Source organism: Pantoea agglomerans NBRC 102470, from assembly GCF_001598475.1.
GTDB lineage: Bacteria > Pseudomonadota > Gammaproteobacteria > Enterobacterales > Enterobacteriaceae > Pantoea > Pantoea agglomerans.
The window spans coordinates 1-57,671 of record NZ_BCZA01000001.1 but is presented as its reverse complement, the minus strand read 5'-3'; the positions used below and the strand labels follow the sequence as shown (position 1 = coordinate 57,671).

50 protein-coding genes (1 of these 50 running past the window's edge) are annotated in these 57,671 nt (G+C 55.1%); 22 read left to right on the top strand and 28 right to left on the bottom strand.

The features are described from left to right. The 6 genes from PAG01S_RS00250 to serC all read right to left on the bottom strand — a co-directional run. On the bottom strand, positions 1–2,237 hold the 5' portion of the coding sequence (locus PAG01S_RS00250; RefSeq protein ID WP_062757320.1) for a DNA internalization-related competence protein ComEC/Rec2. The gene continues 19 nt to the left of window position 1, outside the view; the window shows 2,237 of its 2,256 coding nt (coding positions 1–2,237); its start codon is at positions 2,235–2,237; its stop codon lies beyond the left edge, outside the window. 204 nt (positions 2,238–2,441) lie between these two features. Beyond that, on the bottom strand, positions 2,442–2,726 hold the full coding sequence (ihfB, locus tag PAG01S_RS00245) for an integration host factor subunit beta (RefSeq protein WP_003849360.1): 285 nt from the start codon (positions 2,724–2,726) through the stop codon (positions 2,442–2,444). Between the two features lie 82 nt (positions 2,727–2,808). After that, positions 2,809–4,482, bottom strand: a complete 1,674-nt coding sequence (gene rpsA, locus PAG01S_RS00240) for a 30S ribosomal protein S1 (protein ID WP_003849352.1) — start codon at positions 4,480–4,482, stop codon at positions 2,809–2,811. A 108-nt stretch (positions 4,483–4,590) separates the two neighbouring features. Then, on the bottom strand, positions 4,591–5,277 hold the full coding sequence (gene cmk, locus PAG01S_RS00235) for a (d)CMP kinase (RefSeq protein WP_062757318.1): 687 nt from the start codon (positions 5,275–5,277) through the stop codon (positions 4,591–4,593). 198 nt (positions 5,278–5,475) lie between these two features. Further along, on the bottom strand, positions 5,476–6,762 hold the full coding sequence (aroA, locus tag PAG01S_RS00230; RefSeq protein WP_010254943.1) for a 3-phosphoshikimate 1-carboxyvinyltransferase: 1,287 nt from the start codon (positions 6,760–6,762) through the stop codon (positions 5,476–5,478). A gap of 82 nt (positions 6,763–6,844) precedes the next feature. Continuing rightward, positions 6,845–7,930, bottom strand: a complete 1,086-nt coding sequence (serC, locus tag PAG01S_RS00225) for a 3-phosphoserine/phosphohydroxythreonine transaminase (RefSeq protein WP_033757140.1) — start codon at positions 7,928–7,930, stop codon at positions 6,845–6,847. 326 nt (positions 7,931–8,256) lie between these two features. Here serC and ycaO point away from each other — a divergent pair, with 326 nt between their 5' ends. The 4 genes from ycaO to pflA all read left to right on the top strand — a co-directional run bounded on the left by ycaO (position 8,257) and on the right by pflA (position 14,513). Continuing rightward, entirely contained in the window at positions 8,257–10,020 is a 1,764-nt protein-coding gene (ycaO, locus tag PAG01S_RS00220; protein ID WP_033771267.1) for a 30S ribosomal protein S12 methylthiotransferase accessory factor YcaO, read from the top strand. Positions 10,021–10,393: 373 nt separating this feature from the next. Then, a complete protein-coding gene (gene focA / locus PAG01S_RS00215; RefSeq protein ID WP_010254939.1) occupies positions 10,394–11,254 on the top strand; it encodes a formate transporter FocA in 861 nt (286 codons plus the stop codon). A gap of 71 nt (positions 11,255–11,325) precedes the next feature. Continuing rightward, the gene (pflB, locus tag PAG01S_RS00210) at positions 11,326–13,608 is read left to right on the top strand and encodes a formate C-acetyltransferase (protein ID WP_010254936.1); all 2,283 of its coding nucleotides are present in this window, start codon (positions 11,326–11,328) and stop codon (positions 13,606–13,608) included. Positions 13,609–13,772: 164 nt separating this feature from the next. Continuing rightward, positions 13,773–14,513, top strand: coding sequence for a pyruvate formate lyase 1-activating protein (pflA, locus tag PAG01S_RS00205; RefSeq protein ID WP_062757316.1), 741 nt, complete (start codon positions 13,773–13,775; stop codon positions 14,511–14,513). A gap of 53 nt (positions 14,514–14,566) precedes the next feature. Here pflA and PAG01S_RS00200 read toward each other — a convergent pair whose 3' ends face one another. From PAG01S_RS00200 to lrp, 6 genes are all read right to left on the bottom strand, one after another. Beyond that, positions 14,567–15,718, bottom strand: a complete 1,152-nt coding sequence (locus tag PAG01S_RS00200) for an MFS transporter (protein ID WP_010254932.1) — start codon at positions 15,716–15,718, stop codon at positions 14,567–14,569. Positions 15,719–16,036: 318 nt separating this feature from the next. Then, positions 16,037–17,329: a serine--tRNA ligase gene (serS, locus tag PAG01S_RS00195; protein ID WP_010254930.1), complete on the bottom strand. Its 1,293-nt coding sequence runs from the start codon at positions 17,327–17,329 to the stop codon at positions 16,037–16,039. 92 nt (positions 17,330–17,421) lie between these two features. Next, positions 17,422–18,765 (bottom strand): replication-associated recombination protein A, encoded by a 1,344-nt coding sequence (locus tag PAG01S_RS00190; protein ID WP_033757131.1) that lies wholly within the window; start codon positions 18,763–18,765, stop codon positions 17,422–17,424. A gap of 7 nt (positions 18,766–18,772) precedes the next feature. Then, the gene (gene lolA, locus PAG01S_RS00185) at positions 18,773–19,384 is read right to left on the bottom strand and encodes an outer membrane lipoprotein periplasmic chaperone LolA (RefSeq protein ID WP_003849334.1); all 612 of its coding nucleotides are present in this window, start codon (positions 19,382–19,384) and stop codon (positions 18,773–18,775) included. 177 nt (positions 19,385–19,561) lie between these two features. Then, positions 19,562–23,110, bottom strand: coding sequence for a DNA translocase FtsK 4TM domain-containing protein (locus PAG01S_RS00180; protein WP_062757314.1), 3,549 nt, complete (start codon positions 23,108–23,110; stop codon positions 19,562–19,564). Between the two features lie 118 nt (positions 23,111–23,228). Next, positions 23,229–23,723 carry a leucine-responsive transcriptional regulator Lrp gene (lrp, locus tag PAG01S_RS00175; RefSeq protein WP_006118610.1) on the bottom strand — a complete coding sequence of 165 codons (495 nt, stop codon included), beginning with the start codon at positions 23,721–23,723 and terminating at the stop codon, positions 23,229–23,231. A gap of 520 nt (positions 23,724–24,243) precedes the next feature. Between lrp and trxB the strand changes: the two genes are divergently transcribed. The 5 genes from trxB (at position 24,244) to infA (ending at position 30,145) form a co-directional block, all read left to right on the top strand. Beyond that, positions 24,244–25,212, top strand: a complete 969-nt coding sequence (trxB, locus tag PAG01S_RS00170; protein WP_003849329.1) for a thioredoxin-disulfide reductase — start codon at positions 24,244–24,246, stop codon at positions 25,210–25,212. Between the two features lie 143 nt (positions 25,213–25,355). Next, complete coding sequence (gene cydD / locus PAG01S_RS00165) at positions 25,356–27,125, top strand: heme ABC transporter permease/ATP-binding protein CydD (RefSeq protein WP_062757313.1); 1,770 nt, start codon at positions 25,356–25,358, stop codon at positions 27,123–27,125. Beyond that, positions 27,125–28,855, top strand: a complete 1,731-nt coding sequence (cydC, locus tag PAG01S_RS00160) for a heme ABC transporter ATP-binding protein/permease CydC (protein WP_062757311.1) — start codon at positions 27,125–27,127, stop codon at positions 28,853–28,855. Before cydD ends, cydC begins: the two co-directional genes overlap by 1 nt. A gap of 33 nt (positions 28,856–28,888) precedes the next feature. Next, positions 28,889–29,581 (top strand): leucyl/phenylalanyl-tRNA--protein transferase, encoded by a 693-nt coding sequence (gene aat / locus PAG01S_RS00155; RefSeq protein ID WP_010254921.1) that lies wholly within the window; start codon positions 28,889–28,891, stop codon positions 29,579–29,581. Between the two features lie 345 nt (positions 29,582–29,926). Next, complete coding sequence (gene infA, locus PAG01S_RS00150) at positions 29,927–30,145, top strand: translation initiation factor IF-1 (protein WP_002211347.1); 219 nt, start codon at positions 29,927–29,929, stop codon at positions 30,143–30,145. 85 nt (positions 30,146–30,230) lie between these two features. Here the strand turns inward: infA and clpA are convergent, their stop codons facing one another. Further along, positions 30,231–32,507 carry an ATP-dependent Clp protease ATP-binding subunit ClpA gene (gene clpA, locus PAG01S_RS00145; RefSeq protein ID WP_010254457.1) on the bottom strand — a complete coding sequence of 759 codons (2,277 nt, stop codon included), beginning with the start codon at positions 32,505–32,507 and terminating at the stop codon, positions 30,231–30,233. A gap of 52 nt (positions 32,508–32,559) precedes the next feature. Further along, complete coding sequence (gene clpS, locus PAG01S_RS00140) at positions 32,560–32,880, bottom strand: ATP-dependent Clp protease adapter ClpS (protein ID WP_010254453.1); 321 nt, start codon at positions 32,878–32,880, stop codon at positions 32,560–32,562. A 316-nt stretch (positions 32,881–33,196) separates the two neighbouring features. On the opposite strand from clpS, the gene cspD reads away from it, so the two are divergent. Beyond that, positions 33,197–33,418: a cold shock-like protein CspD gene (gene cspD, locus PAG01S_RS00135; RefSeq protein WP_010254451.1), complete on the top strand. Its 222-nt coding sequence runs from the start codon at positions 33,197–33,199 to the stop codon at positions 33,416–33,418. Between the two features lie 73 nt (positions 33,419–33,491). Here the strand turns inward: cspD and PAG01S_RS00130 are convergent, their stop codons facing one another. Next, a complete protein-coding gene (locus PAG01S_RS00130; protein WP_062757309.1) occupies positions 33,492–35,129 on the bottom strand; it encodes an ATP-dependent nuclease in 1,638 nt (545 codons plus the stop codon). Between the two features lie 132 nt (positions 35,130–35,261). Between PAG01S_RS00130 and PAG01S_RS00125 the strand changes: the two genes are divergently transcribed. The 3 genes from PAG01S_RS00125 to ltaE all read left to right on the top strand — a co-directional run bounded on the left by PAG01S_RS00125 (position 35,262) and on the right by ltaE (position 39,084). After that, positions 35,262–36,161, top strand: coding sequence for a LysO family transporter (locus PAG01S_RS00125; RefSeq protein WP_010669750.1), 900 nt, complete (start codon positions 35,262–35,264; stop codon positions 36,159–36,161). A 130-nt stretch (positions 36,162–36,291) separates the two neighbouring features. Continuing rightward, complete coding sequence (gene poxB / locus PAG01S_RS00120; RefSeq protein WP_062757307.1) at positions 36,292–38,013, top strand: ubiquinone-dependent pyruvate dehydrogenase; 1,722 nt, start codon at positions 36,292–36,294, stop codon at positions 38,011–38,013. A gap of 69 nt (positions 38,014–38,082) precedes the next feature. Further along, complete coding sequence (gene ltaE, locus PAG01S_RS00115; RefSeq protein ID WP_010254443.1) at positions 38,083–39,084, top strand: low-specificity L-threonine aldolase; 1,002 nt, start codon at positions 38,083–38,085, stop codon at positions 39,082–39,084. Between the two features lie 4 nt (positions 39,085–39,088). Here ltaE and PAG01S_RS00110 read toward each other — a convergent pair whose 3' ends face one another. Next, positions 39,089–39,913 (bottom strand): N-acetylmuramoyl-L-alanine amidase, encoded by an 825-nt coding sequence (locus PAG01S_RS00110; RefSeq protein ID WP_062757305.1) that lies wholly within the window; start codon positions 39,911–39,913, stop codon positions 39,089–39,091. After that, a complete protein-coding gene (locus PAG01S_RS00105) occupies positions 39,910–40,230 on the bottom strand; it encodes a heavy metal-binding domain-containing protein (RefSeq protein ID WP_003849304.1) in 321 nt (106 codons plus the stop codon). Before PAG01S_RS00105 ends, PAG01S_RS00110 begins: the two co-directional genes overlap by 4 nt. Positions 40,231–40,336: 106 nt before the next feature. Between PAG01S_RS00105 and PAG01S_RS00100 the strand changes: the two genes are divergently transcribed. The 6 genes from PAG01S_RS00100 (at position 40,337) to PAG01S_RS00075 (ending at position 44,813) form a co-directional block, all read left to right on the top strand. After that, a complete protein-coding gene (locus PAG01S_RS00100; protein ID WP_010254434.1) occupies positions 40,337–40,876 on the top strand; it encodes a lipoprotein in 540 nt (179 codons plus the stop codon). A 224-nt stretch (positions 40,877–41,100) separates the two neighbouring features. Next, positions 41,101–41,829 carry an arginine ABC transporter ATP-binding protein ArtP gene (gene artP / locus PAG01S_RS00095; protein WP_010254433.1) on the top strand — a complete coding sequence of 243 codons (729 nt, stop codon included), beginning with the start codon at positions 41,101–41,103 and terminating at the stop codon, positions 41,827–41,829. A gap of 15 nt (positions 41,830–41,844) precedes the next feature. After that, on the top strand, positions 41,845–42,576 hold the full coding sequence (gene artJ / locus PAG01S_RS00090; RefSeq protein ID WP_010254432.1) for an arginine ABC transporter substrate-binding protein: 732 nt from the start codon (positions 41,845–41,847) through the stop codon (positions 42,574–42,576). Positions 42,577–42,582: 6 nt separating this feature from the next. Beyond that, positions 42,583–43,299 carry an arginine ABC transporter permease ArtQ gene (artQ, locus tag PAG01S_RS00085; protein ID WP_010254430.1) on the top strand — a complete coding sequence of 239 codons (717 nt, stop codon included), beginning with the start codon at positions 42,583–42,585 and terminating at the stop codon, positions 43,297–43,299. Next, entirely contained in the window at positions 43,299–43,967 is a 669-nt protein-coding gene (artM, locus tag PAG01S_RS00080; RefSeq protein WP_062757303.1) for an arginine ABC transporter permease ArtM, read from the top strand. Before artQ ends, artM begins: the two co-directional genes overlap by 1 nt. Before the next feature lie 114 nt (positions 43,968–44,081). Continuing rightward, complete coding sequence (locus tag PAG01S_RS00075; protein ID WP_010254425.1) at positions 44,082–44,813, top strand: arginine ABC transporter substrate-binding protein; 732 nt, start codon at positions 44,082–44,084, stop codon at positions 44,811–44,813. Here PAG01S_RS00075 and rlmC read toward each other — a convergent pair. From rlmC to PAG01S_RS00025, 10 genes are all read right to left on the bottom strand, one after another. Further along, complete coding sequence (gene rlmC, locus PAG01S_RS00070; protein WP_062757302.1) at positions 44,792–45,982, bottom strand: 23S rRNA (uracil(747)-C(5))-methyltransferase RlmC; 1,191 nt, start codon at positions 45,980–45,982, stop codon at positions 44,792–44,794. The genes PAG01S_RS00075 and rlmC overlap by 22 nt on opposite strands. A gap of 41 nt (positions 45,983–46,023) precedes the next feature. Beyond that, positions 46,024–46,491 carry a YbjO family protein gene (locus PAG01S_RS00065; protein WP_062757300.1) on the bottom strand — a complete coding sequence of 156 codons (468 nt, stop codon included), beginning with the start codon at positions 46,489–46,491 and terminating at the stop codon, positions 46,024–46,026. Positions 46,492–46,566: 75 nt separating this feature from the next. Next, entirely contained in the window at positions 46,567–47,412 is an 846-nt protein-coding gene (gene potI / locus PAG01S_RS00060; protein WP_010254422.1) for a putrescine ABC transporter permease PotI, read from the bottom strand. Continuing rightward, positions 47,409–48,371, bottom strand: coding sequence for a putrescine ABC transporter permease PotH (gene potH, locus PAG01S_RS00055; protein ID WP_010254421.1), 963 nt, complete (start codon positions 48,369–48,371; stop codon positions 47,409–47,411). The genes potI and potH overlap by 4 nt, the downstream gene beginning before the upstream one ends. Before the next feature lie 9 nt (positions 48,372–48,380). Further along, positions 48,381–49,514, bottom strand: a complete 1,134-nt coding sequence (gene potG / locus PAG01S_RS00050) for a putrescine ABC transporter ATP-binding subunit PotG (protein WP_062757298.1) — start codon at positions 49,512–49,514, stop codon at positions 48,381–48,383. A gap of 122 nt (positions 49,515–49,636) precedes the next feature. Next, positions 49,637–50,746: a spermidine/putrescine ABC transporter substrate-binding protein PotF gene (potF, locus tag PAG01S_RS00045; RefSeq protein WP_010254418.1), complete on the bottom strand. Its 1,110-nt coding sequence runs from the start codon at positions 50,744–50,746 to the stop codon at positions 49,637–49,639. A 387-nt stretch (positions 50,747–51,133) separates the two neighbouring features. Continuing rightward, complete coding sequence (locus PAG01S_RS00040) at positions 51,134–51,613, bottom strand: YbjN domain-containing protein (protein WP_022625960.1); 480 nt, start codon at positions 51,611–51,613, stop codon at positions 51,134–51,136. An 87-nt stretch (positions 51,614–51,700) separates the two neighbouring features. Then, positions 51,701–52,603, bottom strand: coding sequence for a 30S ribosomal protein S6--L-glutamate ligase (gene rimK / locus PAG01S_RS00035; RefSeq protein ID WP_010254416.1), 903 nt, complete (start codon positions 52,601–52,603; stop codon positions 51,701–51,703). A 20-nt stretch (positions 52,604–52,623) separates the two neighbouring features. After that, positions 52,624–53,346 carry an oxygen-insensitive NADPH nitroreductase gene (gene nfsA / locus PAG01S_RS00030; RefSeq protein WP_062757297.1) on the bottom strand — a complete coding sequence of 241 codons (723 nt, stop codon included), beginning with the start codon at positions 53,344–53,346 and terminating at the stop codon, positions 52,624–52,626. 16 nt (positions 53,347–53,362) lie between these two features. Then, positions 53,363–53,614: a DUF1418 family protein gene (locus PAG01S_RS00025; RefSeq protein ID WP_010254414.1), complete on the bottom strand. Its 252-nt coding sequence runs from the start codon at positions 53,612–53,614 to the stop codon at positions 53,363–53,365. A 255-nt stretch (positions 53,615–53,869) separates the two neighbouring features. Between PAG01S_RS00025 and PAG01S_RS00020 the strand changes: the two genes are divergently transcribed. Next, positions 53,870–54,133 (top strand): GrxA family glutaredoxin, encoded by a 264-nt coding sequence (locus tag PAG01S_RS00020; RefSeq protein WP_010254413.1) that lies wholly within the window; start codon positions 53,870–53,872, stop codon positions 54,131–54,133. An 86-nt stretch (positions 54,134–54,219) separates the two neighbouring features. Here the strand turns inward: PAG01S_RS00020 and ybjM are convergent, their stop codons facing one another. Next, the gene (ybjM, locus tag PAG01S_RS00015) at positions 54,220–54,585 is read right to left on the bottom strand and encodes an inner membrane protein YbjM (RefSeq protein WP_010254412.1); all 366 of its coding nucleotides are present in this window, start codon (positions 54,583–54,585) and stop codon (positions 54,220–54,222) included. Between the two features lie 258 nt (positions 54,586–54,843). On the opposite strand from ybjM, the gene PAG01S_RS00010 reads away from it, so the two are divergent. Further along, a complete protein-coding gene (locus PAG01S_RS00010; RefSeq protein WP_010254410.1) occupies positions 54,844–56,532 on the top strand; it encodes an aspartate:alanine antiporter in 1,689 nt (562 codons plus the stop codon). Between the two features lie 404 nt (positions 56,533–56,936). After that, complete coding sequence (gene ybjG / locus PAG01S_RS00005; RefSeq protein WP_010254408.1) at positions 56,937–57,542, top strand: undecaprenyl-diphosphate phosphatase; 606 nt, start codon at positions 56,937–56,939, stop codon at positions 57,540–57,542. Positions 57,543–57,671 lie beyond the last annotated feature (129 nt).

Below are 57,671 nucleotides of genomic sequence, written 5' to 3'. Positions count from 1 at the left end.
ACGCCAAACCACTGATGATACCAACGGGGCATTAATTGTTCCCGCAGGGTAGAAACCTGCGCTCTGCCCTGATTTATTCTGATACTGATTTGTCCTGACTGGCCCGTATCCAGCCAGTGAAAACCGGCCGTTCGATAGTTTTCCAGCACATTTTTCGCGGGCATACGCCATGCATTGTAGCGTGCCAGCGAGGCGATAGCGGTGTGGCCTGCGGCTTTACGCAGCAGCAATGAGGTCGACGACGTCCGGCTGCCGTGGTGCGGGACCTGCAGAATATCGACCTTCAGCCCCTGCTTCTCCAGCGCCACCAGCTGGCGTTCCGCTTTCGCTTCAATGTCACCGGTTAACATCAGACGAACCTGGCCATCATCGACGATCACCACACAGGAGTCATTATTTCCGCCCGGCAGGGGGGCCGTCAGCGGCCAGACCACCCGAAAGTGGAGCTGCCGCCAGCGCCACTGCGTGCCCCGTACGCAGGGTAAGTGTGCCTCATCAGCCAGCGCACTTCTGACTTCAACCGCTGGCCAGCGTTGAGTAATCGCCGCCAGCCCGCCAGTATGATCCAGATGTTTATGACTCAGGATGACCTGTTTTAACCGTAGCTGCCGGCGCTCCAGCCACGGAATGATCACCCGACTCCCCGCATTATCGTTCTGCCAGCGCGGGCCGGTATCATACATCACTGCCTCGTCGCCCTGGCTGATCACCAGACTCAGACCGTGCCCGATATCCAGCATATCGATTCGCCAGCCCTGCTCCTGTTCTGGCTGGCGACTCAGTATCATTGCCAGCGCTAAGGCGCCGCTGCTTAACGGCAGAGAAAAAAAGAGTTGCGCACGCCAGAGAATCAGACCGCCCCATACCATGACCGTAAACCAGGTTGTGCCACTCAGCGGCCACCAGCCTGGTGGCAGCAACGTCAGGCAATGAAACAGTGCACGTAATGAGAGATCGGCCGCTCCCCAGAAGAAGCCAGATAAATGCGCCACCGGTAGCAGCAGGGCAAGCGTCACAAGAGGCATGGTAATAAACGAGACGATCGGAATCGCGACAACATTTGCCACCAGCGCAGTCAGGCTGATGCCGTTGAAAATCGCCACCTGCAACGGCACCATTAAAATCATCATGCCCGCCTGTAAATGCAGCAGCTGTACCGGAATCCAGCGCCGTTGCTGACGGAACGACGCGGGCAGCGGGAACCAGTGATACCAGACCAGCAGCATGCCGACAGCCAGTACCGAGAGCCAGAAGCTGTCAGAGAGCACGGTCAGCGGGTCGGTTACCAGCAGTAATGCAATACAGAACGTCCAGACCTGCCAGCTATTCAGCTGAACACCCGCAAACCGTGTTATCGCCCAGAGCGTCAGGGCAAGCAGCGAACGCTCTGCGGGAGGCTGTGCACCGGAGAGCCAGGTATAGATTGCAGCAAACAGCCAGCTCACGATGAGGGGGAAAAGATAGCTGATATAACGGGCTGGCAAGATAAATTGCACCCCACGCGCAATCATCCAGCCGGTGCTGGCGGCCAGGGCGATATGCATGCCCGATATCGCCATCAGATGCGCGGTACCGGTATCCCGCAGTAGCTGACGCGTCTGCTGGCTCATCTCATCCCGAATGCCAAAAGCCAGTGCCTCCAGCGTTGCACGTGCAGGCATTGCACGGGTCCTGTCACGATGCCATAAAATAAATCGCCAGCGGCTATCACAGCGATCGCTTACCGCAATCTGCTTAAGGATTCGTCCCTGAAGCGGCGTATTATTAGCCAGTGCAAAACGCTGCGCATCGAAATCACCCTCATTAAGGCGGGCATGTACCGGTCGCAGACGCAGTTTCATCGTCCAGCGTTGTCCTGGACAGTAGACCTCCGGATCAGCATCAAACCAGATCCAGGCAAAGCGAGGCGGAAAAATCATCCTGCCCTCCTCTTTCAGCAGACGAACCCGGATTTGCTTCCGCTCTTTCCGCAGTTCACTGATCTGAAGGGTGTAGGTGGCAGGACGCGCCGAGAACTTTTCGATATCCCGCACCATCAGACGGGCGTCGTTACAGGCCCATGCCAGAAACAGCAGAGTAATACCGGCCAGACGGACGGGTTGGTAAGGGCAATGCAGCAGAGCCAGTCCTGTGAGGAGGAAGCCCCCCATCACCTCACCGGAAGGCAGCCGGGCCATCAGCAGTAGCGGTAACGTTGCAACGATCGCCAGTCGCGCCAGAACGGTCCATGTCAGCATAATCGTATCCATTGATTCAGTTCGATTATTCTGGTCAAAGAAGGTGAAAGTAACAGCGGATGATCAGGCAGGCTGGAGCGCTCTCACAAAGAGAGTGCGGTGTTGCAGTGTTGATGACAGCAATCCGGATGTCAGGTCTGAGCCTGAATCGCAGGCAAAAAAAAACGACATCCGGAGATGTCGTTTATCTGGTTCGGTATCGGCTTAGCCGTAGATATTTGCGCGATCGCGCAGTTCTTTGCCTGGCTTAAAGTGGGGAACGTATTTGCCTTCCAGATCCACTTTGTCACCCGTTTTCGGGTTACGTCCAGTACGCGGAGCGCGATAGTGCAAAGAAAAGCTGCCGAATCCCCGGATTTCGATGCGTTCGCCCTGTGCCAGCGTAGTGGCCATGTGCTCAAGCATCTCTTTTACTGCATCCTCAACGACTTTCGCCGGTATATGAGTATGCTGTCCCGCCAGTCTTTCGATCAGTTCTGACTTGGTCATGTAACCTCCGGTTTATCCCTATGGGAATGTATGACAGCTTTTACCGAAACCGGGTGGTTGCCCACCCGGTGCTTCAGGCCGATTACTCGCCTTTAGCCGCTTTGAACGCTTCAGCCATAGCGCTAGAGAAATTGCCTTCTTCCTGTTTGGTGTTAACAGTATTGATAGCTTCTTTCTCATCAGCCTGGTCTTTCGCACGGACAGACAGGCTTACGACACGGTTTTTACGATCAACGCCGGTGAACTTAGCTTCAACGTCGTCGCCAACGTTCAGAACCAGAGTTGCATCTTCAATGCGGTCCAGTGAAGCTTCAGAAGCGCGCAGGTAACCCTCAACGCCGTCTGCTAATTCAACTGTAGCACCTTTAGCATCAACTGCAGTCACTTTACCGGTGACGATGGCACCTTTCTTGTTCAAAGTGATGTAGTTGTTGAACGGATCTTCTGCCAGCTGTTTAACGCCCAGAGAGATACGCTCGCGCTCTGCATCAACCTGCAGTACAACGGCAGCGATTTCGTCGCCTTTTTTGTACTCACGAACGGCTTCTTCGCCAGTCGCGTTCCAGGAGATGTCAGACAGGTGAACCAGACCGTCGATGCCGCCATCCAGGCCGATGAAGATACCGAAGTCAGTGATTGACTTGATTTTACCTTCAACACGATCGCCTTTGTTGTGCGTCTCAGCGAACAGCTGCCATGGGTTAGATTTACACTGCTTCAGACCCAGGGAGATACGACGACGCTCTTCGTCAATGTCCAGAACCATAACTTCAACCACGTCGCCTACGTTAACAACTTTAGACGGATGGATGTTTTTGTTGGTCCAGTCCATTTCAGACACGTGTACCAGACCTTCAACGCCTTCTTCGATTTCCACGAAGCAGCCGTAATCAGTCAGGTTGGTAACACGACCGGTCAGGCGAGTGCCTTCCGGATAGCGTTTAGCGATAGCAACCCATGGATCTTCGCCCAGCTGCTTCAGACCCAGAGAAACACGGGTACGCTCGCGGTCGAACTTCAGCACCTTAACGGTGATTTCGTCGCCCACGTTGACGATTTCGCTTGGATGCTTAACGCGTTTCCATGCCATGTCAGTGATGTGCAGCAGGCCATCAACGCCGCCCAGATCAACGAATGCACCGTAGTCAGTCAGGTTCTTAACGATACCTTTGACTTCCATGCCTTCCTGCAGGTTTTCCAGCAGCTGATCGCGCTCTGCGCTGTTTTCGGATTCGATAACCGCACGACGTGAAACCACGACGTTGTTGCGTTTCTGATCCAGCTTGATCACTTTGAATTCAAGCTCTTTGCCTTCCAGGTGCAGCGTATCGCGCACCGGACGCACATCTACCAGTGAACCTGGCAGGAACGCACGGATACCGTTGAGCTCAACTGTGAAGCCGCCTTTAACTTTGCCGTTGATAACACCGGTAACAGTTTCAGCGTCTTCGTAAGCTTTCTCCAGCGTGATCCATGCTTCATGGCGCTTAGCTTTCTCACGGGACAGCAGGGTTTCACCGAAGCCGTCTTCCACTGCATCCAGAGCAACATCAACTTCGTCGCCTACCTGGATTTCCAGTTCGCCGGCTGCGTTCTTAAACTGCTCTGCAGGAATTGCAGATTCAGATTTCAGACCCGCATCAACCAGAACGACATCTTTGTCGATAGAAACGACGATGCCACGAACGATAGAACCCGGGCGGGTTTCGATTGTTTTTAAGGATTCTTCAAATAGTTGAGCAAAAGATTCAGTCATATTGATAATCTTCAGGATTCTTCAATTTAACGTCCATCTGACTTCATGTCGGATGGGGTTGTTTCACATGCCCGGCACCGGATCCATGGTACAGGGTGGTAGATTCAGTTAAGCCGTAATACCCAGCTTATCGCGGGCATATTGTAGCGCTTTTTCAATGACTTGATCGATAGACATCTCGGTAGAGTCCAGAACCAATGCATCGCCAGCGGCTACTAAAGGCGCAATTGCGCGATTACGATCGCGGTCGTCGCGTTCTTTTATCTCGGCTAAAAGGCGGTCAAAGTTAACATTAAAGCCATTATCCTGCAACTGTAGCATACGGCGCTGAGCACGCTCTTCCGGGCTGGCATCAAGGAAAATTTTCACTGGCGCATCCGGAAAAACCACGGTGCCCATATCACGGCCATCAGCAATCAGGCCCGGCATCTCGCGGAAACCGCGCTGGCGGCGCAATAATGCTTCGCGTACCCGGGGAAAAGCGGCAACACGAGAAGCGGTGTTGCTGACCTCCTGAGTACGGATTTCACCGGTGACATCTTCACCTTCAAGTATGACCTGCATTTCACCATTTTGTGACACAAAGCGCACATCCAGGTGAGCGGCAATCGGCACCAGCGCTTCTTCAGATTCAATCTCCACCTGATGATGCAATGCGGCCAACGCCAGCACGCGATAAATAGCACCGGAGTCCAGCAGATGCCACTGCAGCGATTCCGCCATCGCTTTGCACAGGGTTCCCTTTCCCGCTCCACTTGGCCCATCAATAGTTATGACCGGGGCAGTTACTGTCATTATTCCCTCCTGTTGCTGCGTGCTTCCTGACCTTTCGGTCACCATTAATGACTAGCATTATACGCTGCATAGCACGGCTTGGTTACCCTTTCGCACTGATCAGGTTCGTAATCTTAGTCAATTCAGAGGATCTCTGGCCTGTTACAGCCAGATAAAATCAGGGGAGTTCCGGTGCGAACCGCACCGGAAGGGAAGATATCAGGCGCTCTGGCTGATTTTAGCCAGTTGAACGAAATAGTCCGGGAAGGTTTTTGCAGTACAGCCAGGATCGAGAATGGTCACCGGGGTATCAGAAAGTGCAACCAGAGAGAAACACATCGCCATGCGGTGGTCATTGTAGGTGCCAATATCCGCATGAATCAGCGTCGCTGGCGGCGTAATGCGGATGTAGTCATGACCCTCTTCAACTTCTGCCCCGACTTTACGCAGCTCTGTGGCCATTGCGCTCAGTCGATCGGTCTCTTTTACCCGCCAGTTATAAATATTGCGTAACCGGGTGGTGCCCTCTGCAAATAGCGCCGTAGTCGCGATGGTCATTGCAGCATCCGGAATATGGTTCATATCCATATCAATGGCCTGCAGTTTTCCGGCCGTACAGGCAATGTAATCATCGCCCCACTCAATCGTCGCGCCCATCTTTTCCAGCACGTCAGCAAACCGGATGTCACCCTGCACACTCTGGCGTCCAATCCCGGTGACGCGAACCGTTCCGCCTTTAATGGCGGCAGCGGCCAGGAAATAGGAAGCGGAAGAGGCATCGCCTTCAACCAGGTAATCACCCGGCGACTGATACTGTTGCTGTCCCTTGATCAGGAAGCGCTGATAGTTCTGATTCTCAACCTCGACGCCAAAGCACTGCATCAGATTGAGGGTAATATCGATGTAAGGTTTCGACACCAAATCACCTTTGATGGTGATACAGGTATCCTGCTGTGCCAGCGGCGCGGTCATCAGCAGCGCGGTCAGGAACTGGCTGGAAACGCTGCCATCCACACTGACTTCACCCCCGGTAAAACCACCGCGTAAACGCAGCGGCGGATAGTTTTCGTTTTCCAGGTACTCAATGGTTGCTCCGCCCTGACGAAGTGCGTCAACCAGATGCCCGATTGGACGCTCTTTCATGCGGGGTTCGCCGGTCAGTTCGATATCGTGCTGGCCCAGACAAAGCGCCGCGGCCAGCGGACGCATTGCGGTTCCGGCATTGCCCAGAAACAGTGACAGCGGTTGAGATGCGTGCAGTGGCCCGGCATTTCCCGTCACTTCACACAGGGTGCGATCGCTGGAAAGCGTATAGCTTACACCAAGCGCGGTCAGCGCGTTCAGCATGTGCTTAACGTCGTCGCTGTCGAGCAGGTTGGTAAGACGGGTTGTACCTTTAGCCAGAGCAGCCAGCAGCAATGCACGATTGGAAACGCTCTTTGAGCCGGGCAGATTTACCGTGCCGTTGACGCGCGCAATCGGTTGGAGAGTCAGGGAGTCCTGCATGTGAAACGAAATCCTCAAAAAATACAGAGACCTCGCCGTGTGACGAGGTCTGGCATCAGCATCAATGCTGATATCTTAATAATCAGCCGTGACGGCGTTCAAAATCGACCATGAAATCGGTCAGGGCCTTCACACCTTCCAGCGGCATCGCATTATAAATAGAGGCGCGCATACCGCCTACTACACGATGGCCTTTAAGCGCGTGTAATCCCGCCTTAAACGACTCTTCCAGGAACAGCGCATCGAGCGAAGCATCGGCCAGCTGGAAAGGGATGTTCATGCGTGAGCGGTTTTCTGTTGCCACATCATTACGATAGAAGCCACTGTGATCGATTACGCCATAAAGCAGGTCAGATTTTGCCTGATTGATACGATCAATTTCAGCGACACCGCCCTTCTCTTTCAGCCATTTAAACACCAGCCCTGAGAGATACCACGCAAAAGTCGGCGGGGTGTTAAACATCGAATCGTTATCGGCCAGCACTTTGTAATCGAGGATTGAGGGCACAGAGGCGTGCGCCTGACCCAGCAGATCTTCGCGAACGACAACCAGCGTTAATCCGGCCGGGCCCACATTTTTCTGCGCACCCGCATAAATCACACCGTAACGACTCACATCGATAGGGCGTGACAGAATGGTGGATGAGAAATCAGCAACAACGGTTTTACTGCCAAAGTCGGGCTGTTCGTCAATCGCGATGCCATCAATGGTTTCATTCGGGCAGAAATGCAGGTAAGCGGACGTCTCACTCACCTCCCATTCGCTCATCGGCAGGATGGCTCGTTTACCGTCGCGCGTTGTTTTGACATCAAGCGTGCGTGGGGAACAAAACTTTTCCGCTTCTTTTATTGCGCTATGCGCCCAGTAACCGCCATCAACATAGTCGGCACTGGTCGCTTTACCCAGCAGATTTCCCGGTACGGCAGCGAACTGCGCACGCGCCCCACCATGACAGAATAAAACTTTGTAATTCGACGGTATTTTTAGCAGATCACGGAAGTCCTGCTCCGCTTCTTCAGCCACCTGAATAAACTCTTTACTGCGGTGACTGATCTCCATTACAGAGGTACCCAGACCGCGCCAGTTCGTCAGTTCCTGTTCTGCACGACGAAGCACTTCAACCGGTAGCATCGCCGGGCCAGAGCTAAAATTATAAACTTGCGTCATTTCCCCTCACCACTGTCATATCGAACGGTTATGAATAACCATCCGGTTTTATCACTGCATTCTGATAGCTGCAATCATAAATCAGGGAGCGGTCACATTTTCTGAATCTGGCTCGCCGGAGGTTATGTTAGCAATGCAAACCTGCGCGGAATTTTGTGAGGTTTTATCCAGCGCCATTAATCCGCGTTTGGCCTGAGAGCAGAAGTGATGAAAACTAAGCCGGTAAAGTAAGCCGGTAAAAATGTCCCGCCCTGATAGCGGTCTGTTAGCAAAATCCGTATCATTGCGCGCTTTACGCACCCTATGACAACTGAGAGAGCGGCACTATGACGCAAACATTTATCCCGGGCAAAGATGCCGCACTGGAAGACTCCATTGCGCGTTTCCAGAACAAGCTGCAGGATCTTGGCTTTAACATTGAAGAAGCGTCCTGGCTTAATCCTGTCCCCCATGTCTGGTCAGTGCATATCCGCGACCGCGATTGCCCGCTCTGTTTTACCAACGGCAAGGGCGCCAGTAAAAAAGCGGCGCTGGCCTCCGCGCTGGGCGAGTATTTCGAGCGTCTCTCAACTAACTATTTTTTTGCTGACTTCTGGCTGGGAAAAAAGATCGCTAACGGCGATTTTGTTCACTATCCCAATGAAAAATGGTTTGCGTTACCTGATGATGAGTCCTTACCTGAAGGTATTCTGGATCCGCGCCTGCGCGCATTTTACGATCCCGACAATGCACTGACGGCTTCCGGCCTGATTGATCTGCAGTCCGGGAATACTGAACGTGGTATCTGCGCCCTGCCCTTTACCCGTCAGTCCGACCAGCAGACTGTCTATATCCCGATGAATATTATCGGCAACCTCTATGTCTCAAACGGCATGTCGGCAGGTAATACCGCGAACGAAGCGCGTGTTCAGGGGCTGTCTGAAGTGTTTGAGCGCTACATTAAAAACCGCATTATTGCTGAAGCGATCAGCCTGCCTGCGATTCCAGATGACGTGATGCAACGTTATCCTGAAGTGATCGAAGCGATTGCACGTCTTGAAGCGGAAGGCTTCCCGATTTTCGCTTATGACGCCTCTCTCGGCGGTAAATATCCGGTTATCTGCGTGGTGCTGTTTAACCCAACCAACGGAACCTGTTTTGCCTCATTTGGTGCTCACCCTGATTTCGGTGTGGCGCTGGAGCGTACCGTTACCGAGTTGCTGCAGGGCCGAAGCCTCAAAGATCTGGATGTGTTTACTCCACCGACCTTTGATGACGAAGAAGTGGCTGAGCATGCCAACCTTGAAACACACTTCATCGATTCAAGCGGCCTGATCTCCTGGGATCTGTTTAAAGAAACTGCGGATTATCCTTTTGTCGACTGGTCATTCGCGGGCAGCACCGAACAGGAATTCGCCACGCTGATGGCAATCTTCGCCTCGGAAGATAAGGAAGTCTATATTGCAGACTACGAGCATCTGGGTGTCTATGCCTGCCGCATCATCGTGCCAGGCATGTCTGATATCTATCCGGCAGAAGATCTGTTCCTGGCGAACAACAGCATGGGAGCGGGCATGCGTGAAACCCTGCTGGCCCTGCCTGACAGCAACTGGAATCCGGAAGAGTATCTGGATCTGATTGGACAGCTTGATGATGAAGGCTTTGATGACTTCACCCGCGTTCGTGAGCTGCTGGGTCTGGCGACCGGTAAAGACAATGGCTGGTACACGCTGCGTGTTGGCGAATTAAAAGCGATGCTGGCGCTGGCGGGCGGCGATCTGGATCAGGCATTGATCTGGACAGAATGGACGATGGAGTTTAACAGCTCAATCTTTACGCCAGAGCGCGCTAACTACTATCGTTGCCTGCAGACCCTGCTGTTACTGGCTATGGAAGATGAGCGTGATCCATTGCAGTATCATCACGCTTTCCTGCGGATGTATGGTGAGAGCGCAATGGAAGCAGCCTCAGCCGCGATCAGTGGTGAGAATCCGTTTAACGGCCTTCAGGCTGTTGATGATGAGCTGCAGGCCTTCCCGGCCCATCAGTCTCTGCTTGCCGCCTACGAAAAACTGCAAAACGCCAAACGTCACTACTGGAAAAACGCGTAAACCATAACGCGTAAGACTGAAAGCAGACGGCTAACCATGGCACTGGATTTATCTGGTGCCATCCTTCCCCACTTTCTCTATGAAACATTAGCTACTTTAAAATTCCTTCTTATTACATCACATCATTTTAATTAACACATAAGCCATTAATTAATAACACAGGCTGAACTAAAAAAGTGGCGCATCACTTTATATTAAAATATTTTTGTATTTTTAAAATAAATTTATTTGTTTATATTCAGTTAGTTAACTCATAATTTTCTCATTAATTTGCGACCAGTGTGTTACCACCCTGGCAAACATGATCCATATCAATTACTGACCTATACTCCTTTGTTAGTATTTTTTCAGACAACTTCAGGAGTAAGTTAGTGTGAAAACTGACAACCCTTTTAATCTTTTATTACCCGCCGCGATGGCGAAAGTGGCCGAAGACGCGGGTATCTATAAAGCAACCAAACATCCTTTTACGACCTTCTTTCTGGCAATAAACGCCGGCGTATTTATCTCAATCGCATTCGTTTTTTATATTACAGCGACCACCGGTAGCGGCGCGATGCCCTACGGCATAGCCAAACTGATTGGAGGTATCTGCTTTTCACTCGGCTTAATGCTGGTCGTGGTATGCGGTGCCGACCTTTTTACCTCTACTGTATTAATCGTTGTCGCCAAAGCCAGTGGCCGCATCAGCTGGGGACAGCTGGCCCGCAACTGGATTAACGTCTACGCCGGTAACCTTGCAGGTGCACTCTTCTTTGTCGCCCTGATGTGGTTTGCCGGACAGCACATGGTCGCGAATGGTGCCTGGGGATTAAATGTCCTGCAAACCGCCGACCACAAGATGCATCACACCTTCATAGAGGCGGTTTGTCTGGGTACATTAGCCAATCTGCTGGTCTGTCTCGCCGTCTGGATGAGTTACTCAGGCCGCACCCTGACCGATAAGCTGGTCGTGATGATTCTGCCTGTTGCGATGTTTGTCGCAAGCGGTTTCGAACACAGTATCGCCAACATGTTTCTTATACCCTATGCCATTGCTATTCGTGACTTCGCGACACCTGAATTCTGGCAGGCAGCTGGCACCACGGCGGCACAGTTTCACTCGCTGACCCTCAGTAACTTTATTATCGACAACCTGATTCCCGTGACCATCGGAAACATTATCGGCGGCGGCGTTCTGGTTGGGTTGACCTACTGGGTTATCTATCTCCGTAAAGGTGACCAGGTTCATTAAACGCATTTTTGACGGCACAGGAAGTTGGCTGTGCCCGACCGTAAAGTCTCCTCATATAAGGCAGGTATATTATGACCGAACTTAATGCAAAACTGGCTTCAGCATGGGAAGGATTTGCTGAAGGCGAATGGCAGAATAGCGTCAATGTGCGCGACTTCATTCAGAAAAACTACACCCCATATGAAGGTGACGAGTCATTCCTGGCGGGTGCCACTGAAGCGACCACCAAACTGTGGGAAAGCGTGCTGGAAGGCATCAAAATTGAGAACCGCACCCACGCGCCAGTCGACTTCGACACCGATCTCGCCTCAACCATTACCTCGCACGACGCGGGTTACATCATTAAGCCACTGGAAAAAATTGTTGGTCTGCAGACCGAAGCGCCATTAAAACGCGCCATCATTCCTTATGGCGGCATCAAAATGGTCGAAGGGTCATGCAAAGTGTATGGCCGTGAACTCGACCCTTCACTGAAAAAAATCTTCACCGAATACCGCAAAACGCACAACCAGGGCGTGTTCGATGTTTATACCCCGGACATTCTGCGCTGCCGTAAATCAGGAATCCTGACCGGCCTTCCTGATGCTTATGGCCGTGGCCGTATTATCGGTGACTATCGTCGTGTGGCGCTGTACGGCATCGATTTCCTGATGGCGGATAAATTCGCTCAGTTCGCCTCACTTCAGGAAGATTTAGAGAATGGCGTTAATCTGGAAGCGACTATTCGTCTGCGTGAAGAGATTTCTGACCAGCATCATGCGCTGGCCCAGATTAAAGAGATGGCAGCAAAATATGGCCATGACATCTCCGGTCCGGCTACCAATGCGGTTGAAGCAGTACAGTGGACTTACTATGGCTACCTGGCTGCAGTTAAATCACAAAACGGTGCTGCCATGTCATTTGGCCGCGTCTCAACCTTCCTTGATGTTTACATCGAACGTGACCTTAAAGCCGGTAAACTGACTGAAGAGCAGGCACAGGAACTGATTGACCATCTGGTGATGAAACTGCGCATGGTTCGCTTCCTGCGTACACCTGAATATGATGAGCTGTTCTCAGGTGACCCAATCTGGGCAACGGAATCACTGGCAGGTATGGGCGTTGATGGCCGTACCCTGGTCTCAAAAAGTACGTTCCGCTTCCTGAATACCCTCTACACCATGGGTCCTTCACCTGAGCCGAACATGACCATCCTGTGGTCAGAAAAACTGCCGATTAATTTCAAAAAATATGCCGCTAAGGTCTCTATCGATACCTCATCTTTGCAGTATGAGAACGATGACCTGATGCGTGCTGATTTCGACAATGATGACTACGCAATCGCCTGCTGCGTGAGCCCGATGATTGTCGGCAAACAAATGCAGTTCTTTGGCGCACGTGCCAACCTGGCGAAAACGCTGCTCTACGCAATCAACGGCGGCGTGGATGAAAAGCTGAAAATGCAGGTTGGACCGAAAGGCGACAAAATCAGCGACGACGTACTGGATTTCGACACCGTCATGGAGCGTATGGATCACTTCATGGACTGGCTGGCAAAACAGTATGTGACTTCGCTGAACATCATTCACTACATGCATGATAAATACAGCTACGAAGCGGCACTGATGGCCTTACATGATCGGGATGTCTACCGCACCATGGCCTGTGGTATCGCGGGTCTCTCCGTCGCTGCGGATTCACTTTCTGCCATTAAATATGCCAAAGTCAAACCGATTCGTGACGAAGATGGTCTGGCCATCGACTTCGACATTGAAGGCGAATATCCGCAGTTCGGTAACAACGACTCACGGGTAGATGACCTGGCCTGCGATCTGGTTGAACGCTTCATGAAGAAAATTCAGCAGCTGAACACCTATCGTAATGCCGTGCCGACGCAGTCTGTTCTGACCATTACCTCGAACGTGGTATATGGTAAGAAAACCGGTAACACACCAGATGGACGTCGCGCTGGCGCGCCGTTTGGACCAGGTGCTAACCCGATGCATGGTCGTGACCAGAAAGGTGCAGTTGCCTCGCTGACTTCCGTCGCGAAACTGCCGTTTGCCTATGCAAAAGATGGTATCTCCTATACCTTCTCAATCGTACCAAACGCGCTGGGTAAAGATGATAACGTGCGGAAAACCAACCTTGCCGGTCTGATGGATGGTTACTTCCATCACGAAGCCAGCATCGAAGGCGGTCAGCACCTCAACGTTAACGTTATGAACCGTGAAATGCTGCTGGACGCGATGGAACATCCAGAGAAATATCCGCAGCTGACCATTCGCGTTTCCGGTTACGCTGTGCGCTTTAACTCACTGACTAAAGAGCAGCAGCAGGATGTGATTACCCGAACCTTCACTAAGTCACTGTAATTACTGCTCTACCTGATAAAAAAGGCTCCTCGCGGAGCCTTTTAATTAAAAGTCTGTTCTGGTGGTCACCTCCATCAAGGTTCCCACCAGAATCGATTTCCTGCCCTGAGCGCAACAGAGATTGCGCCGTCTGTCCCGGCAGACTTACTGGAGTAAACATCGCAATGTCAGTTAACGGTCGTATCCACTCATTTGAATCCTGCGGCACCGTCGATGGTCCCGGTATCCGTTTTATCACCTTCTTCCAGGGCTGCCTGATGCGCTGCCTCTACTGTCACAACCGCGACACCTGGGATACGCACGGTGGCAAAGAGATCAGCGTCGAAGAGCTGATGGCGGATGTGCTCTCCTATCGCCATTTTATGAACGCCTCTGGCGGCGGCGTCACGGCCTCAGGCGGTGAAGCCATTCTTCAGGCTGAATTTGTGCGCGACTGGTTCCGTGCCTGTAAGGCCGAAGGTATTCATACCTGTCTCGACACCAACGGCTTCGTACGCCGCTATGATCCGGTGATCGATGAACTGCTCGACGTTACCGACTTAGTGATGCTCGACCTGAAACAGATGAATGACGACGTGCATCAGATTCTGGTGGGTGTCTCCAATCACCGTACGCTGGACTTTGCCCGTTACCTGCAGAAAAAAGGCAAACGGACATGGATCCGTTTTGTCGTGGTGCCCGGCTATTCCGACGATGATGACACCGCACATCGCTTGGGTGAATTCACGCGTGACATGGAGAACGTTGAGAAGATTGAATTGCTGCCCTATCATGAGCTGGGTAAGCATAAATGGATTGCGATGGGTGAAGAGTACAAGCTGGACGGGGTGAAGCCACCGAGCAAAGAGACAATGGATCGCGTGAAAAACATTCTCGCCAGCTATGGCCACGAAGTGATGTACTGAAGAATCTGCCACAAAAAAAGGGAGCTTAACGCTCCCTTTTTGCTGTTCAGCGATCAGGCATGTGCCACTGGCGTAGCCTGATGATTCGCTTTGCGCAGCAGCATCACCAGATAAATCAGCGCCACAGCAGCGATCATCACGAACAGCAGCTGGTCAGAATAATTCTGCATCAGAACAGAGGTCATTGCCGGTCCAGCCAGACTGCCCACGGTATAACTCATCAGCAGTGCCTGATTCATCGCTACCAGTTCATGATGTGCGACCGTCTCGCAAGCCCAGGACATCGCCACCGGATAGAGTGTGAAGCCTGCCAGCCCCAGAACAAATAGCGCTGGTGCCATCGCGGCATTGGTTAACATGGCCATCGCACCAAGGATAACCACAAAGACCTGAACTCGCAGCACCAGCATGCGACCAAAACGATCGGCCAGACGGCCAATGGGCCACTGGCCCACAATGCCTGCGCTGACCAGCAACGCCATCCAGTAACCCACATTGGCATCACTCATTCCCTGATGTGACAGGTAAAGCGGCATCAGGCCATAAAGCGAGCCCAGAAGGATGCCAGAGATAATGCAGCCATTGATGCCCAGACGTGAGCTACGGCGACGCAGCATCGGCCAGATGCGGGCCGGAGCGGCTTCTGTCGCTTCACCGCTGGCGGAGACGCGAGTAAAGACCAGCGGCAGCACGGCGCAGAAGACCAGCGACGTCACCCACGGAATCACGCTGAGTAATTCCGTAGACAGTTTGCTGACCAGCAACTGGCCTGTCACGGTGCCGATGTAATAGACAACCATATAGGCCGCCAGCAGCTGTCCCCGATTACGTACCGTTCCGCTGCACAGAAGTGCGCTCTCGACCACCACCCACATCAGCGCACAGCCGACACCGGCGATGAAACGCATTGAACTCCATGCCCAGAAACCCGACATCATCGCCAGGCACAGAGTCGCGACGGCAAACATCAAGGTAGCCAGGTAGTAGCTGCGGTTGAAGCCGTAATGCCTGATTAACCAGCCAGCCAGCAGAGTCCCTGCGAGGTTACCGGTGTAATAGGAGGAGCTTACGATGCCCACCTGCCAGGTTGTCAGTAAGTCATGCGTCAGCCACAGTGGAACGAGCGTATTCAGCACGGCAATTGCGACAGTCATTAACATCAGGCCGCAAAGCAGCAATATCACGGGGCGTGACCAGGTTGACATAGGGGATAGAAACCAGAGCAAATGAAGGAAATTGCGCGCAGTTTGCCACTGGCTTTTTTAAAGTCAATGGGCGAACTTTAACGGCAGCACATTTTGCTGTGCGACAATTTAATTTACTAATCTTCAGTGGGTTACAATCGTAAGAAGCGGCAGGTCGCTAAATGCTATCTCTATGAAAAATTAGGTTTTTAGCCATTCCGGCCTGGCTGGTATCGATAACGTTTATTTGTGATTAAAATGAGGCCTGACAGAACAGTTTTTCCGGAGCAATAACATAAAAAAACCCGGCCATGGCCGGGTTCAGAGAGTTACTATTGCTTAGCCGATAATTTCGACGCCATTCATATAGGGGCGTAAAACCTCAGGCACAGTGATGCGGCCATCTTCCTGCTGATAATTTTCCAGCACCGCCACCAGGGTACGGCCTACGGCCAGCCCTGAGCCATTCAGGGTATGAACCAGACGCGGTTTCTTATCCTGTTTGTTGCGGCAACGCGCCTGCATACGACGCGCCTGGAAATCACCCATGTTGGAACAGGATGAAATTTCACGATAGGTATTCTGCGCCGGTAGCCAGACTTCCAGATCGTAAGTTTTAGTCGATCCAAAGCCCATATCGCCGGTGCAGAGTAAAACCTTACGATATGGCAGGTTCAGCAGCTGCAGCACTTTCTCAGCGTGACCGGTCAGCTCTTCCAGGGCATCCATTGACTGCTCCGGCGTGACGATCTGCACCATCTCAACTTTGTCGAACTGGTGCATACGGATCAGGCCACGCGTGTCACGACCGTAAGAACCCGCTTCAGAACGGAAGCACGGCGTATGCGCAGTCAGTTTAACCGGCAGGCTATCCTCTTCGAGGATCTCATCACGCACCAGGTTAGTCAGCGGCACTTCCGCAGTAGGAATTAACGCATAGTTGCTGCTGTCTGACTCCTCTTCCAGCGGACGGGTGTGGAACAGGTCTTCGCCAAACTTAGGCAGCTGTCCGGTACCGTAAAGCGTTTCGTGGTTAACCAGATAAGGCACGTAGGTTTCAAGGTAGCCATGCTGCTCGGTGTGCAGGTCAATCATAAACTGACTCAGTGCACGGTGCAGGCGGGCAATCTGCCCCTGCATGACCACAAAGCGTGAACCGGTCAGTTTCACGGCAGACGCAAAATCCAGGCCTTTAGCCGCTTCACCCAGCTCAACGTGATCTTTAACCGGGAAGCTGAACTCGCGCGGGGTACCCCAGCGGCTCACTTCCTGGTTTTCGCTGTCATCTTTGCCCAGCGGCACTTCATCGGCCGGAATGTTCGGCAGTGCCAGTGAGAAGTCACGGATTTGATTCTGCAGTTCATCCAGTTCTGCTTTTGCGGCATCCAGGCGTTCGCCCAGCGCGTTCACTTCCTGACGCAGCGGCTCGATGTCTTCCCCACGTGCTTTGGCCTGACCGATGGATTTGGATCGGGAGTTACGCTCTGCCTGCAGATTTTCTGTTTCCACCTGCAGCACTTTGCGACGCTCTTCAAGCGAACGCAGCGTTTCCACATCCAGTTTGTATCCCCGGCGTGCCAGTTTTTCTGCGACTGCGTCTGGCTCGTTACGCAGCAGATTGGGATCGAGCATGCTTATCCTGTGTATAAAAAGTTGGTTGAAAGAAGGGACGCATTCCAGCGGAATGCGTTGAAAACATTGCCCACATTACCGTAACGTCTGTTTCAGCGGTAGCGTTTTGTCGGGCTATTTTGATCCTGCTCAGCCAGCCAGCTTAGCTTTTCACCAATCTTGCCTTCAAGCCCGCGCTGGGTTGGGGTGTAATAGCGCGCGCTGGCCAGTTCCTGCGGAAAATAGACTTCACCCGCGGCATAGGCGTTGGTTTCATCATGGGCATAACGGTACTCTTTACCCAGGCCCATCTCTTTCATCAGCTTAGTCGGGGCATTGCGCAGATGTTCCGGCACATCGTAATCGGGATGGTCGCGCGCATCACGCATTGCGGCTTTAAACGCGTTGTAGACCGCATTACTTTTAGGCGCGCAAGCCAGATAAACAATGGCCTGGGCAATCGCACGCTCCCCTTCTGCAGGACCGACGCGCGTGAAGCAATCCCAGGCCGCAATCGCCACCTGCATACCGCGCGGATCGGCGTTGCCGACATCTTCGGAGGCGATTGCCAGCAACCGACGAGCCACATAGAGCGGATCGCCGCCCGCAGTGATAATGCGCGCATACCAGTAGAGCGCCGCATCCGGTGCGGAGCCGCGTACCGATTTGTGCAGTGCAGAAATCAGATCGTAAAAACGATCGCCTTTATTATCAAACCGCGCGGATCGCTCACCAGAGACTTCGTTAAGCAGCTGCGGCGTCAGTTCTCGCTGACCTGATGCGGTGATTTCGGCCATATCAGCCATCATCTCCAGCGTGTTCAGCGCCCGACGTGCATCACCATTAACCAGTTCAGCGATCATCCTGCGTGTGTTGTCCGGCAGCACGATGTCACTGTCCCCATAACCTCGCGCTTTATCCTGCATCGCCTGATCCAGCACCTGCTCAATATCTTCCAGGGTTAGTGATTTCAGCAGGTAAACGCGGGCGCGTGACAACAACGCAGAGTTAAGTTCAAAAGAGGGGTTTTCGGTGGTCGCACCAATAAAGGTAATGGTGCCATCTTCGATATGGGGCAGAAAGGCATCCTGCTGGCTCTTGTTGAACCGATGGACCTCGTCCACAAACAGGATCGTGCGCCGCCCGGCATGTTTATTCTGACGGGCCCGCTCAATCGCCTCACGGATCTCTTTTACGCCGGAGGTGACGGCCGAAATACGCTCCACATCGGCGTTACCGTAATGGGCAATGATCTCAGCCAGCGTGGTCTTGCCGGTCCCGGGAGGTCCCCACAGGATCATTGAATGCAGGTGCCCTGCTTCAATCGCGCGCGGCAGAGGTTTGCCTGCGCCCAGCAGATGCTGCTGACCAATGTACTGTTTCAATGTTTCTGGCCGCATACGCGCGGCCAGAGGTTTGAAATTTTCGGTGGAAAAATCCAGGGACAGGTTACTCACCGTGACCTCACTGACGTTGGTCGTCCACCGTCACGCCTTTTGGCGGTGTGAACGTGAATTTATCCGGGCTGATAGCGCCATTCTGCTGGCTTTTCAGCTGGTAATCGCTGCGCTGGCCATCCTGCTCGATAGCACTGAAGCGGTTGATGGTCCCGCTGGACGTCACCTGGATGGTGAACTGTTTCAGGTTGCCGTCGCTGTTCTTAGGTGTCAGTTCAAAATTGTCACCCTGCTGTTTAATATTGTACTGCTTCCAGTCATTTGACTGGTTGCGGGCAATCAGCATAAAGGGCGTGTTGCTGGTCGCATTCTGCAACAGGCTGACTGTCGCCTGCTCAACAAACGGGTTGTAGAACCACAGCGATTTACCGTCGGAGATGATGATGCTTTCGTCCGGCGCGGTCATGTGCCAGTTAAACAGGCTGGGACGTTTTACCCACAATTCGCCTTCGCCGTCCTGCACATTCGCGCCGCTGCTGTCGGTCACTTTTTGGGTGAAGCTGGCGTGGAAGCTGCTGACCTTGTTCAGGCGCTGTTGCAGATCACTGGAAGCATCAGCCAGAACGCTGGCTGAAGAAAAGGTGGCCAACAGGCCCAGAGCGATTACGCGTAATTTCATCTGCTTCAATTCCTTATTTAAACGTTCCCATCGATAACTGCATTAAGCCTGGCCGCCGTTCCGCCATCAGAACAGAGGAAAAAACCGAAAGCTGATTCAGATATGGGGTTTAACCGCATAAAAACAATGAGCCAGTCGGAACTGGCTCATTGCGTTGTGTTTCAAAACATTTAGCCACTACATATCGTGTGGCGGTGGCGACAGCACTTCACGGTTACCATTGTGTCCTGGTGCAGAAACGATGCCCTGCGCTTCCATCTGTTCAATGATACGTGCCGCGCGGTTATAGCCGATGCGGAACTGACGCTGAACGCCTGAAATCGACGCACGGCGCTTATCGACCACAAAACCGACCGCCTGATCGAACAGCGGATCGAGCTCTTCATCACTGTCGATGCCACCGGCATTTTCGCTCTCTTCGCCCGCCGTAATGCTGTCGATATATTGCGGACGACCACGCGCTTTCCAGTCCTGAACCACTGCATGCACTTCCTGGTCACGAACAAACGCACCGTGAACACGAATCGGCAGCGAGGAGTTCGGCGGCATGTAGAGCATGTCACCCATACCCAGCAATGACTCCGCGCCGCCCTGATCGAGAATGGTACGTGAGTCAATTTTACTGGAAACGGTAAAGGCGATACGCGTCGGAATGTTCGCTTTGATCAGGCCGGTAATGACATCCACAGATGGACGCTGTGTCGCCAGTACCAGATGGATACCGGCAGCACGGGCTTTCTGTGCCAGGCGGGCAATCAGCTCTTCCACCTTTTTACCGACTGCCATGATCAGGTCAGCAAACTCATCGACCATCACAACAATATAAGGCAGCTTCTCCAGAACCGGCGGCGTCATATCCATGCTGTCGCCCGGCTTCCAGAACGGATCGGGAATCGGACGACCCATCGCTTCGGCCTGTTCCACTTTTTCGTTGTAGCCCGCCAGATTACGCACGCCCAGCGCCGACATCAGCTTGTAGCGACGCTCCATTTCACCGACGCTCCAGCGCAGCGCATTGGCAGCATCCTTCATGTCTGTGACCACTTCGGTCAGCAGATGCGGAATACCTTCATAGACCGACAGCTCAAGCATTTTCGGGTCGATCATGATGAAGCGAACTTCTTCCGGCGTCGCCTTATACAGCATGCTGATAATCATGGCGTTCACGCCCACAGATTTACCGGAACCGGTGGTACCGGCGACCAGTAAGTGTGGCATTTTCGCCAGATCGGCCACCACCGGCTGACCGGCAATGTCTTTGCCCAGCACGACGGCCAGCGGTGAAGGGTTGTCGCGGAATTTAGGGCAATCCAGCACTTCACGCAGATAGACGGTCTGACGATGCTTGTTTGGCAGTTCCAGACCCACGTAGGGTTTGCCTGGGATCACTTCCACCACACGAACCGCTACCGTCGACAGCGAACGCGCCAGATCGCGGGACAGGTTGGAGATACGCGCCGCTTTCACGCCCGGTGCCAGGTCGAGTTCGAAACGGGTAATAACCGGGCCAGGCGAGATACCGACCACCTCCGCTTTGACGCGATAATCGCCTAAGCGTGACTCCACCAGACGGGCCGTCTGCTCCAGCGAGAACATATCAACCGGCTCTTCCTCTTCAGGTGGTGCGGTCAGCAGATCCAGCGAAGGCAGTGGCGTGGAAGGTTTCTCCAGCGGCTGCTCATGGCGCATCAGGAACGGATGAATCAGACTGTCATGCAGTGAAGGTTTCGCCTCTTCCACCGGCTGAACCGGCGCTGCCGCTGGCGTGCCATAGGCAGGCGCAGCGTACGCCGGAGCCTGAGGAGCCGCAGGGGCACCATAAGCGGGCGCAGAGGTTGCCGCAGGCGCAGCATAGTCAGGTTCAGACGGTGCTGCCGGGGCGCTATAGGCAGACTCTGCCGGAGCAAAGCTGGCTGGTGCAGGAACATGAGCCGGAGCCTGAGGTCTTGAAACCTCACTCACCTGCTGCCAGGGTTCGTGTGAAACCGCTGGGGCTTCAGGTTCTGGCGTCGCCGCAATGGTAAACAGCGGTTCAGAAGGACCGTCATCCACCAGATCTTTCATCGGTGAAAAATCAAACGCTGAGGCGGTATCAATATTGAATACCGGCTCTTTTTTCACTTCTGGCTCATAGCGCTGCTGTTGCTGCTCGGCGAACTGACGCGCCAGTGCATCCTGCTGCTGTGCATCCTGTTCATCTTCCTCGTCCTGCTGCCAGCTGGTGCCGTAACGCTGCTGCTGTTCAGACTGGAAAGCCTGTCGCAGTTCAGCCTGCTGCAACGCCTCTTCAGCATCCGGAGCAGAGGAAACGGAGCCAGCACTAACCGGTTCGGTCTCTTCCGTTTTCGCTTTCTCTTCTGCCATGCGCTGAGAAGGCAGCTTAATGCCATAAGAGGCCAGCTCACGACGGGTTGGCAGTTTTACCGGGTTAGGACGCGGCAGTGCCGGGCCGATACCTTGTTTAACCTGCGGATTGAGATTGGTTTCAGGGGCTAAATCAAAAACAGGCGCAGTACGCGTTGTTGCCTGGGCTGCCGTTGCAGCGGATGCCGCCGATGCCGATGCCGCAGGGATGGCTGACGTATCCCGCCAGTTACCCATTTTAGGTTCATCATCTTCGTAAGCACTGAACGACGGCGTAGCCGGAGCGTCGTCTGGCATTTCAAAATGATAAAGCGGTGGTGAGTCTGCGGGTGCAGAAGCACTCTGCGGCGGCGTCGGGGAATTCGCCACACTCTGCGGAGCTGGCGCGCTCTGTGCGTACGCAGGCGCAGGTTGTGCAGACGGCGATGCAGGGATGGATGTCGCTGACGCGGCAGGCGCCGAAGCTGTAACCGCAGCAGCAGGTGCAGCGACAGATGCTGGCGTCACCGTGGCTGCAGGGGCGAGGGTCACCTCGGCGGCTTCAGCGGTGGCCGCGACTGCCGCACTGGTGGCTGCTGCAGCTTTAGCCAGCAGCGGATCCTGCTGTGACGCCGCAGGCTCAGCAGCTGCACGTGGGGCAGAAAGCAGCACATCATCATCCTGATCGGCGGCATGAAGCTCAGGCACATCCGCGTATTCACGCGCGTCCCGCTCGTCATCCTCTTCCTGCCAGGGTTCATCGTGACGAGAGCGGTTGCTGGCAAACGTCAGTACGCCCATGACTACGCCACCAATTCTTTCTGCAATGGTGAGCCATGACCAGCCGGTGTAAAGGGTAATGCCCGCCGCCCAGACGCAGAGCAGCATCAGCGTGCCGCCAGCCGGACTGAACCAGGGTGCAATAGCATTACTGACCAGGCTGCCGATCACGCCGCCCGAGGCAAAGTACCAGATATCATCGGCGTTCAGCGCCGCCATACCACAGGTCGTCACCACCAGCGCGAGGACGCCAATTAAGCGCAGCCCGACGGCAAAGTAGTCAAAATAGTCCTGGCTGTCGCGCTGACGGAAAGCAATCCAGCACAGACCCAGGATGACGGGCGGAATGGCATACGCCATCACACCAAAGATGAAGAGTAAGGTGTCAGCCAGCCAGGCACCGACGCTGCCGCCGATATTATGGATAGGTTCATGCCAGGCCGTTTGCGACCAGCTCGGGTCGGAAGGGTTAAAACTGACCAGAGAAACCATCAGGTAGATGGCAAACAGCGCCACCAGAATGAGCATTGCTTCCAGCAGACGACGTCCACTGCTCATCGATTGTAACGAAACGTCTTTATCTTCTGTATATTCCTGGCTCAAGAGGACTCTCCAGGTGCCTGTAAAGTAAGAAGCAACAGCGCCGGGCGAGCCCGACGCTGATCCTGTATGAATGCACAGGAGTGTACCGAAATCTCACAGGTTTTGCACCTGCCCCGCATCAGCGAGTTTTGATCACCAGTCGATTGCTCTGTTTAACCTCTTCCATCACCACATACGTACGCGTGTCGTTTACGCCCGGCAGGCGCAACAGGGTTTCACCCAGCAGCTTACGGTAGGCTGACATATCAGGTACGCGCGTTTTCAGCAGGTAGTCGAAATCGCCGGAAACGAGGTGACACTCTTGAGTTTCCTCAAGTTTTTGCACAGCGGCGTTAAATTGCTCAAACACATCCGGTGCACCACGATTCAGAGTAATCTCAACGAACACCAGCAGCGACGCATCCAGATAGTGCGGGTTCAACTGCGCGGTGTAGCCAAGAATAAATCCCTGACGTTCGAGACGACGCACGCGTTCAAGACATGGCGTAGGCGATAAGCCTACGCGTTTGGAAAGCTCTACGTTTGAAATGCGACCATCTTTCTGAAGTTCATTCAGAATGTTCCTGTCAATTCTGTCGAGGTCTTTCCCGGGGCGTTTCTTATTGTCTACCATTATTATTGTCTCTCTTAATTCCTTCCCTTTACCTGCCACGCCCTGAAAACGCTCATTGTTCGGGGCATTTCTGAAGTGAGCTAACAGAGCCTGTGTTCTGACACCTATCGATATGACGCATGTTGTCTGTCCACATCATGCGTCATTATCCATATCAGGCTGCTTTTATTCGGCGTTACGTGCAAAACGGGCGATGAAAACCTGTTTTGTTCCGATAAATGTTATTCGCTTCTGATAATGTTTTCGCAAAAGCGCAGGCGATTGTCAAAGTAAAATCACCAAATTCAGGACAAGATGCCAGACAGTCCGCTGGGTACCTGTTTTTAAATGACTATTTTTCCACTATTGCACCCCTCTAACCCGAGTTTTGCCCCCTTTTGGCGCATTGGCCAGGCAAAACCGTCGCTCATCGTCTACGCCGTTTGCAGCTATCGTTAACAAAATTGCCTAAGCCTTGTCATTGTCGCCGGATATTCCCTACAATCGCAGGCTATGTCAGCCGAATGAAACTGAGGAACGCATGAGTACGGCCAAACACAGTAAGTTACTCATTCTGGGCTCCGGCCCAGCGGGTTATACCGCAGCCGTTTATGCTGCACGCGCCAACCTGAACCCGGTACTGATTACGGGTCTGGAAAAAGGCGGACAGCTGACCACTACCACCGAGGTGGAGAACTGGCCGGGCGACCCGCACGATCTGACAGGTCCATCGCTGATGGAGCGGATGCATGAGCATGCCGAAAAATTTAATACTGAGATCATTTTCGATCACATTCACACCGTCGATTTGCAGAACCGTCCGTTCCGCCTTACGGGTGACAGCGGCGAATACACGGCAGATGCCCTGATCATCGCCACCGGTGCGTCAGCGCGCTACCTCGGTCTGCCTTCCGAAGAGGCCTTCAAAGGCAAAGGCGTCTCTGCCTGTGCAACCTGTGACGGCTTCTTCTATCGCAACCAGAAAGTCGCGGTGATTGGCGGTGGCAACACGGCTGTGGAAGAGGCGCTCTACCTGGCGAATATTGCGGCTGAAGTGCACCTTATTCACCGTCGTGACAGCTTCCGCGCAGAGAAGATCCTGATCGACCGCCTGATGGAAAAAGTGCGCAATGGCAATATCGTGCTGCACACCCATCGCACGCTGGAAGAAGTGGTGGGCGATCAGATGGGTGTCACCGGTCTGACGCTGCGTTCTACCCAGAACAGTGATGAGACAGAAGCGCTGGAGGTGGCGGGTCTTTTTGTTGCTATCGGACACAGCCCGAATACGGCCATTTTTGAGGGTCAGCTGGCGCTGGAGAACGGTTACATCAAAGTTCAGTCAGGTCTGCACGGCAACGCCACTCAGACCAGCATCCCTGGCGTCTTTGCGGCAGGCGATGTGATGGACCATATCTATCGTCAGGCGATCACCTCTGCGGGCACCGGCTGTATGGCCGCGTTAGACGCTGAGCGCTTTCTTGACGGACTGGTTAAAAACGATCAGTAAGTTGTTAACCCTCTGATCTCAAATGTTCCAGGCGACGGTTTTTCCGTCGCCTTTTTTATTGCTCTCATGCTAGATTCTTGCGCCTGAAGAGATGGAAGTGTCTTTCCATTTTCACCCGTCATCGACATTCATCATGGTCTCGCATGGACAAATCGCGGCAGCAGCATCTTACCCGCTGGCTTCGTCAGCAACGTCATTTCGCCGGTCGCTGGTTGCGACTCAACACCCTGCTGGGCATGGCAAGTGCACTTCTGATCATTGCTCAGGCGGGTTTACTGGCCTCACTGCTGCAGGCTCTGATTGTTGACCAGCAGCCGCGCGAAGCCCTGACAGTCAGCATCCTGCTATTACTGCTCTGCTTTGTGCTTCGCGCCCTGATTAACTATGCCCGTGAACTGACCGGTTATCGTGCCGGACAGGCTATCCGTCAGGCTTTACGTCAGCAGGTATTAGACCGGTTATCTGATCTGGGGCCGGCGTGGATTCAGGGAAAGCCAGCCGGCAGCTGGGCGACGCTGCTGCTGGAGCAGATCGAAGAGATGCAGGAGTATTACGCGCGCTATCTGCCGCAGATGACCCTGGCGGTGCTGATCCCCTGCTGCATTCTGCTGACTATTTTTCCGCACAACTGGACGGCGGGTCTGATCCTGTTTGCCACCGCGCCACTGATTCCGCTGTTTATGGCGCTGGTCGGGATGGGTGCGGCCGAGGCCAACCGCCGGAACTTCCTGGTGCTGGCCCGCCTGAGCGGTAACTTTCTCGACCGCCTGCGCGGCAGAGAGACGCTGCGGCTGTTTCATCGTGGCGCAGCGGAGCAGCAGGCGGTTGCCGCCGCCACCACCGATTTTCGCCAGCGCACCATGGAAGTGCTGCGCTTAGCCTTTCTCTCCTCTGCCGTGCTGGAGTTTTTTGCCTCGCTGGCGATTGCCGTGGTGGCCGTCTACTTTGGTTTCTCCTATCTGGGCGAATTGCATTTCGGTGATTACGGCCAGGGCGTGACGCTGTTTGCCGGCTTTCTGGTGCTGATCCTCGCCCCGGAGTTTTTCCAGCCACTGCGCGATCTCGGCGCTTTCTATCACGCCAAAGCCCAGGCTGTAGGCGGTGCCGATGCCCTTGAAGCCTTTATGCAGGCGACGCCTGCCACCGCGCCGCAGGAAGGCCAGTTGCCCTTCACTGCCGATCGCTCAATCGCACTTACCGCCGAAGATCTGCGTGTCTGTGCGCCTGATGGTCAGGTGTTGTGCGGCCCGCTCTCTTTTACTGTCGCCCCTGGCGAACAGATTGCGCTGGTCGGTCAAAGCGGGGCCGGTAAAACGGCCCTGATGAACGCCCTGCTCGGTTTTCTGCCTTATCAGGGTTCGCTGAAAGCGAATGGCGTTGAACTTCGCGATATACGACGGAGTGACTGGCATCAGCAGCTCAGTTGGGTAGGACAGAATCCTCAGTTACCGGCCGCCACCTTGCGCGACAATATCGTGATGAATGCGGCCTGGGATGACGAGCGTTTTGCGGCGCTGCTGGAGTCGTGCGGCATTAATGAGTTCCTGCCTCGGCTGCCCCAGGGCATTGACACCCAGCCCGGCGATGGCGGTAATCAGCTGTCGGTGGGTCAGGCGCAGCGGGTCGCGGTCGCGCGCGCACTCTATAAATCCTCGCATTTTTTGCTGCTCGATGAACCCGCAGCCAGCCTGGATGCGCTCAGTGAACGTCATGTGATGCTGGCACTTAACCAGGCGGCAGCCCGCCAGACCACGCTGATGATAACTCATCAGATTGATACGCTAAGTCACTGGCAGACCCTCTGGGTAATGGAAGCCGGTAAGCTGGTGCAACAGGGTAACTGGCAGCAGCTGTCGCAACAGCCGGGTGCGTTCAGTGAGATGCTGAAGCATCGTCAACAGGAGATTCGCTGATGTCCGCCTTGCGTCCTTTTCTTCGTCTCTGGCTGCGCCACCCTTATCGCCTGGTGCTGGGCATCGTGCTGGCGATTGTTACCCTGCTGGCCAGCATCGGCCTGCTGACGCTTTCAGGCTGGTTTCTGGCCGCCTCGTCAGTGGCAGGCGTAGCCGGGCTCTATACCTTCAACTATATGCTGCCTGCGGCAGGCGTACGTGGCGCCGCCATCATTCGCACTGCCGCACGCTATGCTGAACGGCTGGTCAGCCACGATGCAACATTCAGGGTTCTTCAGCATCTGCGTGTCCACACCTTCAGCCGCCTGATGGCCCTTTCGCCAGGCCAGCTTTCGCGGTTCCGGCAGGCGGATCTGCTCAACCGCTTCGTGGCCGATGTCGATACGCTGGATCATCTCTATCTGCGCGTCATCTCGCCGCTGATCGGCGCACTGGTGGTGATTGTCGTGGTTACCCTCGGAATGAGCTTCATCGATCTTCAGCTGGCACTGACGCTGGGCGGCATCATGCTGAGTACCCTGGTGGTGATGCCAGCGCTGTTTTACCGTCTGGGATCGCCCGCAGGCGGCGCGATTGCCCGTGGGCGCGCCCGCTGGCGCTTACAGCTGATGCAGTGGCTGGCGGCTCAGGCTGAACTCACCCTGTACGGTGCCTCGCGGGACTGGCGTCAGCAACTTGATGAAGATGAACAGCGCTGGCAGCAGGCTCAGAGCCAGCAACAGCGCTTGCAGGCTGCGGCACAGAGCGTGCTGCTGCTGATCAGCGGCGTAACCGTCACACTGTTGCTCTGGCTCAGTGCGGCGACAATCAGCCAGCAGCAGTTGCCCGGCTCGCTGATTGCCCTGGTGGTGTTTTGCGCGCTGGCTGCTTTCGAGGCGCTGGCACCGGTTGCAGGGGCCTTTCTGCCCATGTCGCAGGTGATAAATGCCGCTCAGCGAGTCAATGACATTATCGATCAGTCACCCGCTATCACCTTTCCGGCAGATTCAGACGCCCGGCCAGGACGACTCGCGGTTGCTATCGATCAGCTCGACTTCAGCTATCCCGACCGCCCGGATAAGGTGCTGAACCGCTTTACCCTTAAGGTGGCAGCCGGTGAACACATTGCACTGCTGGGGCCGACCGGCTGCGGCAAATCCACTCTGCTGGCGCTGTTAACCCGTGGCTGGGATAGCCAGCACGGTGTTATCAGCCTGAATGACCTGCCGATCACCGCATGGTCAGAGCCAGCGCTGCGTCAGCGCATCAGCGTGGTGACTCAGCGGGTTCATCTCTTCAGTCAGAGCCTGCGTGATAACCTACTGCTGGCCTGTCCCGATGCTACTGATGAGCAGTTACGCCGCGTGCTGAATGACGTCGGCCTGCAGCGCCTGCTTGAGAGCCCGGAAGGATTAAACGCCTGGATGGGAGAAGGCGGTCGCCCGCTGTCAGGCGGCGAACTGCGTCGGCTGGCGCTGGCGCGTGCGTTACTGCATAACGGCGATCTCTGGCTGCTGGATGAACCCACCGAAGGACTGGATGCCACAACCGAGCAGCATATCCTCACCCTGCTGCAGCGGCTGACCGCTGGCAAGACCGTAATAATGGTCACCCACCGTCTCAGCGGCCTGGAGCAGATGGATCGCATCTGCGTGATGGATAATGGCGTGATTGTGGAACAGGGAAGTCATGCCGAATTAATCTCAAAAGCGGGTCGGTACTGGCGTTTCCGACAGCGGATTGCGCTATAGTCTTAGCGAAATGCTGATAGGTAACAAAACGCGATGAGACTGGTACAACTGTCACGGGAATCTTTGCAATTTCCCCCACCGGAGATGGCGCTGCGCGAGCCAAACGGCCTGCTGGCCATGGGGGGTGATCTCTCCCCTGCCCGGTTACTTAACGCTTATCAGCGCGGCATCTTTCCGTGGTTTTCTTCTGGCGACCCGATTCTCTGGTGGTCGCCCGATCCCCGTGCAGTGCTATTGCCTGAGCAGTTTCATCTCAGCCGGAGCATGAAGCGTTTCCACAGCCGTTCGCCCTATCGGGTGACGATGAATGAGTCATTTGCCGAGGTGATCGAGGGCTGTGCCACCGGTCGTGAGGAAGGCACCTGGATCACCTTTGAAATGAAGCGCGCCTGGTTGCGATTGTATGAACTGGGCCACGCCCACTCCATTGAAGTATGGGACGAACATCAGCTGGCAGGTGGCATGTATGGGCTGGCGATGGGGCAAATCTTCTGCGGCGAATCAATGTTCAGCCGTCAGCAGAATGCGTCAAAAACCGCACTTTGGGTATTTTGTCAGCATTTTCTCAGACATCAGGGCCGTCTGGTGGATTGTCAGGTACTTAACCCTCATACGGCCTCTTTGGGCGCGCAGGAGATCCCGCGCGCAGACTATCTGCAATATGTACAAAGCCTTGCGTGCCAGCCTGTCAGCGATGGCTGCTGGCAGACACAAACCCTTTTTTAGTCGCACAGAGATGTTTTGCACACATAAAGGCGTATTAAGTGGTATAATGGTCGAGTTTGGTATGTCGTCCGCGCTTCGCAATAACGAGCCGGAATTGCCAGGCTGGGAATCTCAACGCACTCTCGGAACTGTTTTCAATCGTGCGCGTGTAACCGGTTGATACAGATTCTTAGCCCGCTAATCCCCCGCAGACGTCACATAAACACCCTAATTTTACCGGATGCGCGCGACTGACGTGCACCCCGGCAAAGCGTTGGCAAAATCGCCGACGGTTCTTTACATAAATCGTTGAATTGGGCATTATCTTGCCGGTTCAACTGAAAGGTAGTACACCCAGAGGATTCGATGGCCAAAGAAGACAATATTGAAATGCAAGGTACCGTACTGGATACGTTACCTAACACCATGTTCCGCGTAGAACTTGAGAACGGACACGTGGTTACTGCTCATATCTCCGGTAAAATGCGCAAAAACTACATCCGCATCCTGACGGGTGACAAAGTGACCGTTGAGCTGACCCCGTACGACCTGAGCAAAGGCCGCATTGTCTTCCGTAGTCGCTAATTTGCAGTAATCTCATCGCTCTGCAATTTGCAGCGAAAAAAAGGCCGGATTTTAATCCGGCCTTTTTCATATCTGCAGCAGGTGATTAATGAACAGTGCCTTCGGTTTTGCGTTTTTCAGCACTCAGGAAGTGATAGGTCAGTTCACCTTTCTCACGATCCAGCGCCACTGACACCGAGCCGCCATCCACCAGCGAACCAAACAGCAGTTCATTGGCTAACGGTTTCTTCAGGCTGTCCTGCACGGTGCGCGCCATCGGACGAGCGCCCATCGCTTTGTCGTAGCCTTTCTCAGCAAGCCAGTCGCGTGCTTCATCGCTGACTTCCAGCGACACGCCTTTGGCATCCAGCTGCGCCTGCAACTCGACAATGAACTTGTCGACCACCTGATGGATCACCTCTGGTGACAGGTGACTGAACCAGATAATGTTGTCGAGACGGTTACGAAACTCTGGAGAAAACATCTTTTTGATCTCTTCCATGGCATCGGTGCTGTTGTCCTGATGAATCAGGCCAATCGACTTACGTTCAGTCTCGCGGACACCGGCGTTAGTGGTCATGACCAGCACCACGTTGCGGAAGTCCGCTTTGCGACCGTTGTTGTCGGTCAGCATACCGTTATCCATCACCTGCAGCAGCAGGTTGAAGACATCCGGGTGTGCTTTCTCAATCTCATCCAGCAACACCACCGCATGAGGATGCTTAATCACCGCATCCGTCAGCAGGCCGCCCTGATCAAAACCGACGTAACCCGGAGGCGCACCAATCAAACGGCTGACGGTGTGACGCTCCATATACTCGGACATATCAAAGCGCAGCAACTCAATGCCCAGCGCTTTCGCCAGCTGCACGGTGACTTCCGTTTTACCGACACCGGTAGGCCCGGCAAACAGGAAGGAACCGACCGGCTTACGATCCTGACCCAGACCTGCACGGCTCATTTTGATCGCTTCCGTCAGCGCCTCAATGGCGTTGTCCTGACCAAACACCAGCATCTTCAGACGATCGCCCAGATTTTTCAGCGTATCGCGGTCGCTTGCTGACACGCTTTGCTCAGGAATACGGGCAATACGGGCCACCACCGTTTCAATGTCAGAGACGTTGATGGTTTTCTTGCGCTTACTGGCTGGCATCAGGCGCGCTCGCGCACCCGCTTCATCAATCACATCAATCGCCTTGTCAGGCAGATGACGGTCGTTGATATATTTCACCGCCAGTTCCACGGCTGCGCGCACCGCTTTCGCGGTATAGCGCACATCGTGATGCGCTTCGTACTTGGTCTTCAGGCCATTCAGGATCTGCACGGTCTCTTCTGGTGAAGGCTCCGTGATATCGATCTTCTGGAAGCGACGCGCCAGGGCACGATCTTTTTCAAAGATGTTGCTGAATTCCTGATAGGTGGTGGAACCCATCACCCGAATCTTGCCAGAGGAAAGAAGAGGTTTGATCAGGTTCGCAGCATCGACCTGGCCGCCGGATGCAGCACCCGCACCGATGATGGTATGGATCTCATCGATAAACAGAATGCTGTGTTCGTCCTGCTCCAGTTGCTTCAGCAGCGCTTTGAAACGTTTTTCAAAGTCACCACGGTACTTGGTGCCGGCTAATAACGAACCGATATCCAGTGAGTAGATCGTGCAGTCTTTCATCACTTCCGGTACATCGCCCTGCTCTATGCGCCAGGCGAGACCTTCAGCAATGGCGGTTTTACCCACACCCGACTCACCCACCAGCAGCGGGTTATTTTTACGGCGACGGCATAGCACCTGAACGGTACGTTCCAGCTCTTTATCGCGACCAATCAGTGGATCAATACCACCGACGCGAGCAAGCTGATTAAGATTGGTGGTGAAGTTTTCCATACGCTCCTCCCCGCCTGCTTGCTCTTCGTTAACCGGATTTTCTGCGCCTGGCGCCTGGCCGGACTCATCTTTACGCGTACCGTGAGAGATGAAGTTCACCACATCAAGGCGGCTCACTTCATGTTTGCGTAGCAGATAAGCCGCTTGCGACTCCTGCTCGCTGAAAATGGCGACCAGCACATTCGCACCGGAGACTTCGCTGCGACCGGATGACTGGACATGGAAAACCGCACGCTGCAGGACGCGCTGGAAGCTAAGCGTGGGTTGTGTATCACGCTCCTCTTCGCTGGCAGGCAGCACGGGCGTAGTTTGTTCGATGAAGGCTTCGAGTTCCTGCCGCAGAGCCACAATGTCCACCGTACAGGCTTCCAGTGCCTCTCTGGCCGACGGGTTACTGAGCAACGCCAGTAACAGATGCTCGACGGTCATAAACTCATGACGGTGCTCACGCGCTCTGGCGAAAGCCATATTTAAACTGAGTTCCAGTTCTTGATTGAGCATTAGGCACCTCCCCCAATTATCGCCCTTACCTGTTTCCTATATGGAGACGGGTTCAGGCCTTTTCCAGCGTACACAGCAACGGATGATGATTTTCCCGTGCATAGTTGTTCACCTGGGCCGCTTTTGTTTCGGCGACTTCTGCAGTAAATACACCACAGATCGCCTTGCCGTGATAGTGAACTTTCAACATCAGCTGCGTTGCACGTTCAACATCATAAGAAAAGAACTTTTGTACAACGTCAATAACAAATTCCATAGGTGTATAATCGTCATTATTCAGAATGACTTTATACATAGAAGGCGGCTTTAACCCTTCACGTACTTTATCGTCGGCCAGATGTTCAAAGTTAAGCCAGTCGTTTGCGTTTGCCATAGTGTTCCGTTGAGATTTTGCTTTTAGCCTTTAAGTAGCTACATATTGAGAGTTTAACATGCCTGTCAAGCCGCATGCCGCTGCTGAAAATTTATTCAGAAATTCCCCTGCGCGACCTGCATCACAAAATTTGCAATAGCGTTAACTGCCTCAAATTTTGATGATTTTTTCCCCACCTGGCCCGGTGGTTTGCTTGACGTCAGCCGCGCTTTCTCTACATTCTAGCTGCACAGGCTGATTGAGTTTTAATCAAATCCGACTCACAGCTTCGATGACCTCACCTACTTATAAAATGTCTTGCGAGGGAAGTAAAAGCATGGAGACGGGCACAGTTAAATGGTTCAACAATTCCAAAGGCTTTGGCTTTATCTGTCCGATTGGCGGTGGCGAAGATATTTTTGCGCACTACTCCACCATTCAGATGGAAGGCTACCGCACGCTTAAGGCAGGCCAGCAGGTTCAGTTCGATGTCCACGAAGGCCCGAAAGGCAATCACGCCAGCCTGATCGTGCCGGTCGAGGTGCAGGCTGTGGCCTGACACATATCGCCTTTCTGAACAAAGACCCAAAAATGCCAGCCAGTGCCGCTGGCATTTTCCTGTTCGATGTCACCTAATCTGCCTGGCCCTGCGCCAGTCCAATCACCCGGGCAAACATCTGCCGCATCAATGGCGGGATGGCCTCTGGCCCGCGTTCCGCCGCCGACGTAGCCACTGCGATCGCCAGTTCCGGCTTGGAGCTCTGGTGAATCGCTTTAGTAATAATACGCCTGGAACTCATCGGAACGTTTAACGGCAGGTGCGCCATCTGATGATAGACATCCTGAAAGCCGTGCTGATAGAGAAAATTTTCCATATCCAGCGCCGGTAACTGCGTCAGAAAACGCGGCTCCGGTTCACCCGGCTTTAACTGAGTGCGTGCCGTACTGGCATATTTATTCCCCGCCTGATCACCATCAGTCAGGACATGCCAGGCGATACCCATGCGCCGGGCAAACTTCAGTAGCGGTTTTAACCCCGACTGCGCAAACTCAATCACCTTCACGCCTTCAGCGGCGAAGTTGTAACCGCACTGCTGCGCCAGCTCATTCATGATCCAGACTTCGGTTTCTCCCTCCACCAGCAGCCAGCAACGGGCGAACAGCGCAGCAGGCCGGTTGACCCGAATATGGAAGCCGATGCGCCGGCTCTCTTCGGCACTCAGTCCCTCCGGACCGATGCGCCAGGCCGCTACGCGCGAGGGTCCACGCACCAGACGACAGACGTTTTCCACCGGCACCTGCGACAGCAGCTCCGGCGAATTAGTGGTGGCGATTTTTTGCAGCGGCAGCAGCCTCAGCAGATTCCATGCTACCGACAGCATAATCGGATGCAGCCGGGTTTCCGGATCTTCAATCAGCAGCAGCGGGCGTGCACCGGCGGCCAGCGGGACGTCTCCTCGTGCCTCAATCAGTAGGGTAAACATCTGCAGCAGTATCAGCTGACGGCTGCGGGAGTCGGTTCCGGTAATCAGCTGATTCAGGTGATCCAGCGCCCGCCATCCCTGTCCCCCCTCGCGCGTCTGCGGATCCCGTAGCCTGACCTCGTTGCCCGCATCGGGCGGCTGCACCAGGAAGTAGTGCTGCATCAGTTGCTGCATCGTCTTCAGCCCCTGCCGCAGCACCTCATCGCTGAGCTGTTGCGGATGGTGCTCCAGATCGCGCGCCAGCGTCTCCATACCCGCCAGTAGCTCAGGATGTGCGGTGGGGAGCGGCGCACTACTCCGCGTCCGCTTACTGAAACGCGCATCGCGCAATCGCAGAACCGGATACCGTTTCAGCAAAAGATCGATGGCTGCCGCGCAGTTCTGCTCAGGCAACAGCTGATAGTTCAGGTCAATAAAACGACGCCGGGTTTCGATACCGCTGTCACGCCAGGTGGCGCTGACGCTGTAACAGAGCTGACGCTGGCCCTGAGCATCACGCTGCCAGAAGGTCGAGAGCACCGCATCCGGGTCGTTGCCGTCATCGCGAAAGTGGAACACCACCGACAGACGGCGCATCGGATCGGTCACATCGCCTGGGGTGAAATGGAAATCAGCCTCGGTAAAAACATAGGCCGGTTCATGGGCCGAAAGTAACAGGCTCAGGGCATCCAGCAGACTGGATTTGCCCCAGGCATTCTCACCAATCAGCAGATTGGTCTGGGTTAAAGGCAGTGAGAGCTTATTGATGCCGCGGAAACCGCGAATGTCGATATGTTCCAGAATCATAGGCGTCCATCCTCAGTTTATAAACAGCATGGTAGCCGCCAGCGAGCCGGTCAAGCCGCTTTCTCAGGGTTTACTCCGTTACGCTTTTTCGCTAGCGTGTGGCCTCTTCCACCATGGATGGCCCTTATCGCTATGTACTCCGGACTCCTGATTATTCTTCTGCCGCTGATCGCCGGCTGGCTGCTACCGTTCCGTCAAACTTCAACCCTGCGCCGGGTCAATCAGCTGCTGGGCTGGATGGTTTACGTCATTCTGTTCTTTATGGGCATCAGCCTGGCCTTTCTCGACAACCTGAGCAGCAATCTGCTGGCGGTATTTCACACCGCGCTGGTAGCGGCCTTCTGCATTCTGCTGTGCAACCTGCTGGCGCTGCGCGGGCTGGAAAAATATGCCCCCTGGCAGCATGCGCACCGGCAGGAGAAACTGCCCTCGCGGCTGCATATGGCGCTGGACTCTCTGAAGCTGTGCGGCGTGGTTGTCATCGGTTTTCTGCTTGGCCTGACCCAGTGGCCACTGCTGCACCACGCCTCGACGGCCAGCGAATATGCGCTGATCTTCCTGCTGTTTCTGGTGGGCATTCAGCTGCGCGGCAGCGGCATGACGCTGCGTCAGATTATCCTGAACCGTCGTGGCCTGCTGGTTGCCAGCGTGGTGCTGGTCAGCGCGCTTATCGGCGGCATGATTGCGGCGTTGCTGCTGGGCGTGCCGCTGAAAACCGGTCTGGCGTTAGCCAGTGGTTTTGGCTGGTACTCTCTCTCCGGCATTCTGATGACCGAAGCTTTTGGTCCGGTCATCGGCAGCGCCGCCTTCTTCAACGACCTGATACGTGAACTGGTGGCAATCATGCTTATTCCGGCGCTGATTGGCCGTCATCGCTCCAGCGCACTCGGCCTGTGTGGCGCCACTTCAATGGACTTTACCCTGCCGGTGCTGCAGCGGGCGGGCGGCAATGAGATCGTCCCGGCCGCCATTGTGCACGGCTTTGTGATGAGCCTGCTGGCCCCGATTCTTATCGCCCTCTTCTCCGCCTGAATCCTGTCTGATATGCGCTGAGCTCTGCCAGCGCATTTTTTCACGCCTGCTTTTCTGCCGTGTCGTCTACGCTTCTTTTTTCGGTTCTGGTCACGTCACTCTTCAGGGCGGGCCGACAAAGGAGAAGAGCATGAAACAAACCGTCGCGGCGCTGGTCGCCAAAACGCTGGAAAGCGCGGGCGTAAAACGCATCTGGGGCGTCACCGGGGATTCCCTTAACGGCCTGAGCGACAGTCTTAATCGCATGGGCACCATTGAATGGATGCCGACGCGCCATGAAGAAGTCGCCGCATTCGCAGCGGGCGCGGAAGCGCACATCAGCGGTGAACTGGCGGTCTGCGCCGGCTCCTGTGGGCCAGGCAACTTACATCTGATCAACGGTCTATTCGATTGCCATCGTAACCGCGTTCCTGTTCTGGCGATTGCGGCACATATTCCCTCCAGCGAAATCGGCAGCGGCTATTTTCAGGAAACTCATCCGCAGGAGCTGTTCCGCGAATGCAGCCACTACTGCGAACTGGTTTCGAACCCTGAGCAGCTCCCGCAGGTGCTGGGCATCGCGATGCGTAAAGCGATTCTGAATCGTGGTGTCTCGGTGGTGGTGCTGCCTGGGGATGTCGCGCTTAAACTGGCGCCAGAGAGCGTCAGCGCGGAATGGTATCCGCCACAGTTGCCGCAGGTCCTGCCACAGCCCGCCGAACTGGCGCAGCTGGCGCAAACGCTGAACGAAGCCAGCGATATTACGCTGCTGTGCGGCAGTGGCTGCGCCGGAGCGCATCAGGAGGTGGTGGCGCTGGCAGAAGCGCTGAAAGCCCCTATCGTCCATGCGCTGCGCGGCAAAGAACACATCGAATATGACAACCCTTATGATGTCGGCATGACCGGACTGATCGGTTTCTCATCCGGTTTCCACGCCATGATGAATGCCGGGACGCTGGTGTTGCTGGGCACGCAGTTCCCCTATCGCGCCTTCTATCCGGAAAAGGCTAAAATCATCCAGATTGATATCAATCCGGGCAGCCTTGGGTCACATTGTCACGTCGATCAGGCCTATGTCGGCGATGTGAAAAGCACACTGCAGGCGCTGCTGCCGCAGCTGACGCACAAAAGCGATCGCAGCCACCTCGACAGCGCGGTTAAGCACTATGGCGAGGCGCGCAAAAGTCTGGACGAGCTGGCGCAGCCCAACGACAAGCAGCCGATCCATCCGCAATATCTGGCACAGCAGATCAGCCACTACGCCAGTGATGACGCCATCTTTACCTGCGATGTCGGGACACCGACCGTCTGGGCGGCGCGCTATCTGAAGATGAACGGCAGACGTCGCCTTCTGGGTTCGTTTAACCACGGCTCAATGGCGAACGCGATGCCACAGGCGCTGGGCGCGCAGTCGATTGATCGCAATCGTCAGGTGGTAGCACTGTGTGGCGACGGCGGCTTCAGCATGCTGATGGGGGATTTTATCTCGCTGGCGCAACTGAAAATGCCGGTCAAACTGGTGATTTTCAACAACAGCGTGCTGGGCTTTGTGGCGATGGAAATGAAAGCGGGTGGCTATCTCACCGATGGCACCGAGCTGGAGAATCCTGACTTTGCCGCTATCGCCGAAGCCTGCGGTATCCGGGGTATCCGGGTGGAAAAGGCATCTGATCTCAATGGCGCGCTGGAGCAGGCGTTTGCCCACGATGGCCCGGTGCTGGTGGATGTCATTACCGCCAAAGAGGAACTGGCGATGCCGCCGGAGATCAAAATGGAGCAGGCTAAAGGCTTCAGTCTCTACATGCTGCGCGCCATCATGAATGGTCGCGGTGATGAGGTGGTAGAACTGGCGAAAACCAACTGGCTGCGGTAAAACAGAGACTCCATCCAGGCGGGCGCGATGCCCGCCTTTTTTTTCTTCCGCCATGTTCAGGAGCATAGGGTGATCGATTTACGCAGTGATACCGTAACCCGGCCCAGCGCCGCCATGTTAAGCGCGATGATGTCTGCCGAAACCGGTGATGACGTCTACCGTGACGACCCCACCGTAAATGCGCTGGAGGCGGAAGCCGCACGGCTGAGCGGCAAAGCAGCGGCGCTGTTTTTCCCGACCGGCACCCAGGCGAATCTGGTAGCGCTACTCAGCCATTGCGAACGCGGCGATGAATATATCGTCGGTCAGCAGGCGCACAACTACAAATATGAGGCGGGCGGCGCGGCGGTGCTGGGCAGTATTCAGCCACAGCCGATTCTGGCCGCCGACGATGGCACCCTGCCGCTCGACGTAGTAGCGGCAGCCATCAAGCCGGACGATATTCACTTTGCCCGCACCCGTCTGCTGAGTCTGGAGAACACGCATCACGGTAAAGTCCTGCCGCTGGCGTATCTGGAACAGGCGTGGACTTTTACCCGCGAGCACCAGCTGGCGCTGCACATTGATGGCGCACGCATTTTCAATGCGGTAGTCGCGCAGCAGACCACGCTGGCGGCGATTGCCCGCTACTGCGACACCCTGACCATCTGTCTCTCTAAAGGCCTGGGCACGCCTGTCGGTTCTCTGCTGTGTGGCGACACGGCGCTGATTGAGCGCGCACGTCGCTGGCGTAAAATGACCGGCGGCGGCATGCGCCAGGCCGGTATTCTGGCGGCGGCGGGTCTCTATGCGTTAGAACACAACGTGGCGCGGCTGCAGGAGGATCATGACAATGCCGCCTGGCTGGGACAGCAGTTGCATGAGCTGGGCGTTCAGGTCATCGATCAGCAGACCAACATGCTGTTTGTGGCGGTGCCGGAAGCCCAGGTCAAACCATTAGGTGAGTGGATGAAGGCGCGCGGGGTGTTAATCAGCGCAGGAACCCGCACTCGTCTGGTCACCCATCTGGATGCTGATCGTGCGGCACTGGCGCAGGTCGTCGCCCACTGGAAGGCGTTTTTACACCAATAATCCGCTATTGCGCCGCGCCATATTTATCCAGTAGCGCGGCAGCTATCGCGGCGGTTTCTGCATCGGGCTGCCCGCGATAATCCGCAGGCCGGAAATGCATCTGAAACGCGGCGATTACCCTCTGCTGTTCACGCGCGCTCATCTCTGCCGTCACCGGATAGCCATAGCGCTGTAAACGTTCCAGTAGTGGCTCCACGGGTACCACCGCGTGCGGATCCTGACCCGCTAAATGAAACTGCACTCGTCCGGCATCGGGCCAGGCACCCATTCCGCGCTGGGCCAGCTGATGCCACGGAAAGAGTGGGCCGGGATCCTGCTTACGCTGCGGCGCGATATCACTGTGACCGACAATATTTTCCGGTGCGATGCCGTAGCGCTGTGCAATATCGCGCAGCAGCGCCTCCAGCGTGGTGATCTGCGCAGCGGTAAATGGCTGCCATTCAAGACCTGTCAGGGTCCGGCGATAACCCTGGTTCACCAGTTCGATACCAATCGATGTGTCATTGATGCGGCTGGCTCCGCGCCAGAAGCTTGGACCGGCATGCCAGGCGAGCTGCTGCTCCGGCACCAGTTGCCAGATAATGCCTTTCCCGGCGCGCTGTGGCGGCTGCCGCGGGATCAGATAGTGGGCGCTGACTTCCCGATCGGTCAGGGTCGCCAGCGACGAAGAAAAATCTTCGGCGGTGTAGTGGATCACAATCACCTTCACCCGCGGTCGCGCGCCCTGCGCCGGATGCCGCAGATCGGCCCAGTAGCCGTCACGGGATTCTATCCCGGACTGGCAGCCCGCCAGCAGCAGCGACAGTATCAGCCACAGCCACCGTTTCAACGAATGATCACCGCCGTGCCGCTGACGCTTACCATCAGCATGCTGCCATCTTTGCCGACCGTTTCGTAGTCAATATCGATACCGACCACGGCGTTGGCGCCCAGCGCTTTTGCCTGCTCCTCCAGCTCTTCAAACGCGATCTCTCGCGCTTTGCGCAGCTCTTTCTCGTAAGCACCGGAGCGGCCACCGACCACATCACGGATGCCAGCGAAAAAGTCACGGAAGATGTTGGCACCCAGAATCGCTTCACCGGTGACGACGCCACAATATTCGCTGATGCTGTGACCTTCCAGCGTGGGGGTTGTTGAAAATTTCATCGCATTCTCCTTGTTGAAAACCGGGCTAAGGCTCTTTCGACTAAAAAGCACGGCTATACTCTATGCTAAAAAGGGCACCTTGCCAGAGAACCATAAGGAAATCGAGATGAGAAACAACGCGTTTGCGCTAATGATCCCGGCGGCCCTGCTGCTCAGCGCCTGTACCACCGTTGAGCCAGTGATTAAGGATAATGGCCCACGTACCGCACCGTGCATTGAAGGCGGTCCTGACCAGGTGGCCCAGCAGTTTTACGACCTGCGTATCGAACAGCCTACGCAGGGTCTGCCCGACAGCAACACCCTGGCAAAATATCGCCCTTACCTGAGTGATGCGCTGTACCACTCATTGCAGGCGGCCAGCGGCAGCAATGCAGGCGCACAGTGGCGCAATGGCGATCTCTTCTCCAGCCTGTCACAGGGTCCGACCGCCGCCAGCGTCGCTGATGCTTCCACCATTCCGAACCGCGATGCACGCAACATCCCGCTGCGGGTCGACCTGAGCCGCGACGGCAAGCAGTGGCAGGATGAAGTGCTGATGATCCATCAGGGCAGTTGCTGGGTGGTGGATGATGTGCGCTACATGGCCAACCCTGCGCATGCAGAGGGTGGCAGCCTGAGCCAGATGCTTGAGAAATCGAAAAAATAACCTCAGGCTTAACCGTTCAGAGAAGCGCAGTCGCCCCCGGGCGCTGCGCTTTTTTTATTTCCGCCGCCCGTCCCGCTGCAGCGCGCTGCTCCCAGGCAGTGCATGATATTGTGCTAAGCTTTTGCGGTTAGCCTGCTGTTTTACAAATTTTAACCCACCTTATTTGCATAACTATTCTGGTGACGTTAAAATCCGCGACACTAATAGCTATTCAAATCTGGCGCATGAGTATTCAACTAAACGCAATAAACTGCTTCTACGGTGCTCATCAGGCGCTGTTCGACATTAACCTTGAGTGTCCGCAAGGCGAGACCCTGGTGCTGCTGGGTCCCAGCGGTGCGGGTAAGAGTTCGCTGCTGCGGGTGCTTAACCTGCTGGAGCAACCGCGTTCAGGTCAGTTGCAGATTGCCGGTAATCAGTTCGACTTCAGCCAGAAACCCTCCGATGCTGCGATTCGCGAACTGCGTCAGAACGTCGGTATGGTGTTTCAGCAGTACAACCTCTGGCCGCATCTTACCGTGCTGCAGAATCTGATTGAAGCGCCCTGCCGGGTACTGGGCCTCAGCAAAAGTGACGCCCGCGCCCGCGCCGACAAGCTGCTTGACCGGCTGCGCCTGACGCCCTACAGCGATCGCTTTCCGCTGCATCTCTCCGGTGGTCAGCAGCAGCGTGTGGCGATTGCCCGCGCGCTGATGATGGAGCCGCAGGTGCTGCTGTTCGATGAGCCGACTGCCGCGCTGGACCCTGAAATTACCGCACAGATTGTCAGTATCATTCGCGAACTGGCCCAGACCCGTATTACCCAGGTGATTGTGACCCATGAAGTGGAGGTGGCACGTAAAACGGCCAGCCGCGTCGTCTATATGGAGAACGGTCACATTGTGGAACAGGGCGATGCCAGCCGCTTTACACAGCCGCAAACCGAGGCGTTTGCTCACTATCTTTCGCACTAAGTCAGGATGCTAAAAATGAAAAAAATGGTACTTGCTGCACTGCTTGCTGGTTTTAGCCTGAGCGCTACGGCGGCACAGACGATTCGTTTTGCGACCGAAGCCTCTTATCCTCCTTTTGAGTTTGTGGATGCGGACAACAAGATTCAGGGCTTTGATGTCGATCTGGCCAATGCGCTGTGTAAAGAGATTGATGCGACCTGCACCTTCACCAATCAGGCGTTCGACAGCCTGATCCCAAGCCTGAAATTCCGTCGTTTTGATGCGGTGATGGCGGGCATGGATATCACACCAGATCGTGAAAAACAGGTCCTGTTCACCAAGCCTTACTACGACAACTCCGCGCTGTTTGTTGCCCAGAAAGGCAAAGTTGCCAGCGTGGAAGCGCTGAAAGGCAAGCGGGTTGGCGTCCAGAACGGCACCACGCATCAGAAATACCTGACTGAGAAACACAGCGAGATCACCACCGTTCCTTACGACAGCTATCAGAATGCGGTGCTGGATCTGAAAAATGGCCGTATTGATGCTGTGTTCGGTGACACCGCAGTCGTCAACGAATGGCTGAAGCAGAATGCCGCGCTGGCTGCCGTTGGTGAGAAAGTCACGGACAAAGCCTACTTTGGTACCGGCCTGGGCATTGCGGTACGTACCGGTAACACCGAGCTGCAGACCAGATTCAATGGCGCGCTGGATAAGATCAAAGCAGACGGCACGTACAAAACCATCTACAGCAAATGGTTCCAGCAGTAATCTCTGATGAATGAAATGATGACCCTCGCAAGCGCCGCCGGCATGACCGTCGGCCTTGCTGTTTGTGCTCTCATCGCTGGCCTGGTGCTGGCGATGATTTTCGCTGGCTGGGAGTCACTGCGCCTGAAACCGCTGGCGTGGATTGGCACCGGCCTGGTAACGCTGATCCGTGGCCTGCCGGAAATTCTGGTGGTGCTGTTTATCTATTTTGGCGCCTCACAGCTGCTGCTCACCCTCTCTGACGGCTTCACCCTGAATTTCGGCCTGTTTCAGTTACCGATACAGGTAGAAATTGAAAACTTCGACGTCAGTCCGTTCCTGTGCGGTGTGATAGCGCTGGCGATGCTCTATGCCGCCTACGCCTCGCAGACGCTGCGCGGCGCGCTGAAAGCGGTGCCGATGGGTCAGTGGGAGTCGGGTCAGGCGCTGGGCATGAAAAAATCGGCCATCTTTCTCCGGCTGATTATGCCGCAGATGTGGCGTCACGCCCTGCCCGGTCTGGGCAATCAGTGGCTGGTGCTGCTGAAAGATACCGCGCTGGTCTCGCTGATTAGCGTCAACGATCTGATGCTGCAAACCAAAAGTATTGCCACCCGCACGCAGGAGCCGTTTACCTGGTTCCTGGTGGCGGCCGCTATCTACTTAGTGATCACGCTGTTCAGCCAGGCGGTGTTACGCCGCATCGAACTGCGCACCACCCGCTTTGAACGGGGGAACAGCTAATGCTGGCCTATCTGCCTGAACTCCTGAAAGGGTTGCATACCAGCCTGACGCTGACGGCAGCATCGCTGGTCATGGCCCTGCTGCTGGCGCTGCTCTTCACCGTGGTGCTGTCGCTGAAAACGCCGGTGTTCAACCCGCTGGTCAAAGGCTTTATTACACTGTTTACCGGCACACCGCTGCTGGTGCAGATCTTCCTGATCTATTACGGTCCGGGACAGTTTCCCTCGATCCAGCAGATCCCCTGGCTGTGGCATTTACTGTCGCAGCCCTGGCTGTGCGCGATGCTGGCGCTGTCGCTGAACAGCGCGGCTTACACCACGCAGCTGTTTTACGGTGCGGTGCGTGCGATTCCTTCCGGACAGTGGCAATCGTGTGCCGCGCTCGGCATGAGCCGCAAAGATACGCTGCGCATTCTGCTGCCATATGCATTTAAACGCGCCCTCTCCTCCTACTCCAATGAAGTGGTGCTGGTGTTCAAAGGCACCTCGCTGGCCTACACCATCACCCTGATGGAAGTCATGGGCCACGGCCAGTTGCTCTATGGCCGCACCTACGACATCACAGTCTATGCCGCGGCGGGTCTGGTTTATCTCTGCGTTAACGGTTTGCTGACGCTGATGATGCGGCTGATCGAAAAGCGCGCCCTGGCCTTCGAACGACGTAACTGATATCCGGGCGAGGCCCCTCGCCCTTTTCGCCTGAAAAATCACACTAATTGCATAAAAATGCATTTTATGGCAGGGTATCGCCTTCTCTGGCTGACCACATCACAGGAATCATAAATGAAAAAATGGATTGTTGCCGCTGCGCTGGCTTCGCTGGCACTTACCGCCCAGGCAGCGGAAAAGATTCGCTTCGCCGCCTCAGCGACCTACCCGCCGTTTGAATCCCTGGATCGGGAAAATAACCTGGTGGGATTCGATATCGATCTGGCCAAAGCGCTGTGCCAGCAGATGAAAGCGGAGTGTACCTTTACCAACAATGCCTTCGACAGCCTGATCCCGTCACTGAAGTTCCGCCGCTATGACGCGGTGATTTCCGGCATGGATATCACCACTGAGCGCAGCAAGCAGGTCGATTTTACCCAGCCTTATTACGCTAACTCCGCCATCGTGATCGCCCGTAAAGGCCAGTTCAGCAGCTTTGCTGAGCTTAAGGGCAAACGCATCGGCGTGGAAAACGGCACCACTCACCAGAAGTACCTGCAGGATAAGCATCCGGAAGTGAAAGTGGTGGCCTATGACAGCTATCAGAATGCGATTCTGGATATGAAGAGTGGCCGGCTGGATGGCGTGTTTGGCGACAGCGCGGTGGTGAATCAGTGGCTGAAGACCAATGCGGATCTCGCCACTGTCGGTGAACATGTTACGGATGCGGACTACTTTGGCACCGGTCTCGGCATTGCCGTACGCAAAGGCAATACGGCGCTTCGCGATCAGTTCAATCAGGCGCTGAACGAACTGAAAGCCAACGGCAGCTGGCAGCAGCTTAATCAGAAGTGGTTCCCGGAGTGATTACCGGCTGAGGCTACCTCTGACGATGCTTTCCCGGACTCGTGCTGACGGCGGGTTAACAGCGTCAGCACTTCAAAATGGGCGGTGTGGGGAAACATATCGAACAGTTGCACCTTCGTCACCTCATAGGCACTCAGTCGGGCAATATCCTGCGCCATGGTCTGCGGATTACAGCTTGAATAGAGCAGATAATCCGGGGCCATCTGGCTGAGATAGTCGCACAGCGCCTCACCAATTCCACGACGCGGCGGATTAACCAGCACCAGCTGCGGCACCGCATCGCGTCCGGTCGCAAACGCCGTAGAATCCAGCGCCGCAAACTGCACTTTTTCCAGTCCCAGCATCTCAGCGGAACGTTGGGCGCATTTTATCGCCTCGGCGCTGATCTCAATGCCCGTCAGTTCCATCTCCGCTGTCGCGCAGTGCAGACCAAAACCGCCTACGCCGCAGAAGAGATCCCACATGCTGTTGACCGGCAGCGCCCTGACCCAGTCGCGCGCGGTGGCATAGAGTGCGCTGGCAACCTGCGGGTTGGTCTGGAAGAAGCTTTGCGGGCGGATCCACAGCGGCACGCCGTTGAAGTTCTCTGCCAGCGACTGCGCGGGCGTCAGCGCAATTTCCTCTTCCCCCTCCAGAATCGCCATATGCACCGGCTGAATATTGGCAGAGATCACCGCCAGCTGCGGCAATTGCTGTTGCAGCCACGGCAATGCGGCGCGCAGCTGTTCCAGTTTCGCGGTTGAACGCAGGACAAAGCGCAGCATCACGCCGCCCTGCTGGCTTTCGGTTATCAGCAGGAATTTGAGTTCGCCGCGTTTGCGCGCCACGTTATAGGGCGTCAGTCCGGCACGGGCGATAAAGGGCTTAAGTGCAGCAAAAACCGGCTGGAAGCTGGCGGGATAGAGCGGACAATCGCACAGATCCACAGCTTCACCATCACGATGGATTAATCCCAGCACCGGACGCTCGACGCTGCCACTCACCACCATTTTGGCTTTATTACGAAATGCCTGCTGCGGTGATGCGACCGGCGGCAACCAGGCAGCGACTGGCTGCTCAGCCAGTAACTGTTCCAGCAGCGACTGCTTGTCGTTCAGCTGAGTGGGATAGGGTTTTTCCAGCCACTGACAGGAGCGGCAACGGTTAGCGTCATAAAGCGCGCAGTGCATGGTAAAGCCTTAACGATCGGGTCGGGCGGAGCGCGATTGTATCATCGCTTCCTGAAAAAAGCGCGGCTGCTGGCAGGCAGAAACAGCAGCAGGAGCACCAGCAGATCGGGGATTTTCTGCGACAGGGTATGGTGGATAATCTGGACGTTATTGTCGCCATCAATGCTGAAAATCTCGGGGTAGATCCAGCCCAGCGAGGCGACCAGCATATAGCTGAGCACAATCACCTGCGTCGCCACATAGCCCCAGCGTCCACGGTTACTGCCGCGCATCAGGGTAAAGGCGCAGCGCAGTTCGAACAGGAAGATCAGCTGGCTGGCGACAAAGATGAGTGTCGCGTCCCAGGACTGGGCGCTGCGGTGAACAAAATTGGCGAGTTCACTGTAACCCAGCTCGTTTGCCAGCATCAGGACGCTCAGGCAGCGGGTCGCAATAATAGCAATGCCCGCAACCGACACCGGAACCGGCGCGATTGAAAGCGTGGCACTGCTTTTGAAGATTTCTGACATAGTCCGTGACTCCACCTGATCGAAAAACGGGCCGGTCAGACCGGCCCGTTCATATAGTGGCAAAGGTTACGGATTTCAGCCACGTTTAGCTTTCTGAATATCGCTTAAACGTTGTTTTTCTTCGTGTGCCATCACCCGCCAGGCGATAAAACCCACTAAACCGACCACAAACAGGATCAATGAAGCCAGCGCATTGATTTCCGGGTTAACGCCGCGTCGCACGGTGGCGAAGATCGCCATCGGCAATGTGGTGGCACCCGGCCCGGTCACAAAGCTGGCAATCACCAGATCGTCGAGTGACAGGGTAAACGCCAGCAGCCAGCCGGTCACAATAGCCGGTGCAATCATGGGCACGGTAATCACAAAAAAGACCTTCAGCGGCGTTGCGCCTAAATCCATCGCCGCCTCTTCGATGGAGCGGTCCAGCTCACGCAGACGCGAGTTAATCACCACGGCCACATAGGCGGTACAGAAGGTGACGTGGGCCAGCCAGATGGTCAGCATGCCGCGTTCGCTCGGCCAGCCAAAGGCGTTGCCCATTGCCACAAACAGCAGCAGCAGCGACAGTCCGGTGATGACGTCGGGCATCACCAGCGGCGCGGTCAGCATAAAGGCAAAACCGTTGTGGCCACGGAAGCGACCAAAGCGCACGATAATTACCGCCGCCAGCGTGCCCAGCACCACCGCCATGGTGGCGGAGAGACCGGCAATGCTCAGACTCAGCAGCACGGCGTCAATCATCGCGCTGTCCTGGAAGAGCACCCTGTACCAGTGGAACGAGAAGCTCTCCCACACCGTCACCAGCGGTGAACTGTTGAAGGAGTAAACCACCAGCAACAGCATCGGCGCATAGAGGAACAGGAAGCAGCAGACCAGAATACCGGTACGCCAGGGTGAGCGAATGGTTGGCAAATTATTCATGCCTTCTCTCCCATTTCACGGTTTTGATGCTTGTGGAACCAGATGATCGGCAGAATCAGGATCAGCAGAATGATGACCGCCAGCGCGGAGGCCACCGGCCAGTCACGGTTGTTAAAGAACTCCTGCCACAGGATACGGCCAATCATGATGCTGTCCGGCCCACCCAGCAGTTCAGGGATCACGTACTCCCCCACCGCCGGGATAAACACCAGCATCGATCCAGCGATAATGCCCCCTTTAGTCAGCGGGACAATCACGCTGAAAAAGGTCTTCAGCGGACGCGCACCCAAGTCCAGTGAGGCTTCCACCAGCGAGTAATCAATGCGGGTCAGCGCGGTGTAGATTGGCAGCACCATAAACGGCAGATAGCAGTAGACGATACCGATATAGACCGCTGTATTGGTGTAGAGGATCACCAGCGGATGATCGATCACACCCAGCCACAGCAGGAACCGGTTCAGAATACCGTTGTTGTTAAGCAGCCCCATCCAGGCGTAGACGCGGACCAGAAATGAGGTCCATGACGGCAGGATCACCAGCAGCAGCAGAATGGTGCGCATGGATGGCTTGCTGTGCGCCACGGCCCACGCGAGCGGGTAGCCAATCAGCAGACAGATCACCGTGGAGATCGCCGCCACTTTCAGCGACTGCAGATAGGCATCGACGTAGAGCGGATCGTCGGTCAGCGTCAGGTAGTTGCCGAAATTGAGCACAATGCTGAACTGGTCATCAGCCCAGCTCACCAGCTCGGTGTAGGGGGGAATCGCACGCGCAATGTCCGCGAAGCTGATCTTCAGCACCGTCAGAAACGGCAGCAGAAACAACAGCACCAGCCAGACATAAGGCAAGGCGATCACCAGCTTGCGGCCATGCTGCATTTTTATCCGCGTGGCCCAGCGTTGCAGCGGCGTGCCGACCAGTCGGGCAGGCGCTTTAGCGCGTTGGAAAATCTGGCTCATAGCCGCTCCTTAAACCGTCAACACCACGCAGCTGTCGCATTCCCAGCAGAGGCGGACTTCATCACCCCAGGTCGGCAACCCTTTGCGGTAGCGATGCGCGTTTTGCAACTGTGCGCTGATCATCTGTCCGCTGTGCAGACGGACATGGAAGATAGAGAGGTCGCCGAGATAGGCGATGTGGACCACTTCACCCACCGCAAAGTTACAGCCATCGGCAGGCACCTCATCGCACAACATCACTTTTTCCGGGCGCAGTGCGACATGGACCGGAACGTTATCCACCACCGAGACATCGGAGTCGACTTTCAGCGGATGCATCAGGCCGGGACTGTCAATCACCAGGCCATCCGCCTGACGTTCACGCAGTAAGCCTTCGAAGACGTTAACCGAACCGATAAATTCCGCGCTGTAGCGGCTGGTAGGATGCTCGTAGATCTCCTCCGGTTCACCAATCTGCACGAACTTGCCGCGATTCATAATCGCGATACGGCCCGCCATGGTCATCGCCTCTTCCTGATCGTGCGTCACCATCACACAGGTGGCGCCAACACGCTCCAGAATATCGACCACTTCCAGCTGCATCCTGTCGCGCAGCTTCTTGTCCAGTGCCCCCATCGGCTCATCCAGCAGCAGCAGTTTCGGCCGTTTCGCCAGGCTGCGGGCCAGCGCCACACGCTGACGCTGACCACCGGAGAGCTGGTGCGGTTTGCGTTTAGCAAACTCCTGCATATGCACCAGCGCCAGCATCTCTGCTACCCGGCTGGTGACCTCTCCTTTCGGCAGCCGATCCTGTTTCAGACCAAAGGCGATATTCTGCTCCACCGTCATGTGGGGAAACAGCGCGTAGGACTGGAACATCATGTTGATCGGGCGCTGATAGGGAGCAACGTGGGACAGATCCTGGCCATCCAGCACAATCTGCCCGCTGGTTGGCGGCTCAAAACCGGCCAGCATGCGCAGCAGCGTTGATTTACCACAGCCCGATGCGCCCAGCAGGGCAAAGATCTCACCTTTATAAATAGTCAGGCTGACATCATCCACGGCGTGTTGCCCGTCAAAGGATTTGGTCAGATTGCGAATTTCCAGCAGTGGCGTTAACGCCTTTGCGGTTTTATTTTGAGGTCGGGGAATGGCATCGTTCACAAAGGTTCTCTCCGGAGCCAGGCGGAACATGGCGACAAAATTTGCCGCTAAAAATGGCACAACAGAGGCCGACACCGCGCCTCTGTTGCTGATGCATGACAGGTCAATCCGTTAAGGACGAATTACTTACCACTTTTTACTTTAGTCCATGCGCGCGTACGCACACGATCCAGTTTTGGATCCTGGACTTTCAGCACAAACAATTTCGACATCGCTTCAGGCGTCGGGAAGATACCCGGGTTGTTGCGGACGTCGGCATTGATCAGCGGCAGCGACGCTTTGTTGCCGTTGGCGTAGTTCATTTTGTTGGAGACATCGGCGATTACTTTCGGATCCATGATGTAGTTCAGCCAGGCGTAAGCACCATCGAGGTTTTTCGCATCTTTCGGGATCGCCATCATATCGAAGAAGGCCAGTGCGCCCTCTTTCGGTACGCTGTAGCCCAGATGCACGCCATTTTTAGCCGCATCAGCACGGTTTTTCGCCTGCAGAATATCGCCCGACCAGCCAATGGCGACGCAGATATTACCGTTGGCCAGATCGTTGATGTACTGCGACGAATGGAAGTAGCGGATATTCGGACGCAGTTTCAGCAGCAGGTCAGTGGCCGCGCCGGAATACTCTTTGGCATCAGAGGTGTTAGGATCTTTGCCCAGGTAGTTGAGCACCGTGGCAAAAATCTCTTCTGGGGCATCCAGGAAGGAGACGCCGCAGCTTTTCAGCTTCTCCAGGTTTTCCGGCTTCAGCACCAGATCCCAGCTGTTGACCGGCGCATCAGCGCCCAGTGCGGCCTTGACCTTGTCGACGTTGTAGCCGATACCGGTGGTGCCCCACAGATAAGGAATGGCATATTTATTACCCGGATCGTGCTGCGCCACTTTCTCCATCAGCGCCGGATCGAGGTTTTTGTAGTTAGGCAGTTTGCTCTTATCCAGCGGCTGGAATACCCCGGACTGCAGCTGACGCGCCAGGAAGCTGGAGGATGGCACCACCACATCATAGCCGGTGCTGCCCGCCATCAGTTTGCCTTCCAGGACTTCGTTGGAGTCAAACACATCGTAGACCACTTTGATGCCGGACTGCTTTTCAAAGTTCGGCACGGTATCTGGCGAAATATAATCGGACCAGTTGTAGACGTGCAGCGTTTTATCTTCCGCCATGCTGCTGGCCGATGCGGCCATCAGCGCAGCAGCTACCACAGCTGACAGCCATTTCTGACGTGAGTTGAACATATTTTTCCATCCTCCTGAGCGGGTCATTACAACGCTGCAAACCAGAGATCCCTGCATTGCGTTCTGTACAAGACGTCAGTGACACAATGAATCATTATTCAGCGGGAGTTTAATAGCAAAAACCTATAGCTGAGGCGCAGTTACGCGCCTGTTACAGCCCCGCAAGCATAGCCCCCCCGGTCAGGCTTCACCAGACCCCAGCGTAAAAAACGCCTGAAAGCGATATTTTATGCATGTTTGAGCTATGAGGTTCGGCTTTGATGGCATAAACCACGACTAATATCTGGCGTTAAAGGGCAAAATGCAGAATAAAAAATTATCGCGGCAGCGGATGGCGGGCATAAAAAAGCCGTCTCAGGGACGGCTTAGTGTGTGACCATGTCGGGCTTAGTGCAGCACAGAATGAACGCTGGTCACCGGAACGTGCTCTTCTTCTTCGCCCACGATCAACAGATTGTTGGCAAAGGCTTCCAGGATCACCATGGAGATCTGCTCTTCACTCTGTTTCATAAAGTGCGAGAACTGACCAAAGGTTAACCCGGCGGTGGTAATCATTGACTGACAGACAATGAGTTTCGGCAGATTATCATCCTGAATGTCGATAAATGCTTTCACCGTCAGCGAACTGGCATTGATCTGCGACAAATCGCCAACCAGTGGAATCAGCGCCGTCGGCTTCACTTCAGCCAGCGCCGAAAACAGAATGACGTTGTCGACCAGATCGATTTTGGCGTCAAACACCCCATCGAAGTTTTGCATGTGCGGCAGATGAAGTGCCTGACAGGCATCGCATTCGAACCAGGTGATATTTTGCTGATCCAGCCAGCGACGCAGCAGGTCGATATCCGGAACGACAAGAGAATCCATCGTAAAATCCCAGTGGGGTGATAAACAGGCGACTTAGCTTACGGAAAAATGCGCGACGATGCCATGAAAACCGCTGAAAAGCGCGTGTCAGCCAGCGGTTTTAGGACGGAGCCCGGGGATGGCCTGCTGCTCAATCCGCTCGATCATCAGGGCGGCGATGTTAAGGTCACTGCTGGTTTCAATGCCTTCAAGACCGGGCGAGGCGTTAACTTCCATCACCAGCGGGCCGCGATGGGCGCGCAGAATATCGACGCCCGCCACTTCCAGCCCGAGCGTAGCCGCCGCTTTCACGGCGATCTGCCGCTCCTGTTGCGTAATGACGACCGGATAAGCTTTGCCGCCGCGATGCAGATTAGAGCGAAAGTCGCCCTCTTTCGCCACCCGCTCAATCGCTGCCACCACCTGATTGCCAATCACCAGACAGCGAACATCACGACCCTGCGCTTCTTTAATAAACTCCTGCACCAGAATATGGGCATTCAGGCCGCGAAAGGCATCGATAACGCTTTCTGCCGCCTGCCGCGTTTCCGCCAGCACCACGCCAATGCCCTGGGTGCCCTCCACCAGCTTGACCACCAGCGGCGCACCGCCGACCAGGGCGATCAGATCAGCGGTGTCATCGGGTGAGGAGGCAAAGCCGGTGACCGGCATGTCGATGCCTTCCCGTGCCAGCAGCTGCAGCGAGCGCAATTTGTCACGGGTGCGGGTAATGGCGGCGGACTCATTCAGCGGATAGCTGCCGCACATCTCAAACTGTCGCAGCACGGCCGTGCCATAAAAAGTGATAGGGTTGCCGATGCGCGGGATAACCGCATCAAAATGGCCCAGCGGTTCACCACAGTAGTGAACCGCCGGTGAGGCGGGATTAATATTCATATAGCAGGAGAGCGGATCGATGATCTGAACCTGGTGGCCGCGTGCGGCGGCCTCCTCACGCAGTCGCCGACTGGAGTAGAGCGTCTCATCACGTGACAGGATAGCTATCTTCATCGCTGCTCTCCCTTACTGGCTTAACGCGTGGCCCAGCCCTGCTGATGCAGATAATCGAGCATAAACGGACGCGTCTCTTTAATGATCAGGCGCTGGATCAGCTCACTCCAGGTTTCGCTGCGCTGGTTGCTGCCGCGCTGCTGATAATAGAGTTCTGTGCGGCTATCGTATTCGGCCAGTACCGCCGGATCCAGCGGCTGATAGCGGTTCTCATGCACCAGCATCGCGTGCGGCATACGCGGTTTGACGTCCGGCTTTGACTCCGGATGGCCCAGGCAAAAACCAAACAACGGCAGAACAAATTTCGGCAGGCCCAGCAGTTCGGTTACTTCCACGATACTGTTACGGATTCCGCCGATAAAGACGCCGCCCAGATCCAGCGATTCCGCTGCGACCATGGCATTCTGACCCATCAGCGCGGTATCGACGCAGCCCAGCAGCAACTGCTCGGCACGACCCAGCTGCGCATCAGGGCAAATCTGCAGATGGCGATTAAAGTCAGCGCAGAAGATCCAGAACTCAGGCGCATCCGCGACCCAGGACTGTCCGCCCGTCAGCGTCACCAGCTTGTCGCGCAGGGCTTTGTCGGTGATACGGATAATGGAAGAACACTGTAAAAAACTGGATGTGGACGCCGATTGCGCCGCAGTAATAATCGCTTCACGCTGTGCTTTGCTGACCGGCTGGTCAGTAAAGGCGCGGATTGAACGATGGCTGCACAGTAAATCAATGGTCGGTGTCATAAAGTCTCCAGCAATATTATCTTTTTTTGTCAGTTTGATTAAACAGCTGTGGTGCTATCGCTTTCGCGGTGCGCCACATTAACAGCCAGGCAGCAGGCAGCATCAGAACCACGCCAGCAATAAACAGCACAGTGGCCAGCGTTTTTACATCCGCCTTGTCTGGCAGCGGAAGCCAGTGGTTGATCAGCAGCAGCGCGGCCACGATTAACAGGCCGCCAGCCGCCTCCAGCACCACCACAAACCGGGGTAATCTGGCTACACTCTGCATGATATCCTCCTGCCTTAGCGGCTGACTGAGCGTCAATTATGGTCAACAACCCAAAAATTGCGCGAGATACACGGGCTGCCGGCGCGAAAAAGCCTCTGATTCAGAGGCTTCCTGACCGGGCAGCGATAGCGTGCGGGCATCAGACTAACAGGCAAATCCTGCTTTCCTTAAGCGATACGAGCGGGCATCATGGTTGCCATTCTCTGTTTCATTGTGTGATACACATCACATAATAGTCGCTGCAAGGAGTTCTCAATGATTGCTGTTATTTTTGGTCGTCCGGGCTGTCCCTACTGTGTGCGTGCCCATGAACTGGCCGACAAACTAACCGCTGAACGTGATGATTTTAGCTACCAGTATGTCGATATTAACGCAGAAGGCATTACTAAAGCCGACCTGGAAGCGAGCGCCGGTAAACCGGTCAGCACCGTGCCACAGATTTTCGTCGACGAAAAACATATCGGTGGCTACACCGAGTTTGCGGCCTGGACCAAAGAGAATCTGGGATTTGCCGCGTAAGCGCTGATAGCCGGAATGAAAAAGGCGAGCCAGGTTTTCCTGTCTCGCCTTTTACGCTCTGCCGGTCATCCATCGCCCGGCACTGTTTAATTGAGTGATGCCATCACTATCTGCATCAACCGTACCAGCAAGGCCCCGCAGCCTGCCCAGAACAGCGCGCTGAGGCTCCATGCGACCACAAAGAGTGCGTTGCTGTGGATAAACAGGCTGCTGTTTAACAGCAGTGCTGCCAGTAACGTTCCCCATAATCCCATGAGCAGGGTGCTTTTTAACGGGCTTTCCACCTGCACCAATGCCATCACGATACCGGGCAACATAAAGAGCAGTAATTCGGGCTGACCGCGAAGCGGGCCGGGACCGACCTGCCAGAAATGACAGGTAAAGACAAACACCAGACTGTACAACACCACGCCGCACAGGCGGGTAGTCCAGAGATAAGAACGCTGCGGCATACCACCCCACTGATTAAAAGTAACCCCGAAAATAACCTGCTGATAACCCTGATGCGTTCAGATGGAAATAAAAAGAAACAGTTCGCTGTGGCAACGAATGAAAACAGCCAATGGCTGTGAAAGATATTTGTGATTAGAATAGCGCCGCGGTAAAGGTTCCATTTGCAGTACTGATGCAACAGCACCTCAACGGCCTGCTCACGATAGCGAAAAACAGGCTACTCTTCAATAGGTTACATGTAAACAAGAAGTTAAACAGTGAATATTAACGTCGCAGGATTGTTAAGCGGAAATGACATTTTGTTATTGTTTGTCGTTTTAGCGCTCGGCCTCTGTCTGGGTAAGTTGCGTCTGGGCTCGGTTCAGCTGGGAAATTCGATTGGCGTATTAGTGGTTTCGCTCTTATTAGGCCAGCAGCACTTTACGATCAATACAGATGCATTGAGTCTGGGCTTTATGCTGTTTATTTTTTGTGTCGGCGTCGAAGCCGGTCCCAACTTTTTTTCCATTTTCTTTCGCGACGGCAAAAACTATTTCATGCTCGCCATCGTCATGGTGGTCAGCGCACTGTTGCTGGCGCTGGGACTGGGCAAACTCTTTGGCTGGGATATCGGTCTCACCGCCGGCATGCTGGCGGGGTCGATGACCTCAACGCCGGTGCTGGTCGGAGCGGGCGATACCCTGCGGCAAAGCATCAGCGATCCGAAACAGCTTGGACTGATGCAGGATCAGCTGAGCCTCGGTTATGCCGTGACCTATCTGATAGGCCTGGTCAGTCTGATTTTCGGCGCACGTTATCTGCCCCGTCTGCAACATCAGGATCTGCCCACCTGCGCTCAGCAGATCGCCCGGGAACGCGGTCTGGATGCGGACAGCCAGCGCAAAGTTTTCCTGCCGGTGATCCGCGCCTATCGCGTCGGTCCGGAACTGGTGGCATGGAGCGGCGGCAAAAACCTGCGCGAACTGGGTATCTATCGTCAGACCGGTTGCTACATTGAGCGCATCCGCCGCAACGGTATTCTCGCCAGTCCCGATGGTGATGCGGTGTTACAGCTCGGTGATGATATCTCGCTGGTGGGCTATCCCGATGCTCACGCCCGGCTCGACCCCAGCTTCCGCAACGGCAAAGAGGTTTTTGACCGCGACCTGCTGGATATGCGCATCGTCACTGAAGAGATCGTGGTGAAAAACCACAATGCGGTAAATAAACGCCTCAGCAAGTTAAACCTCACCGATCACGGCTGCTTCCTGAACCGGGTGATACGCAGTCAGATTGAGATGCCGATCGACGACAGTATCATGCTGAACAAAGGTGATGTGCTGCAGGTCAGCGGCGAGGCACGACGAGTGAAAAGCGTGGCGGATCGCATTGGCTTTATCGCGATTCACAGTCAGATGACCGATCTTTTAGCCTTCTGCGCCTTCTTTATCGTGGGTCTGATGATTGGTCTGATCACCTTCCAGTTCAGCAATTTCAGTTTTGGTATTGGTAACGCAGCGGGCCTGCTGTTTGCCGGTATTATGCTCGGCTTCCTGCGTGCCAACCATCCGACCTTTGGTTATATTCCGCAGGGCGCGCTCACTATGGTGAAAGAGTTCGGTCTGATGGTGTTTATGGCGGGTGTGGGATTGAGTGCCGGTAGCGGCATTAATCACGGCCTGAGCAGCGATGGTGCGCTGATGCTGCTGTGCGGCCTGCTGGTCAGCCTGATTCCGGTGATCATCTGCTATCTGTTTGGTGCTTATGTGTTGCGGATGAACCGCGCCCTGCTGTTTGGCGCCATCATGGGCGCACGTACCTGCGCACCGGCCATGGAGATCATCAGTGATACGGCACGCAGCAATATCCCGGCGCTGGGCTATGCCGGGACCTATGCCATCGCCAACGTGTTGCTGACGCTGGCGGGAACGCTGATTGTGATTATCTGGCCGATATTGCCCCTATAAAATTTTTTTGCCTGCGTCCAGAACTTTATTGTTAAGGGATAGTCATAATAAGTGCCACTGCTTTTCTTTGAAATCCCCAAATTGTGGAGCCCGCTGGTCTTTTTCCCGGCGGGTTTTTTTATGCCCTTTTTTCGTCCCTGCCCGCCATTCCCCGCCTGATTCACAACTGCATGTGTCATAAAACTTAAACCGTTACACAACTCAACGGCAGATTAAGAGCCTTTCTATAGACGAACAAAACGGTAAAAAGCAGGATAGACCGCTGTTTAGTTAGCAATTTGTGCTGACTGATTGGGTGAGCGAGTTGTCGCTGACCGTTTTTTTTGCCGCTGTTATCGGGCCGGGCTGGCGGGATGCTGCCAGCTGCCGTTAACCGGACTGTCTGCTGAGGAATTTATCCCGAAATGGAAGAGCTGAACCATTCACTGTTTACTGCCATTAATGCCACACCGGCTTCACCCGCCTGGTTACTGCAGCTGGCGACGTTTTTTGCCAAAGATCTGATCGCCATCGTGCCGCTGTTAATCGTAGCGATGTGGCTCTGGGGACCGCGTGATCAGGTGTCTTCGCAGCGGGTGCTGGTACTGAAAACCGGTATGGCGCTGATCTATGCGCTGGCGATCTCCTGGTCTGTGGGCCAGCTGTTGCCGCATCCCCGCCCTTTCGCTATCGGTTTTGGTTATCAGTTCCTGCATCACGCCGCCGATGACTCCTATCCCAGCGATCACGGCACCACAATATTCACCTTTGCACTGGCCTTTATCTTCTGGCATCGCCTCTGGTCAGGTGTGGTTCTGATGGTGGCCGGTTGCGCTATTGCCTGGTCGCGGGTCTACCTTGGCGTTCACTGGCCAATGGATATGCTGGGCGGGTTCCTGGTGGGTCTGCTGAGCTGTCTGGCTTCGCATCTGGCGTGGCAGTTCTATGGCGAGCGGATGCTGGCGGTAATCAATCCACTCTATCGGTCGCTATTTGCCGTGCCGATTCGCAAAGGCTGGACGCAGGATTAAAAAAGGGACGCGTTAGCGTCCCCAGCACTGTGGCAAACCCGGATTTACCGCAGCGAATAAGCTTAAAGCGCAGGGAACAGGGTCAGAGGAGGAAAGCGTCACACGCCAGGGATGGCGTGGGCCGAGCGT

Coding starts and splice junctions, on each gene's coding strand:
- ihfB (WP_003849360.1), bottom strand. CDS start 2,726: ATGACCAAGTCAGAACTGATCGAAAGACTGGCGGGACAGCATACTCAT.
- rpsA (WP_003849352.1), bottom strand. CDS start 4,482: ATGACTGAATCTTTTGCTCAACTATTTGAAGAATCCTTAAAAACAATC.
- cmk (WP_062757318.1), bottom strand. CDS start 5,277: ATGACAGTAACTGCCCCGGTCATAACTATTGATGGGCCAAGTGGAGCG.
- aroA (WP_010254943.1), bottom strand. CDS start 6,762: ATGCAGGACTCCCTGACTCTCCAACCGATTGCGCGCGTCAACGGCACG.
- serC (WP_033757140.1), bottom strand. CDS start 7,930: ATGACGCAAGTTTATAATTTTAGCTCTGGCCCGGCGATGCTACCGGTT.
- ycaO (WP_033771267.1), top strand. CDS start 8,257: ATGACGCAAACATTTATCCCGGGCAAAGATGCCGCACTGGAAGACTCC.
- pflB (WP_010254936.1), top strand. CDS start 11,326: ATGACCGAACTTAATGCAAAACTGGCTTCAGCATGGGAAGGATTTGCT.
- pflA (WP_062757316.1), top strand. CDS start 13,773: ATGTCAGTTAACGGTCGTATCCACTCATTTGAATCCTGCGGCACCGTC.
- PAG01S_RS00200 (WP_010254932.1), bottom strand. CDS start 15,718: ATGTCAACCTGGTCACGCCCCGTGATATTGCTGCTTTGCGGCCTGATG.
- serS (WP_010254930.1), bottom strand. CDS start 17,329: ATGCTCGATCCCAATCTGCTGCGTAACGAGCCAGACGCAGTCGCAGAA.
- lolA (WP_003849334.1), bottom strand. CDS start 19,384: ATGAAATTACGCGTAATCGCTCTGGGCCTGTTGGCCACCTTTTCTTCA.
- lrp (WP_006118610.1), bottom strand. CDS start 23,723: ATGGTAGACAATAAGAAACGCCCCGGGAAAGACCTCGACAGAATTGAC.
- trxB (WP_003849329.1), top strand. CDS start 24,244: ATGAGTACGGCCAAACACAGTAAGTTACTCATTCTGGGCTCCGGCCCA.
- cydD (WP_062757313.1), top strand. CDS start 25,356: ATGGACAAATCGCGGCAGCAGCATCTTACCCGCTGGCTTCGTCAGCAA.
- cydC (WP_062757311.1), top strand. CDS start 27,125: ATGTCCGCCTTGCGTCCTTTTCTTCGTCTCTGGCTGCGCCACCCTTAT.
- aat (WP_010254921.1), top strand. CDS start 28,889: ATGAGACTGGTACAACTGTCACGGGAATCTTTGCAATTTCCCCCACCG.
- infA (WP_002211347.1), top strand. CDS start 29,927: ATGGCCAAAGAAGACAATATTGAAATGCAAGGTACCGTACTGGATACG.
- clpA (WP_010254457.1), bottom strand. CDS start 32,507: ATGCTCAATCAAGAACTGGAACTCAGTTTAAATATGGCTTTCGCCAGA.
- clpS (WP_010254453.1), bottom strand. CDS start 32,880: ATGGCAAACGCAAACGACTGGCTTAACTTTGAACATCTGGCCGACGAT.
- cspD (WP_010254451.1), top strand. CDS start 33,197: ATGGAGACGGGCACAGTTAAATGGTTCAACAATTCCAAAGGCTTTGGC.
- PAG01S_RS00130 (WP_062757309.1), bottom strand. CDS start 35,129: ATGATTCTGGAACATATCGACATTCGCGGTTTCCGCGGCATCAATAAG.
- PAG01S_RS00125 (WP_010669750.1), top strand. CDS start 35,262: ATGTACTCCGGACTCCTGATTATTCTTCTGCCGCTGATCGCCGGCTGG.
- poxB (WP_062757307.1), top strand. CDS start 36,292: ATGAAACAAACCGTCGCGGCGCTGGTCGCCAAAACGCTGGAAAGCGCG.
- PAG01S_RS00105 (WP_003849304.1), bottom strand. CDS start 40,230: ATGAAATTTTCAACAACCCCCACGCTGGAAGGTCACAGCATCAGCGAA.
- PAG01S_RS00100 (WP_010254434.1), top strand. CDS start 40,337: ATGAGAAACAACGCGTTTGCGCTAATGATCCCGGCGGCCCTGCTGCTC.
- artP (WP_010254433.1), top strand. CDS start 41,101: ATGAGTATTCAACTAAACGCAATAAACTGCTTCTACGGTGCTCATCAG.
- artJ (WP_010254432.1), top strand. CDS start 41,845: ATGAAAAAAATGGTACTTGCTGCACTGCTTGCTGGTTTTAGCCTGAGC.
- artQ (WP_010254430.1), top strand. CDS start 42,583: ATGAATGAAATGATGACCCTCGCAAGCGCCGCCGGCATGACCGTCGGC.
- artM (WP_062757303.1), top strand. CDS start 43,299: ATGCTGGCCTATCTGCCTGAACTCCTGAAAGGGTTGCATACCAGCCTG.
- PAG01S_RS00075 (WP_010254425.1), top strand. CDS start 44,082: ATGAAAAAATGGATTGTTGCCGCTGCGCTGGCTTCGCTGGCACTTACC.
- rlmC (WP_062757302.1), bottom strand. CDS start 45,982: ATGCACTGCGCGCTTTATGACGCTAACCGTTGCCGCTCCTGTCAGTGG.
- PAG01S_RS00065 (WP_062757300.1), bottom strand. CDS start 46,491: ATGTCAGAAATCTTCAAAAGCAGTGCCACGCTTTCAATCGCGCCGGTT.
- potI (WP_010254422.1), bottom strand. CDS start 47,412: ATGAATAATTTGCCAACCATTCGCTCACCCTGGCGTACCGGTATTCTG.
- potH (WP_010254421.1), bottom strand. CDS start 48,371: ATGAGCCAGATTTTCCAACGCGCTAAAGCGCCTGCCCGACTGGTCGGC.
- potF (WP_010254418.1), bottom strand. CDS start 50,746: ATGTTCAACTCACGTCAGAAATGGCTGTCAGCTGTGGTAGCTGCTGCG.
- PAG01S_RS00040 (WP_022625960.1), bottom strand. CDS start 51,613: ATGGATTCTCTTGTCGTTCCGGATATCGACCTGCTGCGTCGCTGGCTG.
- rimK (WP_010254416.1), bottom strand. CDS start 52,603: ATGAAGATAGCTATCCTGTCACGTGATGAGACGCTCTACTCCAGTCGG.
- nfsA (WP_062757297.1), bottom strand. CDS start 53,346: ATGACACCGACCATTGATTTACTGTGCAGCCATCGTTCAATCCGCGCC.
- PAG01S_RS00025 (WP_010254414.1), bottom strand. CDS start 53,614: ATGCAGAGTGTAGCCAGATTACCCCGGTTTGTGGTGGTGCTGGAGGCG.
- PAG01S_RS00020 (WP_010254413.1), top strand. CDS start 53,870: ATGATTGCTGTTATTTTTGGTCGTCCGGGCTGTCCCTACTGTGTGCGT.
- ybjM (WP_010254412.1), bottom strand. CDS start 54,585: ATGCCGCAGCGTTCTTATCTCTGGACTACCCGCCTGTGCGGCGTGGTG.
- ybjG (WP_010254408.1), top strand. CDS start 56,937: ATGGAAGAGCTGAACCATTCACTGTTTACTGCCATTAATGCCACACCG.